This window comes from Paraburkholderia sp. BR10923, assembly GCF_040948765.1.
Taxonomy (GTDB): domain Bacteria; phylum Pseudomonadota; class Gammaproteobacteria; order Burkholderiales; family Burkholderiaceae; genus Paraburkholderia; species Paraburkholderia youngii.
Genome location: NZ_JBFPKO010000025.1, coordinates 1 through 57,456, shown reverse-complemented (window position 1 = coordinate 57,456; position 57,456 = coordinate 1). Strand labels below are relative to the sequence as shown.

The window sequence follows — 57,456 nt, the reverse complement described above, 5'->3', positions numbered from 1 at the left end:
CCGATCGGTGACGACGGCGGGCAGCACCGCGCGGCCGCGCCGTGAACGGATCTCAACCGCGTCTTTCGCGCGAATGCCGAGTTCGGCCGCATCGTGCGGATGAATCTCGACGAAGGGTCCCGGGTTCAGCTTGTTCAGCATCGCGACCTTGCCGGTCTTGGTCATCGTGTGCCATTGATGCTGCACGCGGCCCGTGTTCAACACGATCGGAAACTCGCGATCGGGCAACTCGGCCGCGGGCTGATACGCGCGCGCGAAAAACTTCGCCCTGCCGCTCGCGGTCGGAAAAGCAATGCGCGGGCGGCTGCCATCTTCAGCCTCCCTAAGCGTTTGGCTCACGCCGTCATTCAGATAGCGAAGCGGATTGCGCTCGGACGAATCCGCCGACGCGATCGGCCACTGCAGCGGTGCGTCCTTCAAGCGGCGATGACTCGCGCCGCGCAGATCGTAGCCGGTCGCCGGGTTCGCCGCGCGTGTGAGTTCGGCGAACACTTCGTCGGCGCTCGCATAGCTGAACGCATCGGCAAAGCCCATTTCACATGCGACGCGCGCGATGATCTGCCAGTCGGGCAACGCCGCGCCGGGCGGTTCGATGGCCTGCTGCATCAGCGTCAGATTGCGCTCCGAGTTGACCATCACGCCTTCGGCTTCGGCCCACAAAGCGCCGGGCAATAGCACGTCGGCGTAGCGATTCGTTTCGGTGTCGAGGAACGCGTCCTGCGCGATCACGAGTTCGGCCGCGCGCAATCCGGCGATCGCGGTCTGCCGGTTGGCGACGGTCGCGACCGGATTCGTGCAGATGATCCAGCACGCCTTGATGTCGCCCGCGGCCATCCGCGCGAACAGGTCGATCGTGCCGTTGCCCGCATCCGCTTTGAGCGTGCCCGGTGCGATGCCCCACAGCGCCTCGATGAACGCGCGATCTTCAGCGACCAGCGCCGAACGCTGACCGGGCAAACCGGGGCCCATGTAGCCCATTTCGCGGCCGCCCATCGCGTTCGGCTGGCCCGTCAGCGAGAACGGTCCACTGCCGCGCCGGCAGATACGGCCCGTCGCCAGATGCAGATTGCACAGCGCATTGGTGTGCCACGTGCCGTGCGTGCTCTGGTTCAGGCCCATCGTCCAGCAGCTCATCCAGTCTTTGGCCGACGCGATCATCTGCGCGGCGCGGCGGATGTCGTCAGCGGCGAGGCCCGTGATGCGGGCGACGTTCTCCGGCGTGTACTCGGCCAGAAACGCGGGCATCGCGTCCCAGCCTTCGGTGTGTTCGGCGATAAAAGCCGCATCCGTTGCGCCGTTTTCGTGCAGCAGATGCAGCAGGCCGTTCAGCAACGCGAGGTCGGTGCCGGGTTCGATCTGCAGGAACAGATCGGCTTTCTCGGCGGTCGTGTTGCGGCGCGGATCGACGACGATCAGCTTTGCGCCCGCTTTCACGCGATCCATCATGCGCAGAAACAGGATCGGATGACAGTCGGCCATATTCGCGCCGCTGACGAAAAACAGATCCGCGTGATCGAAGTCTTCATACGAGCCGGGCGGACCGTCCGCACCGAGCGACAGCTTGTAGCCGCTCGCCGCGCTCGCCATGCACAGGCGCGAATTCGCTTCGATATTGTTCGTGCCGATAAAGCCCTTCGCGAGCTTGTTGACCAGATACTGCGCTTCGAGCGACATCTGCCCCGACACGTAAAACGACACAGCATCGGGACCATGCTCGTCGATCACACGCCGCAGACGCGCCGCGGTGTCGCTCAACGCCTGGGCCATCGGCAGCGGCGCCGGGTCTTCATCGCGCGCATGACGCACGAACGCGCCTTCGAGACGCCCCGACTTGCGCAGCGCGACGTGAGCCGACTGCCCCTTGGTGCAGAGCCGGCCAAAGTTGGCCGGATGCTCCTTGTCGCCGGCGATCTTCACGACCTGGCCGTCCTCGACGTGCAGCACCATGCCGCAACCGACGCCGCAATAAGGACACACGCTCTTTACGCTGGTATCAGACATGCGCGAATGATCTGGTTAGAACTCTGAACGATTAAGCGAGGCCGTTACCTCAAACCGCGACCCACACCTGGCCGTTTTCGACGCGCGTGGCAAACGCGCTGACCGAATACGACGGCGTTTCGAGGCATTCGCCGGTGCGCAGATCGAAGTGATGCTTGTAGATCGGCGACGCGACCACGATGCGCTCGCCGAGGCTGCCGACGAGTCCGCGCGACAGCACCGCCGCGTGCGAACCCGGATCGAAGTTTTCGATCGCGTAGACCGTGGGCTCGGCGGGCGACTCCACTTCACCGCCTTCGACGTGAAACACGGCCACCTGCTCGCCGTTGACGAGCGCGCAAACGCCGGTGTTCGGCACGATGTCGTCGAGGGCGCAGATCGCGGTCCAGGCGCGGGGCAAGCGTTCGTTCTTCATGACTGGGCTCCTTTTGAGTTAAGCGGGAATCGGTTGAGGTCAAACCGTCTCGACGACAATGGGAATCTCGATGCGCGGCGCCTGCCGCTCGGCGGGCGTGGCCGGCCGGATCTGTCCGCGCTCCTCGACGAACGCGACGTTGCTATCGGACTCGTCGCTGTTGACGAAATGGCGGAAGCGCTTGCGTGTTTCGGGATCGGTGACGGCCTTCTTCCATTCGCACTCGTACGTGTCGACCACGTGCTGCATCTCCACTTCGAGTTCGGTGGCAACGCCAAGGCGATCGTTGACGATCACGTCGATCAGATAGTCGAGACCGCCTTCGAGGTTGTCGCGCCACACGCTGGTACGTTGCAGCCGGTCAGCGGTGCGCACGTAGAACATCAGGAAGCGGTCGATGTAGCGCACCAGCGTGTCCTTATCGAGGTCCGCGGCGAGCAGTTCCGCGTGACGCGGCTTCATGCCGCCGTTGCCGCACACGTACAGATTCCAGCCCTTCTCGGTGGCGATCACGCCGACATCCTTGCCCTGCGCTTCCGCGCATTCGCGGGTGCAGCCCGACACGCCGAACTTGATCTTGTGCGGCGTGCGCAGCCCCTTGTAGCGATTCTCGAGTTCGACCGCGAGCCCTACCGAATCGCCGACGCCATAGCGGCACCACGTCGAACCGACGCACGACTTCACGGTACGCAGCGATTTGCCATACGCGTGGCCCGATTCGAAGCCGGCCGCGATCAGCTCTTCCCAGATCGACGGCAATTGCTCGACACGCGCGCCGAACAGATCGACCCGCTGACCGCCGGTGATCTTCGTGTAGAGGCCGTATTTCTTCGCGACCTGCGCGACCGCGATCAGGCCATCGGGCGTCACTTCGCCACCCGGCATGCGCGGCACGACAGAATAAGTGCCGTCGCGCTGGATGTTCGCGAGGTAGTAGTCGTTGGTGTCCTGTAGCGACGCGTGCTCCTTCTTCAGCACGAATTCGTTCCAGCACGACGCGAGAATGCTGGCGACCGCCGGCTTGCAGATGTCGCAGCCGAGGCCGCGGCCATGTTTCGCGAGCAGCGCGCCGAAACTGCGCAGCCCCTCGACGCGCACGAGGTGGTAAAGCTCCTGGCGCGAATACGGGAAGTGCTCGCAGACGTGGTTGTTCACGGCGAGGCCCTGCTTCTTCATCTCGGCCTTCATCACCTGCGTGACGAGCGGCACGCAGCCGCCGCACGAAGTGCCCGCGCCGGTCGCGCTCTTCAATGCGCCGATGTCGGTCGCGCCGGCGCAGACGGCCGCGCACAGCTCGCCCTTCGACACGTTGTTGCACGAGCAGATCTGCGCGGCCGCGGGCAGCGCCTCGACGCCGAGCGCGGGCTTCGCGCTGCCGTCCGCTTGCGGCAGGATGAGGAATTCGGGCGACGCGGGCAGCTCGATGCGGTTCAGCATCATCTGCAGCAGCGTGCCGTATTCGCTCGCGTCGCCGACCATCACGCCACCGAGCAGATACTTGCCGCAATCGGACACGACGAGCTTCTTGTAGATCTGCTTGCGCTCGTCGCTGAACTGGTAGGTGCGGCTGCCCGGCGTATTGCCGTGCGCGTCGCCGATGCTGGCCACATCGACGCCCATCAGCTTCAGCTTGGTGCTCATGTCGGCACCCGCGAATTCGGCCGAGTCGCCCAGCAACTGCTTCGCGACCACGCGGGCCATGTCATAGCCGGGCGCGACGAGCCCGAACAACTGACCACCCCACAGCGCGCATTCGCCGATAGCGTAGATGTGCGGATCGCTGGTGCGGCACGCGTCGTCGATGACGATGCCGCCGCGCGCGCCCAGATCGAGGCCGCATGCGCGGGCCAGATCGTCGCGCGGACGGATGCCCGCGGAGAACACGATCATGTCGGTGTCGAGATGGCTGCCGTCGGCGAACTGCATGCGGTGCGTGCCCGCTTCGCCGTCGACGATCGCCGTCGTGTTCTTGTGCGTGTGCACGGTGACGCCCAGTTCTTCGATCCGGCTGCGCAATACGCGGCCGCCACCGTCGTCGACCTGCACCGCCATCAGGCGCGGCGCGAATTCGACCACATGCGTTTGCAGGCCCATATCGCGCAGCGCCTTCGCGCATTCGAGACCGAGCAGGCCGCCGCCGACCACCGTGCCCGTTTTCGAGCGAGCGCCGCATTCGCGCATCGCTTCGAGATCGTCGATCGTCCGGTAGACGAAGCAGTCGCCGCGCTCACGGCCCGGCACCGGCGGCACGAACGGATAGGAGCCGGTCGCGAACACGAGGCGGTCGTACGTCAGCGTTTCGCCGCTCGCGACCGTCACCGTGCGCGCGTCGCGATCGACCGCGACGGCCCGCGCGTTCAGCTTCAGTTCCACGCCGTGGCGCTGGAAAAATCCGGGCTCGACGAGCGACAGGTCATCGGCGGTCTTGCCCGAGAAGAACTCGGACAGATGCACGCGATCGTAGGCCGGTCGCGATTCTTCGCCCAGCACCGTGATGTCGAGATCGTGCGCGTCCTGAAGCGCCAGGCATTCGACCAGTTTGTGGCCGACCATCCCGTGACCGATAACGATGATTTTCATGAGCGCGCTGTCCTCTGGTGTCTGGCGAAAGCGATTGCGGAAATAAAAACGGCGTCCCGCGAATCCAGCCGAGGCTGAATCCGGGGGACGCCGTTGTCCTGTTGGGGTGCTGCGGGGCGCTGCTTTCTGCTGCAAACGCGACGAACCCACGTTGGTTCGATGGCAACGCTTCTCGCAAAGGCTGTGCCAATTTAGATCGATGCGCCGCAAAGCACGGTGTGGCGTGGGTTTACCGCAAATCGCGCGGCTCCGAAGCGCACCCCGAGCGCGACGCGTTTTGATGCGGCAAGGCACAGGGATGGTGCGACGCAGCACTGTGGACGTGCGAAACCAAGGTGCACCCAGGTGCGATCGTGACGCTGTTTTCCGCGTGAATCTCAGCGTGTGGCAACGTCTTGCGTGCCGCTATTCGATCGATGGCGTGGTCCTTGCATCGGTCCTCCGCAACGTCGTCGCGGCAACGTCGTCGCGATGCGCAGACTCAACCGTCAACCGGCAATGCAATGGACAACGGCGTCCCCTCGTGATCTTCACGGGCGGACGCCGTTTTCGTTTTGAGCCACGAGAAACCCACGGCACAAGGACACAACATGAACACCAACACCGGCAAGGTCACGCTGCTGAGCGCGGGCCCAGGCGACCTCGACTTGCTGACGCTGAAGGCCGTCAAGGCGCTCGCGGCCGCCGACGTCGTGCTGCTCGACGACCTCGCGAATCCAGACATCGTGACGCTCGCGCCGCGGGCGCGCGTGATCCGCGTCGGCAAACGCGGCGGCTGCCGCTCGACGCCGCAGGCGTTCATCGAGCGGCTGATGCGGCGTTATGCGCTGAAGGGGCTGCACGTGGTGCGCGTCAAAGGCGGCGAAGCGCTGCTGTTCGGCCGCGCGGGCGAGGAGCTCGCGGTGCTGCGCGACGCGGGCCTCGCGGTCGAAATCGTCAACGGCATCTCGTCGGGCTTCGCGGCCGCGGCGGGGCTCGGCATGTCGCTCACGCATCGGCGGCACTGCCACGGCGTGAGCTTCATCACCGCGCACACCGAAGATCACGGCGAGCCGGACTGGGCCGCGCTCGCCGCGACGCGCACGACGCTGGCGATCTATATGGGCATGCGGCGCATCGACGGCATCGCCGCTGCCTTGCTCGCGCACCTGCCGGCCGACACGCCGGCCGCGGTCGTGCAGTGGGCCGGCGGCCGCGACGAGCGGCGCCTGTTGACGCGGCTCGATCGGCTCGCCGCCGATGCGCTCGGCGCGGGCTTCGGCAGTCCGGCGGTGATTCTGGTGGGCGATGCGGTTGGCGAGAGCGCCGAAGCGCCTTGCTGGGAACGCGAAGGTCGCGGCGAACAAGGTGGGGAAACGACGCTGCCCGCGCCGGCGATTGCGCGGGCGGCCTGAGATCCGATCGAAGCGGGCCTCGCCCGCCTTTCATCCAATCAATCGCCGAACCCGAGCTCCGCGTCGACCTGCTGCCCGACCCGCAGCCACGCCCCCGCTCCGCTCGCGACCAGCGCGTTGTTGCCGAACGTGACCGCGCCGTCGAAGCGTTCGCTGACGCGATAACCGAGCATCGTGTCGGTCGGCTCGTTCGGCCAGTCGGGATCGGGCGCGCCGCGCGCCTGATCGATGGTCGGCATCGGACAGCGCGAGCACAGCTTGACGAGACGCAACTCGACGCGCGCGCTCGAGTCCGCATCCGCACCGACGGCGAGCGTCTCGACATAATCCTCTTCATAGGCATCTAGGCCCGTGAGCACGATGTTGGGTCGAAAGCGATCGATTCCAATCGACGGCGCGCCTTTGCGGTTCAGGCGCGCGTTCAGATCGTCGAGCGAGGCCTGGCCGACCACCAGCAGCGGAAAACCATCGGCGAAAAAGGTCGTCGCACCGCCGGTGCTGTCCGTGTAGTCCGGATCGACGATGCGTTCGCGCTCCGGATCGAAGCGCAGCAAGCGCGCCGGCAGACCGAGGAACTCCGTGAACCACGCCGCCGTTGCTTCGCCGGTATCGAGCCCGTAGGCGGCGTCGCTCCACACCGCGGTATCGACCCGGGCCGCGCCGGCCAGGCGCGCGGCATCGAGCGGCGTGCGCAGCTCACGCATACCCGGCGCGTTGACGATCAGATCCTCGGCGCCGAGTTCGACCTTGATCAGGGCCATGCGCGGATACGCGCGCTGCGTGAACATCGCGCCTTCGGGATCGACGATCATCCAGTTGCGGTCGTATTCGAGGCCGGTCGCCAGCAGGCGCGCCGCATCGAGCGGGATGCCGGCGCAGGATTTGATCGGATAGACGAACAGCTCGCTGATGGTTGGCATGGTCTGAGATCTCGTGGGAAGCGCGGTTTTTGGATGGAGACGCGATTGTAAAGCGCTGCGCGTGTATCGGTGATGGCGACCAGGGAAGCTGCCGTTCCGCGCTGGGGCGACGGGAAGTAGAATCTTCAGATCAGGCGGGCGCCGGCGCGCGGCATGCGGCATGCGGCATGCGACAGAGCTGCGAAACGCGCGCGCAGGCGCCGCATCGACCCGTTGCCGAAAGAAGCCGAAGACGCCACCTTCCCCTCACCGAGACAGGACATTCATTATGCTGACCAAACCCGTGTTGACCGTCGCCGAGACGACCCGCATCGTCGATGCCGCGCGCGCGGAAGCCGAGAAGAACAGGTGGCCCGTCGCGATCGTGGTCGTGGACGACGGCGGCCATCCGCTCGCGGTGCTGCGTCTGGACGGCGCGGCGCCGTCCACCTCGTATATCGCGACCGAGAAAGCGCGCACCGCGGCGCTCGGCCGGCGCGAAACCAAGGTGTATGAAGACATGATCAACAACGGCCGCACCGCATTCCTCAGCGCACCGTTGCAGGGCACGCTCGAAGGCGGCGTGCCGGTGATCGTCGACGGCCATGTGGTCGGCGCGGTCGGCGTGTCGGGCGTCAAGTCGGAGCAGGATGCGCAGATCGCGAAGGCCGGCATTCAGGCGCTCGGCGTTTAAAGCGCCGCGCGTCACAGCAATCCCGTGGCTCAACGCGGACCGATGCCCCCTCATCGGTCCCATAACAGATGGAGCAGTCGATGACACAGATGAACCCGCGCGGCGGACTGCAGGTCGCCGCCAACCTCGACCAGTTCGTCGAAACCGAAGCCCTGCCCGGCAGCGGAATCGACAGCGCCGCCTTCTGGTCGGGTTTCGACGCCCTCGTGCACGAGCTGGCGCCAAAAAATCGGGCGTTGCTCGCCGAGCGCGACCGCCTGCAAAGCGAACTCGACAACTGGCATCGGAGCCATCCCGGCCCGGTGCGGGATCTGCGCGAGTATCGTGCGTTTCTCGAAGGCATCGGCTACATCGTGCCCGTGCCCGCCAGCGTAGAGGCCACGACCGACCACGTGGACAGCGAAATCTCGGAGCAGGCCGGCCCGCAACTCGTCGTGCCGCTGTCGAACCAGCGCTACGCGCTGAACGCCGCGAACGCGCGCTGGGGCAGCCTTTACGACGCGCTGTACGGCACCGACGCGATCCCCGAAACGGATGGCGCGGAAAAGCAGAAGGGTTACAACCCGGTGCGCGGCGCCGCGGTGATCGCGTATGCGCGCAAGTTCCTCGATCAGGCCGCGCCGCTCGCGAACGGCTCGCACGCGGATGCGACGCGCTATAGCGTCGAGAACGGCCAGCTCGTGGTCGCGCTGAAGAACGGCACTACCGCGCTGAAGACACCCGCGCAACTGGTCGGCTATCAGGGCGACGCGAGCACGCCGTCGGCGGTGCTGCTCAAGCACAACGGCCTGCACGTCGAGATCCAGATCGATGCGAACGATCCGGTCGGCAAGACCGACGCGGCGCATGTGAAGGACGTCGTCGTCGAAGCGGCGGTCACGACGATCATCGATTGCGAGGACTCGGTCGCGGCCGTCGACGCCGACGACAAAGTGCAGCTCTATCGCAACTGGCTCGGCCTGATGAACGGCGACCTGACCGAACAGGTCACGAAGAACGGCAAGACCTTCACGCGCCGGCTCAACGCGGATCGCGAGTACACCGGCGCGGACGGCAAGTCGCAGCTCAAGCTGCATGGCCGCTCGCTGCTGTTCATCCGCAACGTCGGCCACCTGATGACCAACCCGGCCGTATTGACCAAAGACGGCCACGAGATTCCCGAAGGCATTCTCGACGCGGTAATCACGACGCTGTGCGCGCTGCGAGACCGTCAGAACAAGCTGAACTCGCGCACCGGCTCCATCTATATCGTGAAGCCGAAGATGCACGGCCCGGCCGAAGTCGCGTTCGCGAGCGAGCTGTTCGCGCGCGTCGAAGACCTGCTGAAGCTGCCGCGCAACACGCTCAAGATGGGCATCATGGACGAGGAGCGCCGCACCAGCGTCAACCTGCTGGCGTGTATCGCCGAAGCGTCGGCGCGCGTCGCGTTCATCAACACGGGCTTCCTCGATCGCACCGGCGACGAGATGCACTCCGCGATGGAAGCGGGCCCGATGATCCGCAAGGGCGACATGAAGTCGAGCAAGTGGATCACGGCGTACGAGCGCAGCAACGTGCTGGTCGGTTTGAGCGGGGGCCTGCGCGGGCGCTCGCAGATCGGCAAGGGCATGTGGGCGATGCCCGACCTGATGCACGCGATGCTCGAGCAGAAGATCGGCCATCCGAAGGCTGGCGCGAATACCGCGTGGGTGCCCTCGCCTACCGCGGCGACGCTGCACGCGCTGCACTATCACCAGGTCGACGTGCAGGCGGTCCAGCAGGAACTCGAACGCACCGACTACGCGAAGGTGTACGACGAACTGCTCGATGGCCTGCTGACGATTCCGGTCGTCGAAAAGGCGCAATGGAGCGACGAAGAAATCCGCGCCGAGGTCGACAACAACACGCAAGGCATTCTCGGCTACGTGGTGCGCTGGATCGATCAGGGCGTCGGCTGCTCGAAGGTGCCGGACATTCACAACGTCGGCCTGATGGAAGACCGCGCGACGCTGCGTATTTCGAGCCAGCACATCGCCAACTGGCTGTATCACGGCGTGATCGAACGCGAGCTCGTGGAGGAGACGTTCAAGCGCATGGCCAAGGTCGTGGACGCGCAGAACGCCGGTGATCCGCTCTACCAGCCGATGGCGCCGGGCTTCGACACGATTGCGTTCAGGGCCGCGCAAGCGCTCGTATTCGAGGGGCGCCAGCAGCCGAGCGGCTATACCGAGCCGTTGCTGCACAAGTTCCGGCTCGAGGTGAAGCAGCAAGGTTGAGGCCGTCCTGCTGAAACGACGATGGGCGCCGCGCAACGCGGCGCCCATTGTTTATTTCAGGGCCTCGTCAGTTCACGCGGCTTCTGCCGTCAATTGCCCCGCCTCGCCGGCCGGCGCTTCGTTCTGCATATACGCCTGCAGATACGCCTCGAATTCAGCCTTCACCTCCGGATGGCGCAGCGCGAATTCGACGGTCGCCTTCAGATAGCCGAGCTTGCTGCCGCAATCGAAGCGCGTGCCGAAGTAGCGATACGCGAGCACCTGCTCTTCGGTCAGCAGCGACTGCACCGCGTCCGTCAGTTGCAGCTCGCCGCCCGCGCCCGGCTTCAGCGCGCGGATATGCTTGAAGATCGTCGGCATCAGCACGTAGCGCCCCACCACGCCGAGATTCGACGGCGCCTCGTCCGGCGCCGGCTTTTCGACGATGCCCGACAGTTTGATCACGTTGTCTTCCCACTCGCGGCCGTCGACGACGCCGTACGAACGGCTGTCCTCGCGCGCGATCGTTTCGACGCCGATCACCGAGCTGTGGTAGTGATTGAAGGTATCGACCAACTGGCTCATCACAGGCTTCGAGCTATGCAGCAGGTCGTCGGCGAGTATCACCGCGAAGGGGCTGTCGCCCACCAGTTTTTCGGCGCACAGCACCGCATGGCCGAGACCGAGCGCTTCGGCCTGGCGCACGTAAAAGCAGTCGACGTTGGCCGGTTTGATGCTGCGAACCAGATCGAGCAGTTTCTGCTTGTTGCGCGCTTCGAGTTCGGACTCGATCTCATAGGATTTATCGAAGTGATCTTCGATCGCGCGCTTGCTGCGGCCCGTCACGAAGATCATCTCGGTGATGCCGGCGGCGATCGCTTCTTCGACCGCGTACTGGATCAGCGGCTTGTCGACGATCGGCAGCATTTCCTTCGGACTTGCTTTGGTAGCCGGCAGGAATCGTGTCCCGAGGCCCGCTACGGGAAACACGGCTTTGGTGACTTTCAGCATGGTAGGCATTCCCACATCGGTTAGAAGTTGGTGTGTTCGCGGACCTGGCGGCCAATCGATGTCGGCGCAAGACTAGCAGAAAAATCTGCGAGGTTCACGGAAGCGGTCTTTCTCCGATTTAATTCGGATAATTCATGCATCAATCGCAATGCGATATTGTGAAAAATTGAGAGCAAATTGTTACGCATATATTTGCCGGGAGGCGGATGACAAATCCGAAAGTCTTACCTTTCGGACAGCCTTGGCGTGGCCCGTCTGGCGATCTGGCGACCGGCTTCGGCAGCACGTCAGTCCTGTTCGTCAACGGGCGGCAGCTTGCCTGGGTTCATTCTGTAGCGACGGATCGGCTCGTTGCGCAAGGCATCGCGGTAAGCGGAGGCGGCCACCAGGATCAGCAGGACGGCGATGCCGGCCAGTAAATGCAGGTTCATGACTTCACCTCGGGTCAGAGAATCCTTGATCTAAATTAGCACGACAAAAGCGATAAATAATTCGACGCTCGATACATCACCGCGTAATTACAATTCGTCACAAAATAGATGCCGATTCAATTCGAAACGCAATTTTTTAATCATTTTGTGGGATTGTGGTGCTCTAGCATGGATGCGTCGCGGGGTGCGCAAGGACGCCCGCTCGAAGGCCGATTCCGCGTCGATTTTTTCTCTTTTCCGCTTCAGATAAGGACCGCGTATGAGCGACCCAGCACTGGATGCCGCCGGCTCATCCCTGCCCCTCTCCCCGCTGCCGCGCCCCGAGAAAAACCCGGCCGCGGCGCACGCTCGCAGCGACGCGCGGACCGATAGCGTCGGCAAGGAGCATGTGATCGACGCGATGCGAGGTTTCGCCGCGCTGCTGGTCGCCTATTTTCATTGCCGCCAGATCGCGTGGGTCGGCATGCAGGCGTTTCATCAGAGCGTCGGACATTCGTTGAGTCCGGGCAGTCTCGCCGCGTATCTGACGTTTCCGATCGCATGGGGCTCGGCCGGCGTGCCGATGTTCTTCGTCATCAGCGGCTACTGCATCCATCGCGGCGGCGCGCTGCGGCTCGCGGGCAATCCCGCTTACCGGCTCGATGCAGGCAACTTCTGGCTGCGGCGCTTCGCGCGCATCTATCCGGTGCTGCTCGCGGCGCTGGTACTGACCTTCGCGCTCGATTCGCTGAGCCTGCAATTGCCGCCCGTCAGTCACAAGATTCGCGAGATCGGCTGGCAGCCGTTTCTGGTCAATCTGTTTTCACTGCAGGGTGTGGCGGGCAAAACGTATGGCTCGAACGGCGCGCTGTGGACGCTGTCGCTCGAAGTGCAGTTCTATGCGATCTATCCGCTGCTGTTCGCGCTGCGGCGGCGCATCGGCATGAACGCCGTGCTCGCGCTCGTCGCGGTGATCAACGTTGCGTCCGCGTACGGGCTGGAACGACATGATCTGCAGTTCTTCACGTCGTACTGGTTCTCGTGGATGCTCGGCGCGTGGATCGCCGATGTGAGGGCGCGCAACGCGCGAGAGGCGCGCGCGCCCGCATTGCTGTACGTTCTCGCGGCGGGATTGATCGCGGCAGGCTGCGTCGCGTTTCATTTCGGTCAGTATGGTGCGTTCCAGATCTGGGCGCTGGGCTTCGCGTGCTATCTGTACAAGGCGCTCGATGTGCCCAATGACCCGCAACACGAAGGGAGTTGCGTGCTCGCGCTGCTTCGCACTGGGTCGCGTGCGCTGTCGCGCTTGCTGTCCCGCGTGGGTGACTTCAGCTTCTCGCTGTATCTGATTCATCTGCCGATCTTCGTGCTTCTCTCGGCGTGGCTGTTTCGTTCGTCGCTGCAGGTGTCGATCTGGCCGTCGTTTGGTTATATGTTGGTCGCGGTGCCGGCTGCCTATGTCTTCTATCGGCTGGTCGAAATGCCCGCGATGAAGTGGTCGGGGAGTCTCAAGGCGTAAGTACACCCTGCGCTGTGTCAACCCCGTAACGGCCAAGTGCCGCGACGGGGGCTTAGGTATGCATCCCGAAGTTTCGATTGCGACCGCCCGCGAAAAGGCGCTCGTCATGCGCGGTTTGATTCGCGCGCGCAAATGGCCATCAAAATCATCCATCGCCCATTCCACATCCCCGTATTCGCCTGCTAGCGTGGCTACCCCAATCGCTACAGAGGAATTCAGGATGTCGTATCAACAGGATTCGGGCACAGTGCGCGTGGTACTCAGTGCGCCGCAACTGGCTGCGGTGCTCTCCCGGCAGTCTATCAACCCCGCCGAAATGCTTTCCAACCGGCTATGGGGCGGCTTGCAGGTAGTCGGCGGGGTACTGGAAATGGTTGGGGCGGCAACGCTTTGCGTGCTTCCGGAACCGACGATGGCAAGCAAGGCCGGATGTGTTGTGTTCGGCGTACATGGCTCAGATACGGTGTCGGCAGGTGTACGCCAAATCTGGACAGGCCGGGATACCGCCACGCTGATCCAGCAAGGTACGACGAAACTGGCCGAGGCGATGAAGGCCAGTCCTGACATGGCGAATAATATCGGCCTGTCAGTCGATATGATCGTGCCGTTTGGATTCGCGGGATCGATCAAGGCTGCGCGCGTGGCCAGCGTCACGATGGGCCGGATCAATCTGCAAATGCATGAAGCAAAAGCCCTAAATCCGAGGCTCGGAGGGCATACAATAAAGGAGCACATTGGCAAGTCAGAGGAGTATTTGAGGGCGCGCCTGAGAAAATATCCTAAAATGGACGTCGCATCTTCTTTCTACGACCTGAAAACAGCAGAATTGGCCATTTCGAGAATTGTGCGAATTAATTCCATTAAAATCAGATCCTGGTCACGGTCTCGGCCAAATTATCATTTAGTCTTAAACGAAAACGCTGGCCGGGATATTGGCTATGGAGTGGTTAGGGAAACAGGGGAGTTAATTCGACTGCATGGAATCCGGCTAGTATTGAAGCATGAAACATATAATGGAATGCCATATTACATTATTACGTCATATGCAACCAAATTATGAGCCACACAGAAAATAACCCTTCATACCCAAATCTCGATATTCTGTTTGGCGGATATCTCAATCAGGATTATCACTATATCGGGGACTCGATTGAAGAAATCGTCGGCATCTATAAGAATGCGATTACTTCGAAAATGCGCAAGTCTGCTATCAACGAAATTAACCAGCTGGCAGAGAACTTCGGCGAAAACCTAGATAGTGCCTTCTATGAAATGTACGGACATGATTTTAATCCGAAGCTATGGGGTCACACGACTGCATCGTTTCTTGAGGAACTCAAGCGCATTCTGAGCGAGTAATGCACTCGTCTCCCCTTGAAAAAAACGGAGCGTAGAATGGAAAATGTTATCTGACCGCCACCCCAGAATGTATGAGCTTTTCGGTGCGTATTTCAATGAAGATTTTGATCTTTGGGGAAACACAATCTCTGAAATTGTCTCATGCTATAAAAATGATAGTTCAACGGAATACCGAAAAGAGATAATTGATGAAATAAATTCGTTCATGAATGAACATCCGTCCGACTTGGATTCTGCGTTCGAAAGAGATTACGGTTCAGGGTTTGATCCTAATCTGTGGGGCCACACTACAGCCTCATTTCTTGACGAGTTGAAGCGCCTTCTGAGCGAGTAATCTACTGGTCGCCGCGCGAGGGTTGTTAGATGCCACGCGCGCGGCGCGCAAAAAAACGGAGCGAAGGTCATTCGACTTCCGCCCCGTCACGCCAAGCAAGGACTGGCCAAGCCCCTGTCTACCCTCACGTAAAAAACCCCGCTCTACCGCCCCGCCACACTCTTCAGAATCCCCGCGACCCCACCCACATAGCTGCGCGTGCCGAAACGCTCCTGCGCGGTCCGATAGCCGTTCTCGACCAGCTTGTCGCGCAAGTCGCCGTTCGAGCGCAATTCGGCGAGCGTATCGGCGAGCGCATGCGCATCGCCCGGCGTACACAGGACGCCGTTCTCGTAGTCCTCGATGATTTCGAGCACGCCGCCCGCGCGCGACGCCACGACCGGCCGCTGCGCGAGCATCCCCTCGACGATCACGCGGCCGAACGGTTCCGGCGTGATCGACGTATGCACGACCGCATCGACCGCGCACATGCAGGCGGCAATATCGTGCTGGAAGCCGAGAAAGTGCACCCGCTCGCCGAGCCCGTGTGCGGCAACGAAGGCCCGCAGTTCCATTTCGTACTGGTCCTCGCCGAACAGCGCCGCGCCGACCAGCACCGCATGCATCTGCGGATTGAGCACCATCGCTTCGAGCAGCACATGCTGCCCCTTCCAACGCGCAAGGCGGCTGAACGAGCCGACGAGGAACGCGTCGCGCGGCAGATTCAGGCGCTCGCGCAGCACCGCTTGCGGCACCGTGCGCAACGCGTCGAACGGCTCCGCGTCGATCCCATTGAATACGACGTCGATGCGCTTGCCGTCGAACCGCGTGAGCTTCGCGAACGCCTGCGCCGACGCGGCCGAATTGGCGATCACGTGCGTGAGGCCGAGCCGCGCGCACCACTTGATGATCGCGAGCTGCTTGCCGCCGAAATGCTCGGCGCTGACGATGTCGCGCAAATGCCAGACCACCGGCCGTCTCGCGAGCTTGCCGGCCACTGCGCCGATCACCATCGCACGCTGCGTATTCGCGTAGATCACGTCCGCATTGCGCGCCCGTTTCGCGGTGGCACGCACGAGTGAGATGAGCCCCTTCAATGCCTGACCTTTCGGCAGCGAACCGCCCTGCTTGCGCACGTTTTTCAGCACTCCGGCATCGAGCACGGAGACCTCGACGCCGGTCTTCGCGAGCGCGGTATTGAACGGCCCGTCGTCGAACAGCACGACCTCGATGCGCGAGCGCAGCGCCTTGACGATTTCGAGCAGCGACAGCTCGGCGCCGCCGAGCACGCCGCTCTGATCGACGGCGAGAATGCGCGGCACGTTCGCTGCGCTCTGCGCGCCCGGCCGATATGGCGTATAGGGCGGCAGCGTCGCGGCGCGCAGCGCGGGCACCGCCGCGCGCACCTGCGCGAAAAAGCGCTCGCGGAAATGCGCGGCCGAAAACTGCTCGGCGTTGCCGCGGCAATGCTCGGGCTGGAACCGGTGCCCAAGCTCGTCGAAACGATTCACGGCAGCGATGATCGAGTCGGCATCCTGTTCATCGAAGAACATGCCGGTCGGGTTCGGCTCCGACAGATCGCGCACGGTTTCGAGCGCCCCGCCCTTGCCGTAGGCGATCACCGGCGTGCCGCAAGCCTGCGCCTCGACCACCGAAATGCCGAAGTCCTCTTCGGCCGCGAACACGAATGCCTTCGCGCGGCTCATGCGGTCCTTCAGCACCTTGAACGGCTGATAGCCCATGATCTCGACGTTCGGCCCCGCCTTCGCGCGGATCTTCGCCATGTCGGGTCCGTCGCCGATCACGACGAGCTTGCGCTCGGGCATCCGCGCGAACGCCTCGACGATCAGATCGATTTTCTTGTACGGCACCATCCGCGACGCGGTCAGATAAAAGTCTTCCTTCTGCGTGCACAGCGTGAACGCGTCGACATCGACCGGCGGGAAGATCACTTGCGCGTCGCGCTGATACACCTTCTTGATGCGTCGCGCGATGAACGCCGAGTTCGCGATGAAGCCGTCGACCGAGTTCGACGTGCGGATATCCCAGTTGCGTATGTAATGCAGAATCAGCCGGGCGAGTGCCGACTTCGGGCCGTTGGTCAGCTTCGACTGCTGCAGATACTGATGCTGCAAATCCCACGCATAGCGGATAGGCGAATGCACGTAGCTGATATGCACCTGGTCGGGACCGGTGAGAATGCCCTTGGCGACCGCGTGACTGCTCGAAATCACCACGTCGTACGCCGACACGTCGAGCTGTTCGATCGCGAGCGGCATCAGCGGCAGATACGAGCGGTACTTGCTGCGCGCGAGCGGCAGTTTCTGGATGAACGACGTCGTCACCGTCTTGCCGCGCAGGAAGCTGCGATCGTCGAGAAAGTCCACGAGGCTGAACAGGTCCGCATCGGGAAAGCACGCGATGATCTGCTCGAGCACTTTCTCCGCGCCCGCGTAGGTGACGAGCCAATCGTGCACGATCGCAATGCGCACGTTTCTGTCCGCGCGCGGCGTGGTACGGCGCACTGCCGGCTGCATGCCTGGCACGCTCGTCAGTTCGTCGAGCGCGCCGCGCGTCGCAGGCCTCAACAGGTTTTTTTCAAGGACGTCGTGATTCATGCGCTTTTCCTCGGATTCAGTCGCAATAGCAGTGAACGCGCAAGATTGCGCAAGGCGGGCGTCATCGTGATCGACCACGCGACGTTCGCGCCGACCATCAGCAAGCCAGCGGCGATCGCGAGCGCGAGGCTCGGCAGGAAGCTCGCGAGCCACAGGCTGGCGAGCAGGAAGGCGAGATGGGCGAGCATGTCGAGCACGATCTGGCGCGCGCGGATCGCCGCGAAATGCAGCAGTACCGCGTAGTCGAACAGTGCGCGCGCGGAAACCGCGACCGCCGCGCCCGTCAGCCCGAAATGCGTGATCCCGAGCCACAATGCGCCGGCGAACAGCGGCAACTCGACGAGCCCGATGCGCGCGGCGGTGGCTGGATTGACCTGTGACTGAATCAGGATGCGCGTCACGTTCGCCTGGCCGACGAGCCACACGGCAACGATCATGATGCGGCCGACGGGCGCCGCGACCGTCGCGATCTCGTTGCCGACCCACAGATGCAGGAACGGTTCGAGCACCAGCATCGCAACGAGCGCGACCGGCGTGAACACGCCGTTGAGAAATTCGAGCGACTGCTGCGTGATCGTGTCGGCATCCGCGCGGCCGACCGCCGACAGCCGCGGAAACAGCGTGCGCACCAGCGCGGTCGGCACGATGTTCAGACGCGTGACGAGATTCTGCGGCACCGTGTAGTACGTGACGAAACGCGCGCCGAGGCGTGATCCGAGCATCACGCGATCGAGCGAATCGGCGACCATCGTCGTCACGCTCGCGATCAGCATCCAGCCGCCGAAGTTGAACAGCCCTTTCGAGACGCCGAGCCGCGGCGGTTCAATGCTGCGTATCTCAAGCACTTTCAGCGCGTAGCGGCCGAGCAGCAGCGCCGCGAGAATCCGCGCGACCACGGCCGCGGCGAGTACATTCTGCAAGGTCGCGCCGAGCCACAACGCGGCACCGAGCGGCAGAAGCTGGAACAGGAACGTGCCGATGGTCTGATTCGTGTTGTAGACGCCGAAGCGTTCCGCGCCATTGATCGCGCCCGCGAACACCCACGACACGTTCGCGATCGGAATCGCGACCGCGAGCCACGGCAGCGCCATATACACTTCGTGCTGCAGCTCGGGCGACACCTTCGTGAAATACGCGGTGTACAGGAACGCACCGAAGTAGATGATCAAACCGCCGACCACGCCGGTCGTCAGATTGAGCCACGTCGCGCTCCAGAACACGCGCGCGCTTTCCCGCTGATCGCCCGACGCGCGCGCCTTCGAAATATGGTTCTGCGCGGCCATGCTCATGCCGAGATCGAGAATCCCGAAGTAGCCGATCAGCGTCCACACGAGACTGATCACACCGTAGCGCTCGACGCCGAGCAGCCGGATATACGCCGGCACGGTCACGAGCGACACGAACGTCGGCAGCACGAGCCCGAAAAAATTGATCGCTACGTTCCTGAGAATGCCTTTGTCCATCGAATCCCTTGGGTTTTGCGGTTAGATTGCGTGCGGGGCTGCGTCAGCGAGGCCAACGCACCTCAAGGCTTCCAGCGATACATCAGCACCTTGCCGCGCGCGTCTTCCTCGACGAACACCAGGTACTCGCCATCGGCGCGCTTCGTCGCGCTGATGCCGTTCGGCACGTCGACCCAGCCCGACGCGCGGCCCACTTCGGGGCCCGGCCGGATCACGCCGAGTTCCTTGCCGCTGTCCTTGTCCCACACGTGCACCGCGCCGACCGGCTCGACGCCGAACACGTATTGCCCTTCGACGGTGACGCCGATGATCGTCGCGATCGGCTTGCTCTGCGTCTGCCACGGCAAGTCGATCGCGTAACGCTGCACCGGCTTGCCGCTCGACCACTTGTCGTAGCGCACCAGCACACGCCCCACTTCCTTCCAGAAGCCCTGCGCGGTCGGCATATCGGCCGTATAGCCGCTTACGTACATCGTGTCGGTGTCCGGTTCATAGATCGCGCGATGCAGTTCGCTGAACGGTGCCGGCACCGGGTACTGCGCCAGGTTCGAGTACGAGTAGACAGGGTTGCCCTTCGCATCGAGTCCGCCGAAACGGAAGCGATAGATGCCCTTCGTATCCCGGGTGCGCCAGATGTCGCCGGCCGTATCGACCCACCACCCCCAGCCGCCCGCGAGCTTCGTGCCGCTCGTGTTCAGCGTGTATTCGTCGCGCTCGAACTGGCCATCGCCATTCGTGTCGCGCCAGATCCAGTCACCGCCCGGCGGCGCATTCGGCACCTTCGTGACCGCGCGCTCGCGGCCTGCGATAAATCCAGACGGAATCGCGCTCTCGCCGTCGTGCTGCGGATCGAAGCGATAGATCTTCAGATGGTCCGCATACATGTCGCTCAGATAGAGGAACGTGCGCCCCTTCAACCGCCGCGCGATCGGCAGGCCCGGATACTGGTCGGTATGGAACACCGGATCGTCCGGGTACTTGAACCGATTCGACAGGAATCCCGCGTATTTCCAGTCCTGCCCCGACGGCTTCGACAGATCTAGCTCGAAGCGCTTGTTGCCGGTATAGACGCTGTCGGGCCGGGCCGGATCGATCCACGCGCCGTCGACGAACAGCAGCCCTTCGACCTGCCAGTTGCGCTTGCCGTCCGGCGCGTAGCTTTCGAGCGTCGCGCCGAGGCCCGCGCCGATCGGCTCGTAACGCGGACCGATGCCATTGGTCGATACGTACACGTTGCCGCGCGCATCGACACCGACGCCAGTCAAGCCGTTGAATCGCAACGGTCCCGGCTTGCCCGCGACGCCGCTGAAAATGCCGCCGCGCTCGCCGAGCGTGCCCGACGCCGTGTAGCGGCCGTCGCGCTTCGTGAAGAACAGCACCTGCTGGCGCGGACCGTTGTCGGCGATCAGCAGGCGGCCTTGCGCATCGACGGCGAGGTCGACCGCGACCGTGTCGGCCGGCAGCGTGATGGTTTCATCGATGCGCTGACCGGTCGCGGTGTAATGCTCGATGCCCGGCGCGCGATCGCTGCGTGTGCCGCTCAGCACCCAGAGCGTGCCGTCGGGTGCGAGCGCGAGACGTCCAGGCTCGTGCACGCTCCACGTCGCCTTCTGCTGCATCGACTCGGCATCGTAGACTTCGATGCGATTGCGCGCGGTATTGGCCGCGAACAGCGTCGTGTCGTTCGCGGCGAGTCCGTCGATCTCCGCGTTCGTGCCGGTCGGCACTTCGTTCATCATCAGAAAGCCGGCGGCGAGCTGCGCATGCGGGTCCGCGTTTTTGGCGGCGGGCTGAAACGGGGCCACGCGCTTCGGTTCGCCGATCAGGCGCCGCGAAATGCCGAACCATTGTTTGCCCTTGTCCGGCCATACGCCCGGCTCGACCAGGTGCCCCTTCTCATTGCCGACCGCGATCGCGACGAACGCATATTTGCGGTTGACCGCGATCGCATTGCCGCCGGCGTTGCCCCAGCCATGCGTGCCACCCGCGAAGCCGAGCATCTTGCCGTCCTGATAGACGCTCGCTTCGGCGCCGCTTTCATCCCACGGCGCGTTCGTATACACCTTGCCGTCCGGGGTGACCGCGATCGCGGTGATGTTGATCTGCGTCCATGTGCCATCGCCGAAGCCAAAGCTGTTGCCGATCCATGAGGTCTTCGCGTTCAACGCGGTTTCGGCGCGAGCCGGCAGAACGGCCGTTGCGGCGACGACGCCGGCGGCGCAGGCTGTCAGGGCGAACCAGCTTTTGAACGTGATGCGGCGCAAGGCGGAACCTCCAGTCGATGTCCGGTCAACGCGATGCACGCGGACCCGTGCCCGCTCGGGGCGAAAATCAGTGATGTGGTAAAGCGAAACGAAGCGCAACCGATTGAAGCGCGGCGCCCGAAGGCAGCCGTCCGCACGACTAAGTTACGCGGAAAAAATGCAGCGACGAAAGTCGAAAATAATTCAAAAATATTCGTTCGCTTATACGTCGCAAAAGAAATGAATTTAAAAATCGATGAAAGCGAAAGCCGCGGCGTCGCGCGCGCCCCCGTCGCCGGGATCTTCCGTTCGTAACGATGTGGAATCACGCAATACGCATTTATTGCGGATTGCCCGGCGCCCACCACATAACCATATAAATCTTTCTGGAATGGCCAAAGAAATACCCTGTTTCAATCTGATTCAATTAGCCCATTCCAACAGATTTTTTCTCGAATTTCTTTTCCCTAGAATCGATTGCACTTCAGTTGCGACGCGAAGCGCGCGCCTGTTCGCCGGCTATCCGTTGCGAACCGCGCGGCCCTTCGCCCGGCCCATCCGCTTTACACCATGGACGGTTCATGACAGCCAGCGCATTGCCCCTCGCGCCCTCCCATTCCCGCATCGTGCAACTCGACGGTCTGCGTGCGATCGCCGTGCTAGCGGTGTTCGCACAGCACGCGTTGAAAGCGCCGCTATGGATGGGCGTCGATCTGTTTTTCGTTTTGAGCGGCTTTCTCATCAGCGGCATCCTGCTCGATCGCAAGTCGCGTCAGCAGTCGTATTTCAGCTATTTCTATGCGCGGCGCGCGCGCCGCATCCTGCCGCCGTACCTGCTGCTGATGGCCGTGTCGTCGGTGCTGTTCGGCCTCGCGTGGGCACAGCACTGGTACTGGTACGCGTTTTTCGCGACCAATATCGGCGATGCGCTCAATCAAAGCGGTCACGAAAGCCTCAACGTGCTGTGGTCGCTCGCGGTCGAAGAGCAGTTCTACATCTTCTGGCCGTTCGTGATCCTGCTCGTACCCGAGCGTCTGCTCGGCGGCGTGGCGGCGGCGCTGATCGTGCTGGTGCCGCTGCTGCGCGCGCTTGCGACGCCGTGGTTCGATTCGTTCTGGCCGATCTATTACCTGACGCCGTTCCGCATGGATCTGCTCGCGGCCGGCGCGCTGCTCGCGGTGGCCGTGCGGCGTGATCGCAATGCGCTCGAACCGTACAAGGGACTCGCGGTGCTCGGCGCGCTCGCCGCCCTCGCGGTGCTGGCATGGCTGCATCTGCACTTCCCGCGTTTTCGCGCGGCGAACACGCCGTTGTCGAATGCCGGGCTCTATAGCGTGTCGCTGGTGCTTTGCACGTCGATCGTGGTGATCGCACTGCAGAGCAAGGGCATCGTCAAGCGACTGTTGTGCAACCCCGTGCTCGTTTATATCGGCACGATCAGCTACACGATCTATCTGATTCACCTGAGCGTGCTGTACGTGGTGTGGCCGCTGCATCTGAATCGCTATCTGAGCGCCGTGATCGCGCTAGCGATCACGCTCGTGTACGCGAGCATCACATGGTTCGCGTTCGAGAAGCGCCTGATTTTCGCCACGCGCGGCACGAGAGCGGCGGCGACTGCCGGCGCCAGCGTTGCGCGGCAAGCACCGCAAAGCCGCGCATGAACCGCCTGGCCGTTGTTGCTGCCCGCGTGCTGGGCGTCGTGTCGGCGCTGACGTTACTCGCGCCGACAACGAGCGCGGCCGTGGACGAGCCGCCAACGTCATCGCCGACGCAAGTGCTGATCGACGCGTACGGCGATTCGACCACGCTCGGCATCACCTGCAGCGATGGCCACTGCGGCCCGCAAGCGCGCAATGCCGTCACGTATCTGCAGCAGGCGTTGCAGGCGCATGACGGCGAGCGCGTGCGCGTCACGAACTACGGCGTCGGCGGCACGATGGCCTGGCAGTTGCGCGACGGCACCGGCAATCGCCGCGCGGGACCGACGGGGGGCCTGCCGTGGCGCGAACGTCTCGCCGTCTCGTCCGCGCGAATCGTGCTGATCAACTACGGCATCAACGAAGTGATGCAAAGCCAGACGCCCGAGCAGTTCTACGCGGCCGAAACATCGCTTGTGCAAACGGCGCGAGCACTCGGCAAGCAGCCTGTTTTGCAGACCTCGAACCCGATGCCCGATAACCGGCTCAACGCGATGCTGGCGACGATGGTCGCGATGACGCGACGCGTGGCCGCCGAACAGCAGGTGCCGCTCGTCGATCAATACGAGTATGTGAGCGGCCTGCCCGACTGGAAATCGCTGATGTCGGACGGCGCGCATCCGAAACCGGAGTTGTACCGGCTGAAGGCCGAACAGGACTATCGAGTCGTCGAACCGTTGGTGCGGCGACTGCTTGACGAAACACATTGAGCCCCGCTTTTACGCGCGTTTCGTTCTTTTTTCATTCACAAACTAGAAGGCAAGCTATGAGCCAACCACGCAAAGCGATCATCACCGGCGTATCCGGACAGGACGGCGCCTATCTGACCAAGCTGCTGCTCGACAAGGGCTATCACGTGACCGGCACCTACCGGCGCACGAGTTCGGTCAACTTCTGGCGCATGCGTGAGCTTGGCGTGCTCGATCATCCGAATCTGCGTCTGGTCGAACACGACCTCACCGACCTCGGCTCGACGCTGCGTCTGCTCGACGGCACGCAGGCCGACGAGTTGTACAACCTCGCCGCGCAGAGCTTCGTCGGCGTGTCGTTCGACCAGCCGGTGACCACCGCCGAAGTGACCGGTGTCGGCGCGCTGAATCTGCTCGAAGGCCTGCGTATCCTGAGCCCGAAGACGCGCTTCTACCAGGCATCGACCTCCGAGATGTTCGGTCTCGTGCAGGCGGTGCCGCAACGCGAAAGCACGCCGTTCTACCCGCGCAGCCCGTATGGCATCGCGAAGCTGTTCGCGCACTGGTCGACGATCAACTATCGCGAGTCGTACAACCTGTTCGCGAGCAGCGGCATTCTGTTCAATCACGAATCGCCGCTACGTGGCCGAGAATTCGTCACGCGCAAGATCACCGACACGGTCGCGAAGATCAAGCTCGGCAAGCAGGACGTGCTCGAACTGGGCAACCTCAGCGCGCAGCGCGACTGGGGCTTCGCGCTCGAATACGTCGAGGGCATGTGGCGCATGTTGCAGGCCGACGCTCCGGACACCTTCGTGCTCGCGACCGGTCGCACCGAAACGGTTCGCGATTTCGTGCGCATGGCGTTCACGGCGGCCGGCTTCCAGTTGGAATGGTCGGGCAAGGACGAGCGCGAGACCGGCATCAATGTCGCAACCGGCAAGACGCTCGTGCGCGTGAACCCGAAGTTCTATCGGCCGGCCGAAGTGGACCTGCTGATCGGCTGCGCGGACAAGGCGCGCGACACGCTCGGCTGGCAACCGCGAACCTCCCTCGAACAGCTGTGCCAGATGATGGTGCAGGCGGACATCGCACGCAACGAGCACCACGAGACGTTCTAACACGGCATCCGTGTGCGGCGGGTTCGCCGCACACTATTGCGTCAACCCGCCAGTTTGCGGAACGTCTCCAGCACCGCTTCGCCCTTGAACGGTTTGACGATCCAGCCCTTCACGCCGGCGGCCTTGCCGCGCTCCTTCATTGCTGGGCTGCTTTCGGTCGTCAGCATGATCACGTTGACGGTCTTGTTCGCGAGTTCGCCGCGAATTTTTTCGACCATCGTCAGGCCGTCCATGTTCGGCATGTTCACGTCGCTTACGATCAGGCGGATATTCGAATCCGTCTTCAGCTTCGTAAGACCATCCTTGCCGTCGATGGCGGTCGCGACGTCCAGACCGTTTTTCGCCAGAAAGCCCGCCACTTCTTCGCGTACCGTGCTCGAATCGTCCACCACCAGAATCTTTGCCATAGCCATTCCCTTGCGTCATCGACGCGTTGTATCAAAACAGATCCAGTTCGCCGGACTCGACCAGATCGTCGACATCCACCGTGTTTTCAGAAAAATCTTCGGGTGACCAGCTCAGGTTGAAAACGAAGCGCTGGTCGATCGACACCGACTGTCCGCTCGCCGCGTGGCTCAATCGGTATTGAAACCGCAACTGCGGATTGTCCGAGCCGAACGAGATATAGCGGTGCTTGTGATTGACGAGCAGAGGCACCTGCACCTGGCTCGCTTCGCGAGCGTTCCGCGCAGCGAGGAACCGGTCCTTGAACGCGCCCCAGATCAGATTCGTCAATTCGCCGAGCACATTGTTCAGATCGCGAAAGCCTGCTTGCGCCGCGCCCATGCCGGGACCGCGTGCGGCGCGATCGCGCTCGATCATTCCGAGCAGCGGTTCCTCTTCGGCCTGCATCAACATATAGCCGCGGCACCAGGTGCCTTCGAGCGGAATCAGGCTGAACACCTCGCCGAAGATGATGCGATCGCGTACGACGCTCGGCGTGTCGCGTTGCACGGTGACGCCGTCGAATAACGTGGCGAGCCGCGCTTCCGTGATCTCGGCGATGCCGCGCACGAGCGCATTCGGGAAGTCGAGGCTGAAGATGTATTGATCGACGGCTTCACGCAGCGCCGTCAGATCGGCGCCATGGAAATGCGCGCATGCCGCGTTCTTCAACGGCTTCGGAAGCTGTTCGAGCGGCGCGTTGCCGCTCGAACGCAGGATTACCGGCAGTTCGGGGCGCAACTTATTGATCCGCGCCGCGGTCGTCGCCGCCTGTTCGACCGATCCACCGTAGTTGTCCGCCAACAGAACGCCGCCGAGATCGATATTGGTGGCGAGCACGAGCCGAGGCGGCTGCTGTCGCGCACCTTCAGTGCTATCAGATTGTGCTCGTCGAAAAAGAGTTTCAGCGCTTGCGCGTGTGCCGGACAGTCGTCGAGCACGAGCACCTTGCTGACGGGCTTGCTGGTATTCATCGTGTTTCAGTCTGCGAATGCAGTGTTGCTAGAAAAGTTCGAGTTCGCCTTCGGCCTCGTCAGCCGCCGCGAGTTCAGCCTTGAAATCGAGTGGCGCCTGCGCGCATATGCATAACGTCACGCCCAGCCGGGCCGCCGCGCCGATCGTCAGCTCGTACGCCCACACGTGATCGGGCCGCAACTCGTCCAGATACTCGATACAGCGGCTGTTCAATTCATACGGCGTCGACATGCCGAGATCGGGGAAATGCTCGACCAGTTGCTGGTTCATGTAGCCGCAGCACAGGTTGCCGAGTTCCATCAGCGTTTCGGACAGCGAACGCGTCGTGTCGCCGCTCGCGTAGTACGCGCGCGTTGCTTCGTCCTTGCTGAAATGCAGCACGAACAGCAGACGAAAACCGATCGACGAGATCGTCAGCGCCATCGCGCAAGGTCCGGGCGGATGATCGCGATCCCACCTCGGCACCGCGCTGATCTCGCACGCATCACCCGGCGTCGCGGGCAATCTCGCGCGAGCCGCGTGACAGAAGATGTCCGCGATGCTTTGCAACGCCTGATCGGTAATCACGCTGCGGCCTGCTCGAGCCTGGATTGAAACTGGGTCGCCAGCGCTTCGACGCCGCCGAGCGACGCCGTGATCATCTTGCCGCCGGCCTGGATGTCCTGGAACGTCGCCGCGGTCGTCAGATCGTTGCGATGCAGACTCTCCTGATAGCTCTTCGACAGTTCCTGCGAGCGCGACGCGAGCGAGCGCACTTCGCCCGCGACGATCGAAAAGCCGCGACCCGCGGTGCCGGCGCGCGCCGCTTCGATCGACGCATTCAGCGAAACGATCAGCACGTGCTGCACGATCGACGACAGTTCCTGGTTCTTCTTGTGCATGTCGCGGTTCTGCGACATCAGCGAAATCATCTGCTCGTGCCAGCGCTCGAACGTGATCGTCAGCGTCTTCAGTCGGGCGGCCTCGTGCGCGATCCGCGTCGCATGCTGCCGCCATTCGTCGCTTCGCGTGCTCGCGGCGTCGAGGCTCGCCTGCAATGATTCGCGATTGCGCTCGCCCTGCTCGGCCTGCGCGCGCAGATCGGCGAGCATCGCCTCCAGGGCGGCGCGCTCGCCGTTGGCCTGCTCGCCGGCCTGGAGCGCCGCGTCGAGTTGCTGCTCGAGGGCTTGCCGCGCGAGCGTGTCGACACGCTGCGTTTCCGCACTGGCGCGAAGCCCCCGACGATAATAAATTCCCGTCGCGAGCGCGCAGACGATACCGCCAACGCCTGCGACCACAAGATAGCTTTCAAACACGACCTGCTCCCTTCGCTTCGTTCAATCGATCAGGCGATCAGCCTGCTACCGCATCCGCGTCACGCTCGCGCGCTGCATCGGTGGACGCATCGAGACTGTCGACCGCCCAGTCCTCGGGGAACGATACGACGGTCTGAAAGCGGCGATAGTCGGCGCCGCGACGATCGTCGGTGAAACGCAATTCGATGCGGCCACGCTCGCGCCGCACGAAATCGCGCACCGCATCCATCCCGACGCCGCGGCCCGAAATCTCGCTGACGCTCTGCGCGGTCGAAAAGCCGGAACGGAAGATCAGCTCGGCAATCGCTTCGTCGCTGAGCGCGGCATCGGCGTCGATCCAGCCGCGTTCGATCGCCGCGGCACGGATCTTTGCGAGCGCGAGACCCCGGCCGTCGTCGCTGATGGTGATCTGCAGCGCGTGATGGTCGACGCCCACTTCCAACTCGATGACGCCGGCCGCGCTCTTGCCGTTCGCGATACGCTCGGCGGCGGGCTCGATGCCGTGATCGACCGAATTGCGCAGCAGGTGCGTGAACACATTACGCAGCGTATTGCTGACCTCGCTGCGCACGCGATAACCGTTGTTGTCGATGCTGACGATCGGCGCTTCCTTGCCGAGTTCGGCCGCCAGAGACGGCAGCGATTCGAGCACGCCCGCGAGCGCTTCGTAGATCGATTCGGTGCCCAACAGACGCAGCTCGCGCTGCAACGATTCGCGCATCGACACGAGTGCGTCCCGGTCGGCCGGATCGGCGCTTTCGAGCAAGTCCAACTGCTTCTGGATCAACTCGCGATCGACCATCAGGTAGCGATCCACCGCGCCGTTCTGGCCCGGACCCTTGCGGCCGAGGCTCACTTCGTTGATCGTCGCGTAGGTTTCGAGCGCAGCCTTCACGCGCTGCAGATCGTCGATCAGAAGCTGCTGGTCCCACGCTTCACCGCCGTCCGCGCGGCGCAATGCGTCGTAACGCTGTTCGGTTTCGTGGACGACGCCGGTCAGATGCTGAAGGCTGTAGGTGCGTGCATTGCCCTTGACGGTGTGCATATTGCGGAACAGCTCGGCGACCGCTTCGAGACTCGGCTCGTGATGCTGACGGATGATCCGCTCGTTTTCGCTGATGAAGCCCGTCGCGCTTTCGACGAAGTGATGGAACTTCTCCTGGCTCACCGCGAGAATCTCGCCGATCATTTCCAACCGGCGCTTCTGTTCGCCGGCCTCGGCGGCGAGCGCGCGCAGTTCGGTCACGTCGCGCACGCACAGCATCAAACGCTGCACGACGTCGTGTTCGTCGGTGATCGCCGACCAGCTCAGGTCGAGCGTCTTCACGCGGCCATCGGCCATCGGCTTGGCGATCTCGTTGACGAGCAGGTGCTGATTGAACTCGAAGTTCATGCTGTCTTCACCGATACATGCGTGCAGCGCCGCTTCGATCTGCGCGAGCTCATCGCTGTTGATACCGGTGCCGCCGAACACGAGGTCGAGCAGCGGACGGCCCGCAATCTCGCGAGTCTCGAAGATGGCCTCCAGATACGCGGAGTATTCCGGATGCACGACCACGCCTTCGACCACAGTCAGAATCCCCTGCTGCATGTTTTGCAGCATCGCCTGGATATCGGCGGTCTTCTGCTTCAACTGCAGCGAGCTTTGCTGGATCTTCTCGATCATGCCGTTGAACGCGACGATCGAATGACCGATCTCGTCCATGCGGCCGACCGGCACGCGGCGCGTGAAGTCCTGGCTTGCCGCGATCTCGCTCATCTCCACCTGCATGCGGCTCAGCGGCCGGGTGATCTGCCGATACAGCAGCGCGCTGATCAGCAGCAGCACGACGATGGCCGCGCCGGTCGCGGCGCCGATCGCCGTCGTCGTGGTGGCGAGCGCGCTGTTCAGGTCGTCGATCGCGGCGTCTTTCTGACGGTTCTTCTCGATTCGCAGCGTCTCGACGATGCCTTCGAGTTCATCGCGGTATTGCGCGACGTTCGCGAACAGATACGCCTGCGCCAGTTCGTTCTTGCCGTCGGCCTTCATCCTCGCGGTGTCGTTGACCGCGTTGAAATAGTTGGCGAGGCTGTCGCGCGCCTGACTCACGAGCCCGGTTTGGGCCTGACCTTGCGCGGCCTTCGCCTGCACGTCGAGCGCCGCGAGCAGCGACGCTTCCTTGCTCTTCAGCAGGTCTCGCGCCTGCGAGACCATGTTCTCGTCAGGCGCATAGACGAGCGTCATCATCGCGAGCTGCACGTCCTTGAGCTGCGACACGAGGTCGGCCGACGCGAGCGCGCTCGGCACGACACCCTGGGTCACCTGTCTGACGTTGGCGGCGCTGTTGCGAGTCTGAAGCACAGCGTATCCACCAATGGCGGATAACGCGACGAGCATCAGAATGACGAGTAGCGTGATGCGGTGACGGATGGTCATCTGAGAATCCCCGAGGTCTGAAAATACAAGGTCCACGCATTGAGCGGGACGCCCGTGTGTTTTTGTACTTTCGGGCGCGGGGATTATCGTCGCGGATGTGTGACGTCAACGTGACGGAGTCGATGCCGAACCACACGTTTTAGGGATTTGAAAAATAAGGTCGAAAATTCGTGAATAAGGGCTGATCCGGGCTCAAGTTCGACAGAAAAATGCCGTTATTTTCGGCCTGTTTTTTTCGCTAGCCCACTGCGCTTCAATGCAGTGCGTCCCCCGCGATCGCTTCGGCATACACCGCCGCGACCCGCTTCGCGATCACTGCGTTATCGAAGTGCTCGCGCGCATAGCGGCGGCATGCATCCTCATCGGGCAGCTTTAGCGTGCCGTTGAACGCGCCGGCGAGACCCGCGGCGATCGCCGCTGCGCCGGTCTCCGGCAACACCAGATCCGGCGACAAGCCCGCCACCGCCTCCGGCAATCCGCCGACCGGCGTCACCAGCACCGGCGTGCCCGACGCAAGCGATTCGACCGTGATGAGCCCGAAGCCTTCCAGCGCGACAGTCGGTACGACGCTGAGATTGGCCGCGCGATACAGTGCCGCCAGATGCTGATCGGGCACGAAGCCGAGCAGCTTCACGTTGTGTTCGAGCCCCGCCTCGTCGATGCGCGCCTGAAGCTCGCTTTCGAGCCGACCCTTGCCCGCGATCAGCAGCAGCACGTCGGGCGCGCTGCGTTTCACCAGCTTCACCGCATCGATCAGATCTTCGAGACCCATGCGCCGCACCAGCCGTCGCACCGCCAGCACGATCGGCCGATCCTGCGGCAATTGCAGACGCAGACGCGCTTCGGCCTGCGTGATCGGCAGATTGAACTGCTCGACGTCGACGCAGCCCGGCACCACGCGCACGCGCTCCGGTGAGATGCCGTAGCGCGTCGTCAGGATCTTGCCGAACGCGTCCGACAGTACGATCAGCCGCGACGAACGCGCGTACACCGACTGCTCCAGATAACGCTTCGCGCGCTGGCCGAGCGAATCGGCGCCTTCGACGTGGCTCTCGTCGGCCCACGGCCCCTGGAAATGCGACACCTGCGGAATGCCGCGCGTCACGTCGAGGCCCGGAAACGTATAGAGCGCGAAGTGTGATGAAATCACATCGGGCCGCGACCTGCGGATCTCCTGGCGCAGCGCGCGGCGTGCCGCCATCAGCCGCAACGGCAGCGATTGTGCGGCGGAGCCGAAGCCGTTGATCGCGCCACCGGTATCGGCCGCGACTTTCGGCGAGCCGGCGACGACGCCGCGCACCGCGACGCCCGCGCCCGGCAGCGCGCCGACCAGCGAGTAGTACATGCGGTCGAGGCCGCCCGCGCGTTCGGGAAACCAGTGCATCCCGATCTGCAGTGATTTGATTGAGCCAGTCGTCATGATGGTGTGCCCCTGTGTGTTGCTTGCGGTGAGTTGCTATGCCGTTGCGTGGATGGCGCGGCTCGCGCGTTCATTCCACGCTCTTCTGTCCGGCGAGATGATTCAGTGTCAGCGCATCGTTCTGCGCGACGACCGTCGCCTCCGTCCGGCTACGCCGGCGGTTTTCCTGCTGCCCGGCCAGTTGCCGGTACAGCGCGATGTATTGCGCGGCCATGCGCGCCCAGCCGAAGCCGGTTGCGAGCTCGCTGGCGGCCTGGCCCATCGCGCGGCGCGCGGTGTCGTCGCCGGCGAGTTGCGCGACTGCGCGAGCGAGCGCCTGCGGGTCGTCGGGATCGTCGAGCACGATGCCGCACTCCGGCGTGATGATCTCGGCGCCGCCCGCGGTGCGCGCGGTCACGACGGGCAGGCCCGCCGCCATCGCTTCGAGCAGCGACAGACTCATCGCTTCGTAGCGCGATGGAAACACGAACGCGTCGACCGAATGCATCAGCACTGGCATCTCCTTCACCAGCCCGAGAAAATGCACCCGATGCGCGATGCCGAGCGCCTTCGCCTGTTCCGGATACGGGCTGCCCGGCAGAAAGCCGGCCACCGCGATCTGCACGTGCTCGGGCAGATGCTTCAATGCGGCGAGCACGGTGCCGAGATTCTTGCGCGGGGTGCGCAGATCGCCGACGAACAGCAGCAGGAACGCATCGTCCGGTAACCGAAACTTCGCGCGATCGCCGCTCGCCGCCGCGAAGCCTTGCGTGTCGACGCCGTTGTAGATCACGTCCACGCGGTTGCGGGGCGTGAGGCCGATCGCGCGGATTTCGTCGGCGACCTTCTGCGACACCGCGGTGATCACCTTCGAGCGCCGGTACGCCCAGCGTTCGAGCAGCGCATTGCAGCGCGTATAGACCGACTGGTACGCGGACCACACGCCCTTCGTCAAACCGAACGGGTAGTACTTGCTCGCGAACCAGCCGCTGTGCACGAAATGCGAGGTATTGACGTCGGCGCGCATCCACGTGATGAAGCCGTTCACGTGCAGCACGTCGTAGTCGCGCCGATGCGCGCGCAGCCATAGCGCGCTCTTGAGAGCGAACACCTGCTGGCGCAGCAGATTGGTCGGCCACCAGCGGCCGATCTTCACCGGCGCCCAGCGCACGTTCGGATGCGCGAGCAGTTCGGGCGCCACGTGCGACGCGACCAGCGTCACGCGGATGTTCTCGTCGAGCGCCGCGCGCGCGATCTCGTGATTGACGCGCCCCTGGCCGTCGTTATGACGCACTACGTGCGTGACTATGGCGACTCTCAATCCGTGCCTCCGTGGAGAAATAGCGTGCGTGCGCGGTTCATCTTTTCGTAGTGAACCGCGGAAAGAATCGAAAAAGCGCCCATGAAAAGCAGCAGGCCGCCGGTGCCGACCAGCGAGTTCGTGAACACCAGCATCGCGAAGGTCGCAAGACACAGGCTCAGGCACGCGGAGACGAACTTGTCGTCGCGCAGCCTGAACGACGCGAGCACCGCGCGCGTCAGCAGCCACACGATGCCGGACATGTACAGCAAGGTGCCGGGCCAGCCGAGCACGAACGGAACGTTCATCACGCCGCTGTCGAAGTTGCCGTACTGGCCGAGCTGGCCGCCGTCGTTGGAGAGCTTCGTCGAGGTGCCGGTCGCGCCCATGCCCTCGCCCGACACGTCGGTAAACGCGGTCTTCGCGAAGGTCGCGTAGAACTCGTTGCGGGCCGCGTAGCTCTGGTCGTCGTGCAGATTGACGATCGTGTTCAGGCGCGCCTGCATCCGTTCGGCCACCGGGCCGACCGCCAGCAGCGGCACGCAGAAGCCGGCGAGCAGCACCGCGCTCGCGACGATGCGCACGCGCACCTTGTTGTTCGACTTCACCAGCTGGATCAGGAGTGCGATGACCCAGCCGCCCCACGTCGAGCGCACGAGGCTCAACGCGAACGAAAAGAAGCCGAGCCCGGCGGCGATCCAGCGCAGGCGGTGCTGCGCGGCCATCACGAAGACCATCGCGCCCATCATCGCGAACGCGAACGGGCCCGACGAGTTCATCGTGCTGAACACGCGCACGCCCATCGGCACCGGGTCGCCCTGCGAGTTCATCTGCGAGCCGAGCATCCACAGCGCGTCCCACGGCGGCATGATGAAGAACTGGATCAGGCCGTAGCCGCCCATCACCAGCATGCCCCAGATGAACGTGCCAACGATCGTGTCGCGGTACTGCGGATACTGGCGCGTGTGCGCCATGATGTGAAAGCCGATCAGGATCGGATAGAGCCAGTTCGCGAGGTCGTAGGTGGCCGCAAGCGGCCCGCTCGACATCACGCCGATCAGGAACGCGTAGACGAGGCCGAGCAGGATCAGCAGCACCGGCAAACCACGGCGCTGCGCGAGCAGCCGGTAGTAGCGCAGCAGCGACAGGCCGCTGATCATCGTCACGGCGAGCGGCGCGACCTGGATCAGGCTGGTCGGCGTGAACGCGCCTTTCGACCAGTCCGCGAGACGCCGCACTTCGGGGCTCAGGAACCACAGCCACCACATGAAGCCGATATAGCGCGCCGGGCTCTTGAAGTAGAGCCACAGGCCCGTGAGGATCGCGAGCACCGGAAACGCGAGCGTCAGCACCGTGCCCTGATGCGCGACGATCAGCACCGCGGTGATCAGCCACAGCAACAGCGGCGGCAGCCATTCTCGCGTTGCGCCGGACAGCAGCCCGCTCGCATTGGTTTGCGCGGCGCCGGCGTTGCCCGCGCCGGCCGGCGGCAATGGGTTCGCGCGCGGAATCGTCGACATCGCTTAGAGGCCTCCGCGCGATTCGCGCGCAGGTGCGGCGCGTTGCTCGTGCCTGGCCGCGGCCGCGTGCGCGCTCGCCTGCCCGCGCGCGCTCAGCATCTCGCGCGTGATCCGCACGTGCTGCATCGCGTAGTGCTCGGTGGTCAGATCGCGCGCGAGCAGACCGGCCGCGGCTGCCTGCGCCTGGCGCAGCGCCTCGGCGGGGTCGGCGGCGAGCCGGTCGACCGCGGCGCGCAGCGCCTCCGGAATGAACGGCGGCACGTAGGCGGCTTCGTCGGCGGGAAAATAGTCGCGCAGTGCGCCGACGTCGGTCGCGACCATCGGCTTGCCGACCGCCGCCGCTTCGAGCATGACGGTGATGCCCGATGCGTGCGAGTTCGGTCGCAACGGCACGACGATCACGTCGGCCCAGTCGTACAGCTCGTGCTGCTTCTTGATGCCGGAGAACAGCGCGATCTCGACATTCGACGCGCGCAGCGACGCGGGAATCCGCCGCCGCGTCGCGAGCTTCACCGAATAGCGCGAATCGTTGCCGAACGCCTTGATCAGCGTCTCCCAGTCACGGTCGCGATCGTTGCCGATCGCCGCGATGCGCAGCGGCGTGCGCGGCGTCCACTGCGTCGGCGCATTGACCGGAAAGTCGCGCGTGTTCAGGCCGTACAGCAGCGGCGTCGCGTCGCGGCGGAAGTAGTCCTGGCATAGCTCGGCGTTTTCGCTCGCAAGCGTGGTCAGCCGATCGGCGCGCGTCATCAGCTTGCGATACAGCCAGCTGCGCACGATGCCGTACGACGGCCACTTGTCGAGCAGCCACACGCTTTGCGCGAGCAGCAGCGGCGACGCGCCGGGCCCCGCCTTGCGGCCGCACAGCAGCAGCATCAGCGCGGCGGACAGCCATTCCTGCTCGGTATGCGTCCAGATCACGTCCGAGCGCAGCATCTCGGCGCGATTGCGCCACGTATGGATGAAATCGAAGCCGAGCGCGGCCTTCAGCGCGCGCCGCACGAGCCGTACGGGCCGGCTTTCGCGCGCGTCTTGCGAATAGGTCAGCGCGAATGCTTCGGACTCCGCGTGGTGATAACCGTACAGACAGCCGATATCGTCGCCCTTGCGATAAAAGCGCGGATCGGCGCCGTAGAACAGATGAACATGAACCTTGGTACTCATGCGGACACTCCGCTCTTCGACAGCGCGCGCCGCGCTTCGTGGGCGCCCGCGCGCACCTCGCGCCAGCGCGACAGCTGCAACTGCGCCTGTTTCGACAGCAGCGCGAGCGCCGCATGCATGAGGCCCGGATAAAGCCGTGTGCCGACCAGCGTCCACCACCACCACGCGGCTTCGCGGCGCAGCGGCGGCAACTGGTCGCGCAGGATCAGATGGAAGTTGAACGCGGCGTTGCGCAGCGCGGCCATCGTCTGCGCGTCGCGTTTGTCGTCGTCGAAACGTTCGGCGGGGAAATGATCGACGGCGACCTGCGGGTCGTAGACGAGCTTCCAGCCCGCGTTCTTTACCGCGAGGCTGAATGCCATGTCGTTGTGCACCTGCGCGCCCGCGCCGCGCAGACGCGCGTCGAAGCGGATCGTGCGCACCGCGTCGCGCCGGTAGCTCATGTTGGCGCCCTTCAGGATGTCGACTTCGCGCGCGGCACCGACCCCCAGGTGATGATTGCCGATGATCTTGCCGTGCGCGGTCACCTTGCCGACCAGCGGCCGCTCGCCGTCGAGCACGCGGCCTTTTTCGTGCACCCAGTCGCGCCCGCCCAAGGCGCCCAGGCGCGCATCGGCTTCGAACGCGGCGGCGATGCGCTCGACCCAGTCGCGGCGCGGCGCGGCGTCGTCGTCGGTGATCGCGATCACGTCGCCGCTGGCGGCATCGAGCCCGCGATTGAGCGCCGCGACCTGGCCGGGTATGTCCACCGGCGCGATCACCAGCGGCAGGCGGCCGCGCGTGGACGGATCGCGCAGGCATGCATGGGTCGCGTCGTCGTCGACGCGTGCGACCACGATCACTTCGTCGGGCGCGCGCGATTGCCGCTCGAGCGCCGCGAGGCAGCGCGCGAGATCGGGCGGGCGGCGATAAGTCGGTACCAGTACCGTTACTTTCATCGTGATGTCCTCTGTTCCTGTCGTGCAGAAGTCGGTGCCGGGGTGCGGTGCGCGCGTCACGTGCTCAGGTATTCCTGGGTCGCCGCGTAGCCGCGGTCGTAGCCGACCCGCGAGCGCGCCGGCATGCCGTTGAAGATGCCGCCCTGCACGTGCACACCGGCCGCGCGCAGGCGCTTCAGCGCGTCGGCTAGCTCGATCTCGCTGTGCATGCCCGAGCGCATCACGAAGAACGTCGAGCCCGCATACGCGCCGATGATCGACGCATCGGTCACCGCGAGCACCGGCGGCGTGTCGATCAGGATCACGTCGTAGCGCTTCGCGAGGCCGTCGAGGTACTGCGGCAGACGCGGCGACATCAGCAGCTCGGACGGATTCGGCGGACGGCGGCCGCACGAAATGAAGCTCAGGCCCTCGACGTTCGACGGGCGGATCGCCTCTTCCAGCGAGATCTGCCCGCTCAGCAACTCCGACATGCCGTTCTCCTGCTCGCCGCCGATCTGACGTTCGAGCGCGCCGCGCCGCATGTCGCCGTCGATCAGCAGCACGCGCTTGCCCGAATGCGCGAGCAGCATCGCGAGGTTCACGCTGAGGAAGCTCTTGCCGACGCCGGCCATCGGACCCGTCAGCATCACGATGCGATTGCGCGCGTCCATCAGCGTGAACTGCATCGCGGTGCGCAGGCTGCGCAGACTTTCGATCGTCAGGTCCTTCGGCCGCGCATTCGCGAGCACCGGACGCAGCCGTTCGCCGCCGCGCGCATAGCTGTTTTCGAGCTGCACCTGCTCGGCGCTTTGCGGCACGAGGCCGAACACCGGCAGATGGAACGCGCGCTCGACGTGATCGGGGTCGTCGATGCCCTTGAACAGATTGCGGCGCAGGAACACGAAGCCGGTGCCCGCGATCAGCCCGAGAATCACCGCCGCCGACATGATCAGCATCTTCTTCGGCTTGACCGGCGCACCGGGGCGCAGCGCCGCGTCGACGATGTGCACGTTGCCGCCCGTGCCCGCCTTTTGCACCGACAGTTCCTGCACGCGATTGAGCAGCAGCACGTAGATGTCTTCGGCGACTTTGGCGTCCCGCTGCAACTGCACGGCCTTCACTTCGGTGGCCGGCAGATCGCGGAAACGGTCCGCGTATTTGGTGCGCTGCGCCTGCAGCTCGGCCATCTGCTGACGCGCGGCGACGAGCGTCGGATGGTCGTCGCCGTAGCGCTCGGCGAGCTGCGTCATCTGCAGCCGCAACGCGGCGATCTGCTGCTCGTATTGCACGCTGCCTTCGAGGTAGACCTTCGCCTCGTCGCTCGCGTTGATCGAGCCGGACTGACGCTGGTAGGCGGTCAGCGCGGCTTCTGCGCGTTCGAGGTCGGCCTTCAGGCGCGGCTCCTCGCTCTTCAGGAAGTCGAGCATCTTGCTCGCATCGGCCTGCTTGTTCGACACGTGCTGCCGCAGATACGACTGCGCGAGCGCATTGGCGACGAGCGCCGCATGCTGCGGACTCTTGTCCTCCAGCGAGATCTGGATCACGCCGGTCTGCTTGCCCTGCTCCTGCACCGTGATCGCCGACTGGAACGCGGTGATCGCGTCGAGATCGTTCGAGCGCACGATCGTGAACTCCTGCCCGGGGCGCGCGACCAGCTGGTTGACGACCATCGTCACGCCGCCGCCCTGCGCCTGCTGGCCGACCTCGCCGCGCAGCAGCAGCGAGCCGTTCGGCGCGAACAGCTCATAGTGCTGCGCGTCGATCACGCGCAGCAGCAGCTTCTCGCCTTCGAGCGACGGCGTCACGTCGATCGAATCGACATCGACGTCTTCACCGCCCCACGCGTATGACGTGAGCCCCAGCCACGGGCGTGCGGGCTGGCCCGGCGTGGCGAGGCGCGCGGCGATGTTGCCGAGCAGCGGGATCGTCTTCGGCGTCACGCTGAAGTTCAGCTTCAGCTGCTGCACGACCGGGGCGACCACGCCACGGCTCTTGATGATTTCGATCTCGGCGTCGGTCGGCAGCGACGTCGAGCCGCTGGTGATCGCGGCACCCGTCTGCGTTTGCGTGAGCGCCTGCGACATGCTGTCGGACGGCTCGACGCGCACGTGCGCATCGGCCGAATAAGTCGGCTTGGCGAGGTAGCAGTACGCGAGCGCCATCGTGACGATGACCGCGGTGATCGCGAGCAGCCACCAGATGTCGTCGAGGATCACCTGCACCAGTTGTCCGAGGACGACGTCTTCTTCTTCGGTCTTGATCGGACCAGCCATGTGTGGAGAGAGTTGATTGCTCACTGTTCCATCCCGTGTCGTTGGCTTCGGCTTTCGCGTCAGCGGTACTTCTGCTTTCGTTGCGCATCCCGCGCCGCCCGGACAACGGCGGCGCGGGACGTTACAGCCCAAACGTTCAGCGCGTCAGCTGCTTCAGATAGAACAGCGTCTGCACGCTCGGCAGCACCTGCTGCAACACGCGGTTGAACGTGGTCGACGCGGCGGTGCCCACGTACACGACGTCGAGCGGCTGCAACTGGAACTGCGAGGACAGCATGATCGAGTCCGGCTGCGTCATGTCGAGGCGGAACACCTCGGGCGTGGTCGGATGCTCGCGCATGCCGCGCATCACGAAGATCTGGCGCGGATTGGCGTCGGTATTGAGGATGCCGCCGCCTTGCGTGAGCGCATCTGCGATCGTCATGCGGCCGCGGATGATCGGCACCTGGATCGGCGTCTTCACTTCGCCCATCACGAAGATGCGGCTGTCGGTGCGGTCCGGCACGTTGACCACGTCGCCGTTCTGCAGCATCACGTCCTGGCTGGTGTCGCCCTGATCGAGCATGCGATCGGCGTTGAGCACGTAGAGCTTGTGGTTGCGCGTGAGGCGCACGCGCTGGATGTCGGCGTCCGGGTTGGTGCCGCCCGAGCGCGTGATCGCGTCGACCAGCGTCAGCGGCACGTCGCTGACCGCGAGCGGTCCCGGCTGCTTCACTTCGCCGGTGACCTGCACCTTCTGGCTGCGATACGACAGCACGCGCACGTCGACCTGCGGATTGCGGATATATGGCACGAGGCGCGCGGCGAGCTGATCGCGCAGCTGGGTGGTGGTCTTCCCCGCGGCCTGGATGCGGCCGACGAACGGGAAAAAGATCGTGCCGTCGGCGGCGATGGTCTGGCCGTACGGATCGGCCTGGCCCGGCAGCGCGGCCGTATACGGCTGCTGCAACGCGCCCGCGATCGTCTGCGTGGTGTTGCCGCCCGAGGACAAGGTGCTGCCCTGCGGCGTGGTCAGCTCGGGATGATCCCACACGGTGATGCCGAGAATGTCCTGCGGCGCGAGGTGGTACACGTACAGCGACGGATCGGACAGCGCCGACGGCGGCAACGGCTCGGTTTTCGCGGCGGCGGCTTGGGCCTGCGCCATGATCAGGTTCGCGTCGATCAGATGGACCGGATAGGTTTCGCTCGGCGCCTGATCGTTGTCCTTGAGCCGCGACGTGTCGAGATAATTGCCCGGTGCGGTCGCGCAGGCCGACAGAAAAGACGTCAGCAGAAGTGAGGCGGCGAGCTTCGTGCGCAAGCTCGCGAATGAGTTTTCGATGCGGGGTTGCTTCATATTTTTTTCAGCCATCCCATGACCAGATGTTCGATGAGCACGAGACTCTCCCTGTATTCGTCTTCCGCGCCGCCGTGCGGATCGGCGACGTCCGAGTCGGCTTCCCACTTGCCGAGCGGATAGACCTTGCCGCGCGCGGACGGATCGAGCGCTTCGACCTTGCTCACCTGCGCGCGCTCGCTCACCAGCACGAGATCGGCCGCGCGCACGAGCGAGCGGTCGAGACGCCGCGCGTGATGGAGGCCGGCGGCGACGCCGCGCTCTTCGAGCAGGCGCCGCATCACCGGGTCCATGCCGTGGCCGTTCACCGCGCGAATGCCCGCCGAATGAAACGCGATCGGCGCGGCGCCTGGACGCGGCGCGCGCGCCTGGCGCGCCTTGAACAGCATCTCGGCGGCGGGCGAGCGGCACACGTTGGCGTGGCACACGATCAGAACGTTGGCGAACATGGCGGATTCCCTCGCGCGGCGGCGGTCGCAATGGCCTCAGCGGCCTGAGGTTTCCGCGGCGGCGAGGTCCGCCGCATGCATCGCGCTGTTCGCGCCGACCCGTGCCGGCGCATTGCGCAATGCGTGCCGCCGGCCGATCGCGTGATACTCGATGCCGAGTTCGAGCAGCACATCCGGCTCGTACAGATTGCGGCCATCGAAAATCAGCGGCGTCTTCAGCATGCGCTTCAGCGCATCGAAATCAGGGCTCTTGAAGACTTTCCATTCGGTCAGGATCACGAGTGCATCGACGCCGCTCGCCGCTTCCATCTCCTCGTTCACGAACGACAGGCGCGCATGCTGCTGCGGCACGTCCTTCAGATCGAGCGCGAACACGCGCTTCGCTTCGTCGATCGACACCGGGTCGTAGGCCTTCACGCGCGCGCCGCGGCGCAGCAGTTCGGCGATCAGCTCGCGGCTCGGCGCCGCGCGCATGTCGTCGGTGTTCGGCTTGAACGCGAGACCCCACACGCCGAACGTGCGGTCCGACAGATCCTCGCCGAGACGCGCGACGATCTTCTGCGCGAGGATCTGCTTCTGCGCGTCGTTGACCGCTTCCACCGCTTCGAGAATGCGCAGGTTCGCGTCGTGATCGGCTGCGGTGCGAATCAGCGCCTGCACGTCCTTCGGAAAGCACGAGCCGCCATAGCCGCAGCCCGCGTACAGGAAGTCGTAGCCGATGCGCGGATCGGAACCGATGCCGCGGCGCACCGCCTCGATATCCGCGCCGACGCGATCGGCCAGATTCGCGAGCTCGTTCATGTACGAGATGCGCGTCGCGAGCATCGCGTTGGCCGCGTACTTGGTGAACTCGGCGGAACGCACGTCCATATACAGCGTGCGTTCGCGATTGCGATTGAACGGCGCATACAGGCGCTTCATCAGCTCGCGCGCCTTTTCGCCGGGCACGTCGTCGTCGCAGCCGAGCACGATGCGATCGGGCCGCGTGAAGTCTTCGACGGCCGCGCCCTCCTTCAGGAACTCCGGATTCGACACGACCGAGAACATCTGCTCGACGCCGCGCGCGGTTAGCTCGGCGGCGACCACTTCGCGTACGCGCGACGCGGTGCCGACCGGCACCGTCGATTTGTCGACGATCACCTTGAAGCCGTTCATATGGCGGCCGATGTTGCGCGCAGCGGCGAGCACGTACTGCAGATCGGCGGAGCCGTCTTCGTCGGCCGGCGTGCCGACCGCGATGAACTGGATGTCACCGTGCGCGACCGCGGCCTCGACGTCGGTGGAAAACGTCAGGCGCTTCGCGCGGCGATTGCGCGCGATGATCTCCTGCAGACCCGGTTCGTGGATCGGCACGCCGCCGTTGTTGAGCACGTCGATCTTGCGTTGATCGACGTCGAGACAGAACACGTCGTGGCCGATGTCGGCCAGACACGCGCCGGTCACGAGGCCGACATAGCCGCTACCGATGATCGTCAGGTTCATGGATTGCACCTCGATAAATAAAGTTGATTCAGGAATGCGCTCGCGCGATGCGTGGCATCGGCGCGGCCCGGCGCGCCACGTTCAATAGGCATTGCTGCCCGCGAAGCCTTTCCACAGCGTCAGCACGACGATCTTGATGTCGAGCCAGAAGGTCCAGTGCTGCATGTAGTACAGATCGAGCTTCACGCGACCCATCATCTTTTCGATGCGGTCGGTTTCGCCGCGATAACCGTTGATTTGCGCCCAGCCGGTGATGCCGGGCTTGATCCGGTAGCGGTGCATATAGCCCTTCACCAGATCCTTGTAGATGTCGTCGTGCTCGAGCGCGTGCGGACGGGGGCCTACGACCGACATCTCGCCGCGCAGCACGTTGATGAACTGCGGCAGCTCGTCGAGGCTGGTGCGGCGCAGGAACGCGCCGACCGCGGTGATGCGCGGATCGCGCCGCGTCGCCTGGGTGATCTGGCCGGCCGCTTCCTTGTGGACCTTCATCGAGCGGAACTTAAAGATCTCGAACTCGCGGCCGTCGATGCCCTTGCGGCGCTGGCGGAAAAACACCGGTCCCGGCGAGCTGAGCTTCACCATCAGCGCGATCACGAGCATCAGCGGCGACAGCGCGAGCAACGCGCCGAGCGCGAACAGTCTGTCGAATACGCGCTTGGGCAGCACGCGCAGATCGGTGATCGGCGAGGCGGCGAGGTTGATCGCGGGCACGCCGAGCAGCTCGACCATCGGCTGATTGAACAGCGTCAGGCTGCCGACATCGGGGATGAAGCGGATGTTCACGAAGTCGTTGCGCAGATCCATCACGAAGCGATGGATCGCCTTCTCCTTCGAGATCGGCAGCGCGAGCCACAGCTCGCGGATCGAGCGCTGGCGCACCAGCTCGATCATGCGCTGATAGTCACGCTCGACCGGCACGCCAGCGACCGCGGGCGCCGCGTCCGGGTCTTCATATGGATTGATCGTGCCGCCCTCGTCGAACACGACCACGGGCGTGAAGCCGGCTTCCGGCCGGCCCCTCATCTGTTCGATCAGGAAGCGCCCATAAGGCGCGCCGCCGACGATCGCGACCGCGCGCTGATTGAAGCCCTCGCGGCGCAGTCCGCGCAGGATCGAATAGACGATCACCTTCGTGACGACCAGCAGCACGATCGACGCGAGCGCCCAGTACACGAGCCACAGCCGCGACAGGCTGTCGGCGCGGTGCACGCTGAAGCTGATCAGCACGCCGGTCACTTCGACCATCAGCCAGCCGCCCGTGACGCGCGACAGCAGATCGTAGAGCGGCTTGCCGCGCCACGACTGATAGATGCCGAGCGCCGGGAAGAACACCACCACGAGCAGGCAGCCGAACGCGAGCGACACGCTTTGCATATCGTCGAGCCATACCACCCTGCCGCTGTGCACGGCCGCCGCCGCCATCGCGGCGAGCGCGACCATGGCTATGTCGATGATTCTCGCTAGAACGCTCAGCATGCGCCGCCCCTCTGTTCGTCAGTCAAAGTGCGATCCGTCGGTTGGTTGAAATGGGTGTTGCATGCGGGTTTCACCGTTGCGCTTTTTATTTCCCATTTGCCTCGCGGCTGAATTGGACTGAATGCGCATGAACAGACCATCGCGGAAAAACCGCGGCCGGATGAGTGAATACCCTCGTACATGCCTCAATAAAGCGGTATTAAAATTCGCACGGCAAGGCCGCAAAAAATCTCAAATTGTATCGGTCAAAATTTCGGCATTTTTTGTGCATTTTGAGAGGTAATTTTTGCCGCATTCAGGCTCGACAGCGGTTTCCTAGCCGCCCATCCGAGGCCTTGCCCACCGAAACTTGCGCTTTTTCCAACAGTTCTGCCGGGGACGCCCGGCTCCATGGGTGCCATCATTCTTGCGCATCATTAAGCGAAAAAAATGCTTGTCGATTTTTTTCAGGTAATTTTTATTTTTGAATCAATCGGCGACACATTTTTTCCGGTATTTCGAATAAATTCGACGCGCGATTTATCCGATTTGTATTTAACGCGCTTTTATTGATTCTCGACTTCGTGATAAAACTCGACGCATTCATCCAGCCTCGAGGAGAGTTCACCATGACAGCTCCGGCCCCGGTCAAGCCCGCCTGCACCCGGCCCACCGCCGCCCCTTCGTCCACCTCCCCAACCGGAACCAGCGTCAAGCTCAAGGTTCATCCCGTGATTCTCGCCGGCGGCTCGGGCACCCGGCTGTGGCCGATGTCGCGCGAGCAGCATCCGAAGCAGCTGATCGGCCTGCTCGGCGACGAGTCGCTGCTGCAATCGACGACCCGCCGTCTCGATGGGCTCGAAGCCGGCTATCCGCTCGCCGGCCAGCTCGTGGTCGTCGCCAACGAAGAGCAGCGCTTCACGACGGCCGAACAGTTGCGCACGAGCGGCAAGCCGAGCCGGCTGATACTCGAACCGGTAGGCCGTGACACCGCGCCCGCGTTGACGGTGGCCGCGTTGTCCGTCGCCGCGCAGGACGAAGACGGCATCATGGTCGTGATGCCCGCCGATCACGCGGTCACCGACAGCGCAGGCTTTCACGCGGCGGTCGCCGCCGGCGTCCAGCATGCGGCCGCCGGCCGGATCGTGACGATGGGCATCGTGCCGACGCGCGCGGAAACCGGCTATGGCTATATCCGCATCGGCGCGCCGCTCGGTTCTGACGATGCGCAGGATGTTGGACAGACCGATGCATCGGCGCGCCTCGTCGCGCACCGCCTCGATAGCTTCGTCGAAAAGCCGCATCTGGAACTCGCGCGGCACTACGTCGAATCACGCGAATACTGGTGGAACAGCGGTATTTTCATCGTGCGCGCATCGACGTGGCTCAAAGCAATTCGCCATTTTCAACCGGCCATTTACGAAGCATCCGAAGCGGCCTTCGCGGGCAGCACGGCGGACGGCGACTTCTTCCGGCTGCAACGCGATGCGTTCGGCGCGTCGCCGTCGAATTCGATCGACTACGCGGTGATGGAAAAGCTCGGCGCCGATCAGAGCATCGCGTCGGGCGTGGTCGTGCCGCTGATGGCCGGCTGGTCCGACGTCGGTTCGTGGGACGCGATCTGGGACATCTCCGAGAAGGACGCCGATCGCAATGTGAGCCGCGGCCGCGTGATGTTCGAAGGTGCGAACTCGACCTTCGCGCATTCCGAAGGACGACTGATTGCCTGCGTCGGCACGCAGGATCTCGTCGTCGTCGAGACCGCCGATGCGATTCTCGTTGCCGATAAATCACGCGTGCAGGAGGTCAAGAAGATCGTCAACCGGATTCGCGAGGATGGCGGGCTCGAAGCGGCCAATCATCGCAAGGTGCATCGCCCGTGGGGCAACTACGATTCCGTCGACACCGGCGAACGCTTCCAGGTCAAGCGGATCGTCGTGAAGCCGGGTGCGCGGCTGTCATTGCAGATGCATCATCATCGCGCGGAGCACTGGATCGTCGTGCGCGGCACCGCGCTCGTCACGCGCGGCGACGAGCGCTTCATCGTGTCTGAAAACGAGTCGGCTTATATTCCGCTCGGCACCACGCATCGCCTCGAAAACCCGGGCAAGATGCCGCTCGAAATGATCGAGGTGCAGTCCGGTTCGTACCTCGGTGAAGACGATATCGTGCGCTTCGACGATACGTACGGACGGCAATGACGCGCGACCGGCCGCGATAACGATGCGGGACCCTGCGGCGGCGCCGGGCGGCCGCGGGGTCCGCCGGGGTCATCCCACGTACGAGATGAGTTCTTTGTAGGTCGCCGAAAAGTGCTCCACGGTGCCGCTGTCGGTCGTCACCGCGGGCGTGCTCGTCACGCTCGCGCTCGCGGTGTCCGACGGATAGCGGCGCAGCGGCACGCGCAATGCATTCGGTGATGGCTTCAGCTGCCCGTGCAAAGGCGCGCCGTGATTCGCGCTGCCATCGATCGACGCCGGTTCCGGCACATGACGCAGGCCTGCCAACGAGCGACTCGCCGAGCGCTGCACAGGGTTGCTCGATGCGGGTGCCGACGCAGGTTCAGCGGCGCTTGCCTCGGTCAGCGCGGCGGCCGCCGCGCCGGTTGCGCATTCGCGATCGATCCACTGACGTGCCCAGTCGAGCGCGAATTGCTGCGCGTGCTGCGCATCCTCGAAGCGCGGGCCGACGAGGCCGGAGCGCTCGACACGCTTGCCGTCCCTGATGATCTCCGCCCACCCGCGATACATCGCATTCGGCACTTCCTCGACCACCACGTAGATCAGATAACCGCGCGAGTCGGCGACCTGCATGCCGCTCGGCGCGAGGGCCATCGTCAGCGACGGGCGCGGCTCGTCGGGCGGGAAGGTCCCGGCCGTGTCGAATGCGGCGGGTTCGACATGCGCCACTGGCGCCGCGGCCGACGCGAATGTCGCCACGGGCGTCGCCGGCACTGCCGCGGGCCCGAGCCCCGACAATTGCCGCGTGATGTCGCCGATCGGATCGGCCGTGCGCCATTGGCTCAACGCACTCGCGACGCCGGGCGCCTGCCACGACTCGGGACTCTTCCACGACACGCCGCGCAGACTATTGTCTTCGCGCGGGCTCGGGGTTTGCGCAACCGGCGCCACGGGTCTGGCCGTAACGGGCGGCGCCGGTTGGGGAATGTACGCGAAGGTGCGGCCGCTCTGCGACAGCAGGCGGACCATCTCCAGCAGAGTGCCGTTCAGTTGCCACTCTTCGAAGCGGCGACGGCACGTGGGACCGGACGGATAGCGGCCCGGCAGCTTCGACCACGGCTCACCCGTGGTCATGATCCACAGCACCGCATTCGTCACGATGCGCGGTTCGGCGCGCGGCCGGCCGCGCCGGTTCAGACGGACGGCCGGCTCGTCGGAGACGAGCGGCGCGAGCAGCGCCCATTCGTCGTTGTTTAGCTCATCGAAAAACATTGGATTTTCTCCACGCGGCCTGGCCTGGCCGCGGCGTTGGGCCTGCCACGGATTCTCAGCGTTCACGACCCGTGTGCGGCCCTCGGTTGCACAAATTTGTTTTATCCGTTCGGCTCGCCGGAGCAGGCCGCCCACGCATGGTGCGGCTCTTCCCTATTGCGAAGCACAAAACGCGGTCTCACTCGTGCACGGGAAAATTTGTGCACGAAGCATACCATCCCGTTCTTTGCATGAGTACAGTTGAGACAAGTGTTACGGATAGAAACAATCTTTTCCGTTTCGCTGCGTCGATTCTCGTATTGCCGTAACAGAAGCCGCCTGCTTATCTGGCATCGAATCGGTCTATTGCAAAGCACAATACAGCATTGCCGAACAGAATGCGCTTTAAAAACGCAATTGCCAATCCAGCACGCATTTCTATGCCATTTGATGTTTGATGTGGTCGGCGGTGTCGAGCGTCGGCGAAAGAACGGCGACACGCACGTGCGGTGACATCGAGGCAATCGGAGGCGCGCATGCGGCTGCTGCGCATGCGCGGAGTTAGAGGCGAGAGCAAAGACGTTGAAGTCGCTTCGAGCGACGCTACGGGCGCACTGGTTTCGATGCGTGCTCGCCGACGACGGTGGTCCATTCGCGCACTCGCCAGCGCGTGACTAGTCCGGATAGCACGTACGGATCGGCCTTGGCAAAGGCTTGCGCGACTGCCGGCGAGGTGCCGGTGAAGAGCAGCACCGCCCCGTCCGTCGGCTCGGTGAGCGCGCCGGCCAGCAGCAGTTCGCCCCGTTCGGCGGCGGCCCAAGCGAGTTTCAGATGCGCGTCGCGGTACTCGCCGCGTCGCTCCAGATAGTCGGGTACCAACTCGTACATCAACAGGTAATGCATGGTAAGTCTCCTCGCAACGATGAAGGTTGACACCAGTGCCGGCATGCATCGGAGCGCGATTCTGCACAACGGAGGCTGCCGAATTTCATGCCAATTTTCTATTCAGTTGCATTGCAGCAATGTAGAAATCCTGATTGCCTGTCGGCAATATATCCAAATACCGCGATCCGTAATTTCTATTCAATAAGCAAGGAATAATCGGCGCAACCAATCTGCATTGCATAACAAAATTCGCGCGCTCGTTGATTCGATCGTTTCAAACGCCGCATCACCGCTTGCTTTGCGCCACTCAGGGAAAACGAGCGCGCACCGCTGTCAACCAGAATGCATTTCGAGCCGTTCTGGCAGACGGCATTTGCCATAATGGATGCGCCGATGGGCCCGTGGATGCCGTCGTCGCCCGCGCGCATAAACGATCAGAAACGTTTTCACCACCGATGGAGTGTCCCATGAAAATCCAATCCGCTATCGCTACGCTGGTGTTGGGCGCGGTACTCGTATCGCCGGCGTTCGCGGCGAACAGCCAGCAGACCAAGATGGCCGACTGCAACAAGCAGGCCGGCGACAAGAAGGGCGACGAGCGCAAGGCGTTCATGCAAACCTGTCTTTCCGCGAAGCCGGCAGCCGCCGCGCCGATGAGCCAGCAGGACAAGATGAAGGCCTGCAACAAGCAGGCGGGCGACAAGAAAGGCGACGACCGCAAGGCGTTCATGAAGACCTGCCTGTCCTCGTCGGCGCCCGCCAACTGAGCGAGACGCGTAGCCGTTCCTCCAGCCGGCGCGCTGCCTGTCGACGCGGCGCCGGCGCATCGTTCCACCCACGCGGCGCTCCGCTCGCCCCCTTCTTCGTAGCCCACCGGCGCAACGCGCCGTTTTCTTCTATGATGGCTGCGGAGACGGCCCACCCTCACATATAGAACCAATTAAAACGGGGCCGCCATCTTGTCGTTGGTGCTACTGAGCATCGATTGGAGGCAAGGATGGTATCGAAGCACAAAAACCGCTGGTTAAGGCGGTGGTTGCTGGTCATCATATTCTGGGCCGTGCCCGTGGCGATCGTCGCGGTCAACGAGATCCGCGAGGAAATGTCGTACAACGCGGTCGATCTCGAGCGCGCGCTGACCACCTGGAATTTCACTCAGGCGCAGCGCGCTGCCGGCGCGCCCGCGCATTGCCATGGCAAGCCCGACGAGGCAAAGGCCGCCGGCTGCCCGGCCGACGTGCTGGCCGCCAACGCGCCGCGTCAGCAGGAGGCGATCAACGAATACAACGTGCGTCGCTCGACGCTGTTCGCGTATCTGTGGCACGCGTTCGTCGGCTATTGGATCGTGCCGGCGGCGATCCTGTTCGCGATCGGCGCGATCATCGGCATGGTGCGCCGCGCGCTGCGGCGCCCGCCCGCGGTCAAGAGTCCGGTGAATCACGGGTGAGCGGCGGCCGCGCCGCTGCTACTCCGCTGCCATTTGCTGCGTCGAAACAACACTTTCATTTCCATGTCGATGGGCCGCCGCGCCACGCGAAAATCGGTAAAAACAGGCGCATCGCGGGGCTGCGGCGAAGCGTCACCAAAATCGCCTCGCCTCGGGCGCTCGTCTGCTTCGCCTCCTCCGAGCTTCGCTCGACGCGTACTTCGACGCCGCCCGGCGGGCCGGTCAAAATTACTGAAAAGCACCTTGGGATTAGCCTCAAACCCTTGTTCCATAAGGCTTTTCGCGTTGCCACGCAACGCGCCTTTTAGACCGGGCTGTGTTATAACTCAGAGGCAACCAGGCGACATCAACACGGTTGCGCCCCGGATCCACCACGGAGAAAAACGATGCAAAGACGACACTTCATGTTGAAGACGACCGCTGCGCTAGCTTTCGGAGGCCTTGCACTCGCCGGGTGCACGACGACGGGCAACACTCCGGACAATGCTCATGTCAACGCCTCGAAACGGCAGTCGATCGACGCCAGCGTCGACGGCACGCTGTCCAGGCTGTTCACGACCGTGCCGGGCTCGCGCGAGCTGGTGTCGAAGGCGCGCGGTGTGCTGGTGTTCCCGTCGGTGATACAGGCGGGCTTCATCGTCGGCGGTCAGTATGGCGAAGGCGCATTGCGAGTGGGCGGCGCGACGGTCGGCTACTACAGCACCGTGTCGGGCTCGTTGGGCCTGACGGCGGGCGCGCAGTCGAAGGCACTGATCTTCCTGTTCATGACGCAGGATTCGCTCGACAAATTCCGCAACGCGGACGGCTGGTCGGCGGGCGTCGATGCATCGGTCGCGCTCGTGAAGATCGGCGCGAACGGCGCCGTCGACACGACCACGGCCACCGCGCCGGTGCAGGTTTTCGTGTTGACCAACGCGGGCCTGATGGGCGACGTGTCGCTGCAAGGCACGAAGGTCACGCGGCTGAAGATCTGAGCGCGTTGCCCGGCACGCGTCGCTGAACACCTGCGCGCGTGCATCCCGAGACACGCGCAGGCTTTGCATCCGGATCGCATCGCGGCGAAGGCCGCGCGAGGGACCCTGTGTGGGCCATCGCGCGGCCTTTTTGTCGTGCGATGCCGATGCCGACGCTCAAACGCGAGAAAACTCAAGCGCGAAAACAAACGGCGCCGCGCATCGCGCACCGCCGTTCTTCACTTCGACACGTGCGAACGATCCCGCGTCAAGCGCCCGACGAATCGATCACCTTGAACCGCGAGCGTTTCTGCGCGCGAATCACCGACTGATACGCCTCCACATACTGACGCGCCATCCGGTGCGACGTGAAGCGCTCCTCGAAGCGGCGCCGCACGCCCGCGCGCGGCACCTTGTGCAGCCGGTTGACGGCCGCCACCGCGCCGATCTCGTCCTCGACGATGAACCCGGTCACGCCCTCTTCGAGCACTTCCGGCACCGAGCCGCGATTGAACGCGATCACCGGCGTGCCGCATGCCATCGCCTCGATCATCACGAGACCGAACGGCTCCGGCCAGTCGATCGGAAACAGCAGCGCATGCGCGCCCGACAAAAACTCGGCCTTCTGATGATCGGCGATCTCGCCGATGTACTCGACGTACGGCAGGTCGAGCAACGGCCGGATATCGCGCTCGAAGTATTCGCGGTCGGCCGCATCGACCTTGGCGGCGATGCGGATCGGCATGCCGCAGCGGCCCGCGATGCGGATCGCCGTATCGACGCGTTTTTCCGGCGAAATCCGGCCGAGAAACGCGAGGTACTTCTGCTCGACCGGTTGCGGCGTATAGAGCTGCTCCGGCAGGCCGTGATAGACCGTGGTGAGCCAGCGCGCCTGCGGCAGCGGATGACGCTGCGCATTCGAGATCGAGATCACCGGCACCGAGTTGAAGGTGTCGAACACCGGCTGCTGCTCGGGCAGATCGAGCCGCCCGTGCATCGTCGTGACGAACGGCGTTTCCTGCCGCTTGAATACCGAGAACGAGTAATAGTCGAGATGGAAATGCAGCACGTCGAAGTCTTCGGCCTGGCGGCGCACCAGTTCCATCAGCAGCATGTGCGGCGCGACGCGGTCGCGAATGCCCGGATCGAGCCGCAGCGCGCGCGGCCACACCGGTTCGAGCTTCGCGTTCGTGACGGAGTCGCCACTCGCGAACAGCGTCACGTCGTGGCCCTGCTCGACCAGCGCCTCGGTGATGTACGACACGACCCGCTCCGTGCCGCCGTAAAGCTTCGGCGGCACCGATTCGGTCAGCGGGGCGATCTGCGCAATCTTCATATTGTGTCTCCGTGAGCCGGCGGCTGCCGCGCAATCGCGATGCCGTCGGCGACGCCGAGTATGACAGCGCCATGACGTCGGATCAATTCACGCGGTCCCTAAGCCCCGCATGCATCGTCGCTACGGAGGATTATTCCCTGGCGGCGGTGGAAAAGCCGCAGGTCTTGCAATTGCTCGGTGCTGTTACATACGGCTTACATCCAGTGACACGGGGCCGCGCGCCGGCTTTGGCCGAACTTTGCCTTTGCCGCGCCATCACCGCGTCGTCATTGGTGGCCCCCACCCTCGCCCGATCGGCGCACGGGCACGCTGCGCAAATCTCTGAGAAAGCTGTCGCGCCATACACCGAGATCGTTCTCGCGCAGAGCGGCCATGTTGATCTCGTGACGCCGCTGGCGCGCGTCGAGCGGCATCTGCAGTGCGCGCTGCAAGGCTTCGCACATGCCGATCGCATCGTGCGGATTGACGAGCACCGCGCCGGAAAGCTCGGCCGCGGCGCCCGCGAAAATCGACAGCACGAGTACGCCGGGATCATCGGGATTCTGCGCGGCCACGTACTCCTTCGCGACGAGGTTCATGCCGTCGTGCAGCGGCGTGACGAAGCCGATCTGCGACTCGCGAAACAGCGACATCAGCTTCCAGCGGTCGTACTGCTGGTTCAGATAGCGGATCGGCGTGTAATCGAGCCCCGAGTAGCGGCCGTTGATGCGCCCCGCCTCGTATTCGAGATCCTGGCGGATCTTCTGATAGGTCGCGACGTCCGAACGCGTCGGTGGCGCGATCTGCACGAGCGTGACGTTGCCGCGCCATTCGGGCGAGCGTTCGAGCAGCAGTTCGAACGCGCGAAACCGCTCGACCAGCCCCTTCGAATAATCGAGCCGGTCGACGCTCATGATCAGCTTGCGCCCTTCGAGGCTTTGCTTCAGTTCGAGCACATGCTGGCGACTTTCGTAGCGCTTGGCCTGCTCGGCGATTTCGTCGGGGAACACGCCGATCCGATACACGCCGGTGCGCAGCTTGCGCCCGAACGCCTCGACGATGCCGTCGGCGCTGACCGTGCCGCGCGCGTGACGGGTCACGTAGTCGTGGAACGCCTGCTGGTCGGTGGCGGTCTGGAAGCCGAGCAGGTCGTAGCACGACAGCGACTTGACGAGCTCCTCGTGCGGCGGAATGTTGAGCAGGATCTGCGGCGCGGGAAACGGGATGTGCAGGAAGAAGCCGATGCGGTTCGTCACGCCCTCGCTGCGCAGCGCCTCGGCGAACGGGATCAGATGGTAGTCGTGAATCCAGATGATGTCGTCCGGTTCGAGCAGCTTGACCAGCTTGTGCGCGAGCCACGCGTTGACGCGCCGGTAGCCGGCGTACTCGTCGCGCTCGTAGCGCGCGAGGTCGTTGCGGTAGTGGAATACCGGCCACAGCGTCGCGTTCGAGAAGCCGCGGTAGTACTGGTCGTAGTCCTTGCGCGTGAGGCCGACGGTCGCGAAGGTCACCGCGCCGTCCTGCTCGAGCATCGGCCCCGCGTTGGCGACCGTCTCGCTGACCACGTCGCCGCTCCAGCCGAACCAGACGCCGCCTGCATCCTTGAGCGCGCCGAATACGCCGACGGCCAGTCCGCCCGCCGATCCCTTGGTCTCCGTCGGCGTCGCGACGCGATTCGACACGACGATCAATCGGCCCATAGTGCATGTCCTCCGTAGTTCTTGCGCTGCGCCGCGCCGACTGCGCGGGCGTGGTGCGCCCGTAAAGAGCAATCGGTGTACCCGGGCTTCGTTGGGCGTGAGCGGGCTCGACGTTCGCGGCGCGCGATTCGTGATTGGCGCTCGGCAACGCCTGGCTAAGCCTGCTCCTTCGCCTTCTGCGGGACCTCGGCCGTGCCAGTGCGGCCGAGGCGGCTCGCCACCGGATCGGCTTCCGTATGCGCGGCGGTGCTGCCGGCGGGCGCCTGGCGGCTGCGCGGCAGCCAGTCGATCGGGCCAGCGCCGCTCGTCTCCAGCTCCGCCGACACCTCCGCACGCGCCCGCGGCAGGTATTCCGGGTAATGCCGGTGCACGAAATCGAGCAGCCCTTCCCGCACGCGGCAGCGCAAATCCCACGCGAGGCCGGAATCGGGCGCGCTGACGAGCGCGCGCAACTGCATCGCGCGCTCGGTGCAGTCCGTCACTTGCAGCACCTGCACGCGGCGGTCCCACTCGGGTGCATTCTCGACGATGCGCGCGAGCTCCTCGCGCAGCGGCGCGAGCGGCATCCGGTAATCGACGAACAGGAACACGGTGCCGATGATCTGCGAGCTGTTGCGCGTCCAGTTCGTGAACGGGTTTTCGATAAACCATTGCAGCGGCACGATCAGGCGGCGCTGGTCCCACAGCCGCACCGACACGTAGGTGCCGGTGATTTCCTCGATGCGCCCCCACTCGTTCTGGATCACGACGACGTCGTCGAGGCGGATCGGCTGCGACAGCGCGATCTGCAAACCGGCGATCAGGTTGCCGAGCACCGGCCGCGCCGCGATACCGGCGACCAGACCGGCGACGCCGGCCGAAGCCAGCAGGCTCGCGCCGATTTGCCGCACATTGGGCAAGGTCATCAGAGCACCGCCGACACCGATGATCACGATCACGATCATCACCGAGCGCGCGAGCACACGCGCCTGCGTATGGATGCGGCGCGCTTGCAGGTTATCGGCGCTATCGAGCGGATGAGCGCGGATGATCGCTTCGCCGATCGCCGCGGCCGAGCGCACCGACAGCCACGTCAGTGCGGCGATCAGCGCGATGCCGGTGATGTCGCGCACCGGTTCGATGAAGTTGAGGGTATCGGGCGCCTCGGACCAGACCCACGCGAACACGAGGATCACGAGGACGAACAGCGAGGGCTTGTCGATATAGCGCAGCACGACGCTCGTCAGCGCATGCGGTCGCGCTAGACGCATCACGACGCGCGCGCCAAGGCGGTGAACGCCGATCGCCACGATCGTCACGAATGCCGTCACGATCAGCGCGCCGAGCCACGTATGCAGCGGCGCGGCGGCCACGCGGTAGAAGTCGTCGATAGTAGGCATAACGGGCATCTTCCTCCGGGCTCGATGAGCGGCGGCGCGCCTGCGGGACTACTGACATCCGGGGGCGCCCCCAGCGGGAGCGACGACCCCGACACCCAAGGCGCTCGACGGCGCCTGGGGCGTTACAACGGGTTCTTCGATGCGCGGCGGTTGTCGATCAGCCGCCGCTCTTGCACGGAAACGCCTTGCCGAGACCCAGCGAAATCGCCGTGCTAGCGTTGTAGCCCGCGGCGTTAGGATTCTCGGCGATGTACTTGCGCACGGCGTCGGTCAACTGCGCCGAGCGCGCATCCGGCGGCAGGCAGAAGTACTGGCCGACGCGCGGACCGGTGGTGCCGCCGATCGCGTCGATCGTGTTGAAGATGCCGTCGGCCGCGCCTTCTATGTAGGCCGCGCAGGCGCTACGCGAAGCGATGTCCGTCTTGGTGCACAGCTTGTTGAGGTCGCCTCCCGTAAACGCGGCTGCCGAAAGCGGCAAGGCAAGCGCGCCGGCGAAAATCAATGCCCGCAGCATGGTGTTCCTTTTCCAGGGTTGTTTATCACGCGGTCTTTCTGCCGCGTCCGGGCGGCGCGCTACGCGGCGCGCCGAAGTCGTCATTCTGCACTGTTTTACACGGCGGCAGCAGGCCCGCTGCCGCGCGGCTCGGACAAAACCGCAGCAAAACGGCACGGCCTCGCGGGCCCGCCGCGCCGCCTGCCGACAGCGTCATTGTTTCTGCTGCTGGGTCTGCTGCATGCGGGCCGTGAGTCCTTCGACGACGTCCGGCTCCTTGTAGGTCTTGGCGAAATCGAGCGCGGTCATGCCGATCTGGTTTTTCACCGACAGGTCCGCGCCGTTGTCGAGCAGCAGCTTGACCGTCGACACGTGGCCGCCGCGCGCGGCCATCATCAGCGGCGTGGTGCCGTTCGGCGAGCCCGTGTCGACGTAGGCCGAGTGGTCGAGCAGCACCTTGACGATGTCGTCGTGGCCGTTGGCGGCCGCGTAGTGCAGCGGCGCCCAGCCCTTCTTGTTGACCTCGGCGTCCTTCGCGATCAGCAGATTCACGAGGTTCAGGTCGCCGACCAGCGACGCCATCATCAGCGCATTCTCGCCGGCCTTGTCCTGGATCTCGATGTCGGTTTTCGGATTCGCGAGCAACGCGGCCACGACCTTGTCGGATTTCTCGCGGGCGGCGATCACCAGCAGCGGCATGCCCTGATTGTCGACGCTGTTCGGGTCCATGCCCTTAGCGAGCAGCTTTTTGACGCCGTCGACGTCGTCGAACTTGACCGCCTTGATGAGCGTGTCGATCGGCGCTGCATGCGCGGGCACCGCGACCAGCGCCGCGCAGGCGAGCGCGGCGGCGCACGCAAGACGGCGTGCCGGCGCGAGAGCCCGGGCGGCCGGCCCGGCGGACAGCGGTTGGAAAGCAGCGGACGACGTCGAAATATTTTTCATATGGTACTTTAGGAAAGCTTCCTATCTCTTTGATGTTACTCGGCTTTTTCAGACACCGGCCGGCGCGGCGATTCCGAACAGCCTGAAGAAGTTTTGCGTGGTTGCGGCGGCCAGCGCCTCGTCCGGCATCTCGCGTTGCTGCGCGATGAAGCGTCCGACATAACTGACGTACGCAGGTTCATTCGGCTTGCCGCGATACGGCACCGGCGCCAGATACGGCGAATCGGTTTCGATCAGCAGACGCTCGAGCGGCACGCGGCGCGCGACCTCCTGCACATCGGTCGCGTTCTTGAACGTGACGATGCCCGACAGCGAAATGTAAAAATTCTGCGCAAGCGCCTGCTCGGCGATGGCCCACGGTTCGGTGAAGCAATGCATCACGCCGCCCGGCACGCCCGCGCGCTCCTCGGCCATGATGCGCAACGTATCTTCCGACGATGAACGGGTGTGGATGATGAGCGGCTTGCCGGTCGCGTGCGCGGCGCGGATGTGCGTGCGAAAGCGCTCGCGCTGCCACTCCATGTCGGCGATCGAGCGGCCTTCGAGGCGGTAGTAGTCGAGCCCGGTTTCGCCGATCGCGACGACCTTCGGGTGCTCGGCCAGTTCGACCAGTTCGGCCACGCTCGGCTCGCGCATGTGCTCGTGATCGGGATGCACGCCGACCGACGCGTACACGTTGTCATGGCGGTTGGCGATATCCAGCACCGACGGCAGCGTTTCGAGGTCCACCGACACGCACAGCGCGTGCGACACCGAATGGCTGCGCATGTTTTCGAGCACTTGCGGCAGACGGTCCGCGAGTCCTTCGAAGTTGATATGGCAGTGTGAATCGACAAACATGGTCAGGTCCTGCGAAAAAAGGGCTTTGCGGCCGGGCGACGGCATGGCCGGGGCCGCTTGGGACGGCTCAGGTAGCTTGCTTAGGTAGCGTGCGCAAGGCGCTTGCCAAGAATCACCAGATCGCGCTCGACGCCGTCCAGCACCGCGACGCGCGGCAGCGTGCCCCATGCGTCGAAGCCGAAGCCGCGGAACAGCCGCACGCTCGCTTCATTGTGACCGAACACGAAGCCGAGCACCGTGTCGATGCCAAGACCGGGTGCCGCTTCGAGCGACGCCGCCAGCAACTGCTTGCCGAGACCCTTGCCGCGCGCGCTTTCGTCGAGATAGATGCTGACTTCGGCGGTGCGCTGGTAGGCCGGACGCCCATAAAAATCGGAAAAGCTCAGCCACGCGATCACGCGGGCCGCCTGCTGCGGATCTTCGACCACCCACAGCGGCCGCTTCTGCGGGCCGTGCGCATGAAACCATGCATGCCGGCTCTCGATGCTGACCGGCTCGAGGTCCGCAGTGACCTGACGCGACGGAATCGTCGAATTGTAGATGGCGACGATCGCGGGCAGATCGTCGAGCGTGGCGTCGCGGTAGGAAAGGCTCATGGTGGCTTGGCTTGAATGGAATAAGACGGAAGGCTGTCTGGCTGCGGGCTCACGCAAACAGCGCGCGATAGCCGATGAACAGTTCCTCGAACACGAGCCGCGGGTTGAGCGGATGGTTTTCGACCGCGCGCTGGCGCGTAACGGTGCGCAGAAAGCGTGCGAATGCATTGGCGTCGGCCTGCGCGGCGCAGCGCGCGAGCGCGGCAGACGCCTGCGGGAAATAGCGCGGCGCGCCAGCGGTGCGCTGCGCGAGCAGATCGTACATCCAGCGCTGCAGCCAGCCGAGCACGAGCGGCACCGGCAGCTTCTGCAGCGCCTCGCCACAGGCGAATGCGTCGCAGCCGGCGCCGGCCGCGAGCTGCTTGAGCGTCCAGT

General features: G+C 64.2%; 49 protein-coding genes and 2 pseudogenes (1 of these 51 only partly in view). 16 read left to right on the top strand and 35 right to left on the bottom strand.

Annotated elements, in window-relative coordinates:
- The 3 genes in view from AB3X94_RS33155 to nirB are tightly spaced (at most 49 nt apart) and all read right to left on the bottom strand, a layout consistent with a single transcriptional unit that may run on beyond the window.
- Positions 1-2,001 carry the 5' end (the start) of a molybdopterin-dependent oxidoreductase gene (locus AB3X94_RS33155; protein ID WP_368613717.1) on the bottom strand. It extends 2,181 nt beyond the left edge of the window, so 2,001 of the gene's 4,182 nt are visible here — the first part of the coding sequence; it begins with the start codon at positions 1,999-2,001; its stop codon lies off the left edge, out of view.
- Positions 2,002-2,050: 49 nt separating this feature from the next.
- Entirely contained in the window at positions 2,051-2,416 is a 366-nt protein-coding gene (gene nirD / locus AB3X94_RS33150) for a nitrite reductase small subunit NirD (protein WP_176108531.1), read from the bottom strand.
- A gap of 39 nt (positions 2,417-2,455) precedes the next feature.
- Positions 2,456-4,996 (bottom strand): nitrite reductase large subunit NirB, encoded by a 2,541-nt coding sequence (nirB, locus tag AB3X94_RS33145; RefSeq protein ID WP_368613716.1) that lies wholly within the window; start codon positions 4,994-4,996, stop codon positions 2,456-2,458.
- A gap of 590 nt (positions 4,997-5,586) precedes the next feature.
- Between nirB and cobA the strand changes: the two genes are divergently transcribed.
- On the top strand, positions 5,587-6,390 hold the full coding sequence (cobA, locus tag AB3X94_RS33140) for a uroporphyrinogen-III C-methyltransferase (protein WP_176119799.1): 804 nt from the start codon (positions 5,587-5,589) through the stop codon (positions 6,388-6,390).
- 38 nt (positions 6,391-6,428) lie between these two features.
- Here cobA and AB3X94_RS33135 read toward each other — a convergent pair whose 3' ends face one another.
- Positions 6,429-7,310, bottom strand: a complete 882-nt coding sequence (locus AB3X94_RS33135; protein ID WP_176108534.1) for an MOSC domain-containing protein — start codon at positions 7,308-7,310, stop codon at positions 6,429-6,431.
- Positions 7,311-7,578: 268 nt separating this feature from the next.
- Here AB3X94_RS33135 and AB3X94_RS33130 point away from each other — a divergent pair, with 268 nt between their 5' ends.
- Positions 7,579-7,983, top strand: a complete 405-nt coding sequence (locus AB3X94_RS33130) for a heme-binding protein (RefSeq protein ID WP_368588897.1) — start codon at positions 7,579-7,581, stop codon at positions 7,981-7,983.
- Positions 7,984-8,063: 80 nt separating this feature from the next.
- A complete protein-coding gene (locus tag AB3X94_RS33125) occupies positions 8,064-10,238 on the top strand; it encodes a malate synthase G (protein WP_368613715.1) in 2,175 nt (724 codons plus the stop codon).
- Between the two features lie 72 nt (positions 10,239-10,310).
- Here AB3X94_RS33125 and galU read toward each other — a convergent pair whose 3' ends face one another.
- Positions 10,311-11,228, bottom strand: coding sequence for a UTP--glucose-1-phosphate uridylyltransferase GalU (galU, locus tag AB3X94_RS33120; RefSeq protein WP_176108537.1), 918 nt, complete (start codon positions 11,226-11,228; stop codon positions 10,311-10,313).
- Positions 11,229-11,515: 287 nt separating this feature from the next.
- Positions 11,516-11,659, bottom strand: coding sequence for a hypothetical protein (locus tag AB3X94_RS33115; RefSeq protein WP_176108538.1), 144 nt, complete (start codon positions 11,657-11,659; stop codon positions 11,516-11,518).
- Between the two features lie 259 nt (positions 11,660-11,918).
- Between AB3X94_RS33115 and AB3X94_RS33110 the strand changes: the two genes are divergently transcribed.
- From AB3X94_RS33110 to AB3X94_RS33095, 4 genes are all read left to right on the top strand, one after another.
- Positions 11,919-13,157 (top strand): acyltransferase family protein, encoded by a 1,239-nt coding sequence (locus tag AB3X94_RS33110; protein WP_368613714.1) that lies wholly within the window; start codon positions 11,919-11,921, stop codon positions 13,155-13,157.
- A gap of 220 nt (positions 13,158-13,377) precedes the next feature.
- Positions 13,378-14,217, top strand: coding sequence for an RNase A-like domain-containing protein (locus tag AB3X94_RS33105; RefSeq protein ID WP_368613746.1), 840 nt, complete (start codon positions 13,378-13,380; stop codon positions 14,215-14,217).
- The gene (locus AB3X94_RS33100; RefSeq protein WP_176108540.1) at positions 14,214-14,516 is read left to right on the top strand and encodes a contact-dependent growth inhibition system immunity protein; all 303 of its coding nucleotides are present in this window, start codon (positions 14,214-14,216) and stop codon (positions 14,514-14,516) included. The genes AB3X94_RS33105 and AB3X94_RS33100 overlap by 4 nt, the downstream gene beginning before the upstream one ends.
- Positions 14,517-14,559: 43 nt before the next feature.
- Entirely contained in the window at positions 14,560-14,850 is a 291-nt protein-coding gene (locus AB3X94_RS33095; RefSeq protein ID WP_176108541.1) for a contact-dependent growth inhibition system immunity protein, read from the top strand.
- A gap of 143 nt (positions 14,851-14,993) precedes the next feature.
- Here AB3X94_RS33095 and AB3X94_RS33090 read toward each other — a convergent pair whose 3' ends face one another.
- The 3 genes from AB3X94_RS33090 to AB3X94_RS33080 all read right to left on the bottom strand — a co-directional run bounded on the left by AB3X94_RS33090 (position 14,994) and on the right by AB3X94_RS33080 (position 21,174).
- Positions 14,994-17,447: a glycosyltransferase family 4 protein gene (locus AB3X94_RS33090; protein ID WP_368613713.1), complete on the bottom strand. Its 2,454-nt coding sequence runs from the start codon at positions 17,445-17,447 to the stop codon at positions 14,994-14,996.
- Positions 17,444-18,910, bottom strand: a complete 1,467-nt coding sequence (locus tag AB3X94_RS33085) for a flippase (protein WP_176108543.1) — start codon at positions 18,908-18,910, stop codon at positions 17,444-17,446. Before AB3X94_RS33085 ends, AB3X94_RS33090 begins: the two co-directional genes overlap by 4 nt.
- A gap of 62 nt (positions 18,911-18,972) precedes the next feature.
- A complete protein-coding gene (locus AB3X94_RS33080) occupies positions 18,973-21,174 on the bottom strand; it encodes a hypothetical protein (RefSeq protein WP_368613712.1) in 2,202 nt (733 codons plus the stop codon).
- Between the two features lie 33 nt (positions 21,175-21,207).
- Here AB3X94_RS33080 and AB3X94_RS33075 point away from each other — a divergent pair, with 33 nt between their 5' ends.
- From AB3X94_RS33075 to gmd, 4 genes are all read left to right on the top strand, one after another.
- Positions 21,208-21,468 carry a hypothetical protein gene (locus AB3X94_RS33075; RefSeq protein ID WP_368613711.1) on the top strand — a complete coding sequence of 87 codons (261 nt, stop codon included), beginning with the start codon at positions 21,208-21,210 and terminating at the stop codon, positions 21,466-21,468.
- 266 nt (positions 21,469-21,734) lie between these two features.
- Positions 21,735-22,817, top strand: coding sequence for an acyltransferase family protein (locus tag AB3X94_RS33070; RefSeq protein WP_368613710.1), 1,083 nt, complete (start codon positions 21,735-21,737; stop codon positions 22,815-22,817).
- On the top strand, positions 22,814-23,563 hold the full coding sequence (locus tag AB3X94_RS33065) for an SGNH/GDSL hydrolase family protein (RefSeq protein WP_368613709.1): 750 nt from the start codon (positions 22,814-22,816) through the stop codon (positions 23,561-23,563). Before AB3X94_RS33070 ends, AB3X94_RS33065 begins: the two co-directional genes overlap by 4 nt.
- 56 nt (positions 23,564-23,619) lie before the next feature.
- Entirely contained in the window at positions 23,620-24,663 is a 1,044-nt protein-coding gene (gene gmd / locus AB3X94_RS33060; protein WP_176108548.1) for a GDP-mannose 4,6-dehydratase, read from the top strand.
- A 41-nt stretch (positions 24,664-24,704) separates the two neighbouring features.
- On the opposite strand, the gene AB3X94_RS33055 is transcribed toward gmd, so the two are convergent.
- The 15 genes and pseudogenes from AB3X94_RS33055 to AB3X94_RS32985 form a co-directional block, all read right to left on the bottom strand.
- Complete coding sequence (locus AB3X94_RS33055; RefSeq protein WP_176108549.1) at positions 24,705-25,070, bottom strand: response regulator; 366 nt, start codon at positions 25,068-25,070, stop codon at positions 24,705-24,707.
- Between the two features lie 31 nt (positions 25,071-25,101).
- Positions 25,102-26,081: pseudogene (locus tag AB3X94_RS33050) on the bottom strand (chemotaxis protein CheX).
- Positions 26,082-26,109: 28 nt separating this feature from the next.
- Positions 26,110-26,649, bottom strand: a complete 540-nt coding sequence (locus tag AB3X94_RS33045; RefSeq protein ID WP_176108551.1) for a hypothetical protein — start codon at positions 26,647-26,649, stop codon at positions 26,110-26,112.
- Positions 26,646-27,377, bottom strand: a complete 732-nt coding sequence (locus AB3X94_RS33040; protein ID WP_176108552.1) for a methyl-accepting chemotaxis protein — start codon at positions 27,375-27,377, stop codon at positions 26,646-26,648. The genes AB3X94_RS33045 and AB3X94_RS33040 overlap by 4 nt, the downstream gene beginning before the upstream one ends.
- A gap of 37 nt (positions 27,378-27,414) precedes the next feature.
- Positions 27,415-29,793 (bottom strand): ATP-binding protein, encoded by a 2,379-nt coding sequence (locus AB3X94_RS33035; protein ID WP_368613708.1) that lies wholly within the window; start codon positions 29,791-29,793, stop codon positions 27,415-27,417.
- Between the two features lie 253 nt (positions 29,794-30,046).
- A complete protein-coding gene (locus AB3X94_RS33030) occupies positions 30,047-31,213 on the bottom strand; it encodes a glycosyltransferase family 4 protein (RefSeq protein WP_176108554.1) in 1,167 nt (388 codons plus the stop codon).
- A gap of 70 nt (positions 31,214-31,283) precedes the next feature.
- Positions 31,284-32,513: a glycosyltransferase family 4 protein gene (locus AB3X94_RS33025; protein WP_176108555.1), complete on the bottom strand. Its 1,230-nt coding sequence runs from the start codon at positions 32,511-32,513 to the stop codon at positions 31,284-31,286.
- Positions 32,510-34,012, bottom strand: coding sequence for a glucose-6-phosphate isomerase (locus tag AB3X94_RS33020; RefSeq protein ID WP_368613707.1), 1,503 nt, complete (start codon positions 34,010-34,012; stop codon positions 32,510-32,512). The genes AB3X94_RS33025 and AB3X94_RS33020 overlap by 4 nt, the downstream gene beginning before the upstream one ends.
- Positions 34,013-34,015: 3 nt before the next feature.
- Entirely contained in the window at positions 34,016-35,176 is a 1,161-nt protein-coding gene (locus AB3X94_RS33015) for a glycosyltransferase family 4 protein (RefSeq protein WP_176108557.1), read from the bottom strand.
- Positions 35,173-36,114, bottom strand: a complete 942-nt coding sequence (locus AB3X94_RS33010) for a glycosyltransferase family 2 protein (RefSeq protein ID WP_368613706.1) — start codon at positions 36,112-36,114, stop codon at positions 35,173-35,175. The genes AB3X94_RS33015 and AB3X94_RS33010 overlap by 4 nt, the downstream gene beginning before the upstream one ends.
- A gap of 56 nt (positions 36,115-36,170) precedes the next feature.
- Complete coding sequence (locus AB3X94_RS33005) at positions 36,171-38,369, bottom strand: polysaccharide biosynthesis tyrosine autokinase (protein ID WP_368613745.1); 2,199 nt, start codon at positions 38,367-38,369, stop codon at positions 36,171-36,173.
- Between the two features lie 136 nt (positions 38,370-38,505).
- A complete protein-coding gene (locus AB3X94_RS33000; RefSeq protein WP_368613705.1) occupies positions 38,506-39,708 on the bottom strand; it encodes a polysaccharide biosynthesis/export family protein in 1,203 nt (400 codons plus the stop codon).
- Positions 39,705-40,157: a low molecular weight phosphotyrosine protein phosphatase gene (locus AB3X94_RS32995; protein ID WP_176367297.1), complete on the bottom strand. Its 453-nt coding sequence runs from the start codon at positions 40,155-40,157 to the stop codon at positions 39,705-39,707. The genes AB3X94_RS33000 and AB3X94_RS32995 overlap by 4 nt, the downstream gene beginning before the upstream one ends.
- A gap of 36 nt (positions 40,158-40,193) precedes the next feature.
- Positions 40,194-41,639, bottom strand: a complete 1,446-nt coding sequence (locus AB3X94_RS32990) for a UDP-glucose/GDP-mannose dehydrogenase family protein (RefSeq protein ID WP_368613704.1) — start codon at positions 41,637-41,639, stop codon at positions 40,194-40,196.
- 81 nt (positions 41,640-41,720) lie between these two features.
- On the bottom strand, positions 41,721-43,118 hold the full coding sequence (locus AB3X94_RS32985; RefSeq protein ID WP_368613703.1) for an undecaprenyl-phosphate glucose phosphotransferase: 1,398 nt from the start codon (positions 43,116-43,118) through the stop codon (positions 41,721-41,723).
- Between the two features lie 608 nt (positions 43,119-43,726).
- Here AB3X94_RS32985 and AB3X94_RS32980 point away from each other — a divergent pair.
- Positions 43,727-45,298 (top strand): mannose-1-phosphate guanylyltransferase/mannose-6-phosphate isomerase, encoded by a 1,572-nt coding sequence (locus AB3X94_RS32980; protein ID WP_368613702.1) that lies wholly within the window; start codon positions 43,727-43,729, stop codon positions 45,296-45,298.
- 69 nt (positions 45,299-45,367) lie between these two features.
- Here the strand turns inward: AB3X94_RS32980 and AB3X94_RS32975 are convergent, their stop codons facing one another.
- The 3 genes from AB3X94_RS32975 to AB3X94_RS32965 all read right to left on the bottom strand — a co-directional run bounded on the left by AB3X94_RS32975 (position 45,368) and on the right by AB3X94_RS32965 (position 47,841).
- A complete protein-coding gene (locus AB3X94_RS32975) occupies positions 45,368-46,549 on the bottom strand; it encodes a transposase (RefSeq protein ID WP_368613701.1) in 1,182 nt (393 codons plus the stop codon).
- A gap of 582 nt (positions 46,550-47,131) precedes the next feature.
- Positions 47,132-47,431 (bottom strand): YciI-like protein, encoded by a 300-nt coding sequence (locus AB3X94_RS32970; RefSeq protein WP_176108564.1) that lies wholly within the window; start codon positions 47,429-47,431, stop codon positions 47,132-47,134.
- 176 nt (positions 47,432-47,607) lie between these two features.
- Positions 47,608-47,841, bottom strand: coding sequence for a hypothetical protein (locus tag AB3X94_RS32965; RefSeq protein ID WP_368613700.1), 234 nt, complete (start codon positions 47,839-47,841; stop codon positions 47,608-47,610).
- A 39-nt stretch (positions 47,842-47,880) separates the two neighbouring features.
- Between AB3X94_RS32965 and AB3X94_RS32960 the strand changes: the two genes are divergently transcribed.
- The 4 genes from AB3X94_RS32960 (at position 47,881) to AB3X94_RS32945 (ending at position 49,834) form a co-directional block, all read left to right on the top strand.
- A complete protein-coding gene (locus AB3X94_RS32960; protein WP_018431983.1) occupies positions 47,881-48,180 on the top strand; it encodes a PsiF family protein in 300 nt (99 codons plus the stop codon).
- Positions 48,181-48,410: 230 nt separating this feature from the next.
- Entirely contained in the window at positions 48,411-48,860 is a 450-nt protein-coding gene (locus tag AB3X94_RS32955) for a hypothetical protein (RefSeq protein ID WP_176108566.1), read from the top strand.
- Entirely contained in the window at positions 48,857-49,168 is a 312-nt protein-coding gene (locus AB3X94_RS32950; RefSeq protein ID WP_176108567.1) for a hypothetical protein, read from the top strand. Before AB3X94_RS32955 ends, AB3X94_RS32950 begins: the two co-directional genes overlap by 4 nt.
- A gap of 78 nt (positions 49,169-49,246) precedes the next feature.
- Positions 49,247-49,834, top strand: coding sequence for a YSC84-related protein (locus tag AB3X94_RS32945; RefSeq protein WP_176108568.1), 588 nt, complete (start codon positions 49,247-49,249; stop codon positions 49,832-49,834).
- Between the two features lie 247 nt (positions 49,835-50,081).
- Here the strand turns inward: AB3X94_RS32945 and AB3X94_RS32940 are convergent, their stop codons facing one another.
- The 8 genes and pseudogenes from AB3X94_RS32940 to AB3X94_RS32905 all read right to left on the bottom strand — a co-directional run.
- Positions 50,082-51,149, bottom strand: coding sequence for a glycosyltransferase family 4 protein (locus AB3X94_RS32940; protein WP_176108569.1), 1,068 nt, complete (start codon positions 51,147-51,149; stop codon positions 50,082-50,084).
- 266 nt (positions 51,150-51,415) lie between these two features.
- Positions 51,416-52,828, bottom strand: coding sequence for an alpha,alpha-trehalose-phosphate synthase (UDP-forming) (gene otsA, locus AB3X94_RS32935; protein WP_176108570.1), 1,413 nt, complete (start codon positions 52,826-52,828; stop codon positions 51,416-51,418).
- A gap of 155 nt (positions 52,829-52,983) precedes the next feature.
- A complete protein-coding gene (locus tag AB3X94_RS32930) occupies positions 52,984-54,207 on the bottom strand; it encodes a mechanosensitive ion channel family protein (protein ID WP_176108571.1) in 1,224 nt (407 codons plus the stop codon).
- Between the two features lie 157 nt (positions 54,208-54,364).
- Entirely contained in the window at positions 54,365-54,721 is a 357-nt protein-coding gene (locus AB3X94_RS32925; protein WP_176108572.1) for a Rap1a/Tai family immunity protein, read from the bottom strand.
- Positions 54,722-54,913: 192 nt separating this feature from the next.
- Positions 54,914-55,645: an ankyrin repeat domain-containing protein gene (locus AB3X94_RS32920; protein WP_368613699.1), complete on the bottom strand. Its 732-nt coding sequence runs from the start codon at positions 55,643-55,645 to the stop codon at positions 54,914-54,916.
- Between the two features lie 48 nt (positions 55,646-55,693).
- Entirely contained in the window at positions 55,694-56,485 is a 792-nt protein-coding gene (locus AB3X94_RS32915) for a TatD family hydrolase (protein WP_368613698.1), read from the bottom strand.
- 80 nt (positions 56,486-56,565) lie between these two features.
- Positions 56,566-57,081, bottom strand: coding sequence for an N-acetyltransferase family protein (locus AB3X94_RS32910; RefSeq protein WP_368613697.1), 516 nt, complete (start codon positions 57,079-57,081; stop codon positions 56,566-56,568).
- 49 nt (positions 57,082-57,130) lie between these two features.
- Positions 57,131-57,456, bottom strand: a pseudogene (locus AB3X94_RS32905) (DNA polymerase III subunit delta'); the annotation flags it as partial.

What these genes read in the sequence shown, in the direction of transcription:
- nirD (WP_176108531.1), bottom strand. Translation starts at nt 2,416, where the DNA reads ATGAAGAACGAACGCTTGCCCCGCGCCTGGACCGCGATCTGCGCCCTC.
- nirB (WP_368613716.1), bottom strand. Translation starts at nt 4,996, where the DNA reads ATGAAAATCATCGTTATCGGTCACGGGATGGTCGGCCACAAACTGGTC.
- cobA (WP_176119799.1), top strand. Translation starts at nt 5,587, where the DNA reads ATGAACACCAACACCGGCAAGGTCACGCTGCTGAGCGCGGGCCCAGGC.
- AB3X94_RS33135 (WP_176108534.1), bottom strand. Translation starts at nt 7,310, where the DNA reads ATGCCAACCATCAGCGAGCTGTTCGTCTATCCGATCAAATCCTGCGCC.
- AB3X94_RS33130 (WP_368588897.1), top strand. Translation starts at nt 7,579, where the DNA reads ATGCTGACCAAACCCGTGTTGACCGTCGCCGAGACGACCCGCATCGTC.
- AB3X94_RS33125 (WP_368613715.1), top strand. Translation starts at nt 8,064, where the DNA reads ATGACACAGATGAACCCGCGCGGCGGACTGCAGGTCGCCGCCAACCTC.
- galU (WP_176108537.1), bottom strand. Translation starts at nt 11,228, where the DNA reads ATGCTGAAAGTCACCAAAGCCGTGTTTCCCGTAGCGGGCCTCGGGACA.
- AB3X94_RS33115 (WP_176108538.1), bottom strand. Translation starts at nt 11,659, where the DNA reads ATGAACCTGCATTTACTGGCCGGCATCGCCGTCCTGCTGATCCTGGTG.
- AB3X94_RS33110 (WP_368613714.1), top strand. Translation starts at nt 11,919, where the DNA reads ATGAGCGACCCAGCACTGGATGCCGCCGGCTCATCCCTGCCCCTCTCC.
- AB3X94_RS33105 (WP_368613746.1), top strand. Translation starts at nt 13,378, where the DNA reads ATGTCGTATCAACAGGATTCGGGCACAGTGCGCGTGGTACTCAGTGCG.
- AB3X94_RS33100 (WP_176108540.1), top strand. Translation starts at nt 14,214, where the DNA reads ATGAGCCACACAGAAAATAACCCTTCATACCCAAATCTCGATATTCTG.
- AB3X94_RS33095 (WP_176108541.1), top strand. Translation starts at nt 14,560, where the DNA reads ATGTTATCTGACCGCCACCCCAGAATGTATGAGCTTTTCGGTGCGTAT.
- AB3X94_RS33090 (WP_368613713.1), bottom strand. Translation starts at nt 17,447, where the DNA reads ATGAATCACGACGTCCTTGAAAAAAACCTGTTGAGGCCTGCGACGCGC.
- AB3X94_RS33085 (WP_176108543.1), bottom strand. Translation starts at nt 18,910, where the DNA reads ATGGACAAAGGCATTCTCAGGAACGTAGCGATCAATTTTTTCGGGCTC.
- AB3X94_RS33075 (WP_368613711.1), top strand. Translation starts at nt 21,208, where the DNA reads ATGCACGCGGACCCGTGCCCGCTCGGGGCGAAAATCAGTGATGTGGTA.
- AB3X94_RS33070 (WP_368613710.1), top strand. Translation starts at nt 21,735, where the DNA reads ATGACAGCCAGCGCATTGCCCCTCGCGCCCTCCCATTCCCGCATCGTG.
- AB3X94_RS33065 (WP_368613709.1), top strand. Translation starts at nt 22,814, where the DNA reads ATGAACCGCCTGGCCGTTGTTGCTGCCCGCGTGCTGGGCGTCGTGTCG.
- gmd (WP_176108548.1), top strand. Translation starts at nt 23,620, where the DNA reads ATGAGCCAACCACGCAAAGCGATCATCACCGGCGTATCCGGACAGGAC.
- AB3X94_RS33055 (WP_176108549.1), bottom strand. Translation starts at nt 25,070, where the DNA reads ATGGCAAAGATTCTGGTGGTGGACGATTCGAGCACGGTACGCGAAGAA.
- AB3X94_RS33035 (WP_368613708.1), bottom strand. Translation starts at nt 29,793, where the DNA reads ATGACCATCCGTCACCGCATCACGCTACTCGTCATTCTGATGCTCGTC.
- AB3X94_RS33030 (WP_176108554.1), bottom strand. Translation starts at nt 31,213, where the DNA reads ATGACGACTGGCTCAATCAAATCACTGCAGATCGGGATGCACTGGTTT.
- AB3X94_RS33020 (WP_368613707.1), bottom strand. Translation starts at nt 34,012, where the DNA reads ATGTCGACGATTCCGCGCGCGAACCCATTGCCGCCGGCCGGCGCGGGC.
- AB3X94_RS33015 (WP_176108557.1), bottom strand. Translation starts at nt 35,176, where the DNA reads ATGAGTACCAAGGTTCATGTTCATCTGTTCTACGGCGCCGATCCGCGC.
- AB3X94_RS33010 (WP_368613706.1), bottom strand. Translation starts at nt 36,114, where the DNA reads ATGAAAGTAACGGTACTGGTACCGACTTATCGCCGCCCGCCCGATCTC.
- AB3X94_RS33005 (WP_368613745.1), bottom strand. Translation starts at nt 38,369, where the DNA reads ATGGCTGGTCCGATCAAGACCGAAGAAGAAGACGTCGTCCTCGGACAA.
- AB3X94_RS33000 (WP_368613705.1), bottom strand. Translation starts at nt 39,708, where the DNA reads ATGAAGCAACCCCGCATCGAAAACTCATTCGCGAGCTTGCGCACGAAG.
- AB3X94_RS32995 (WP_176367297.1), bottom strand. Translation starts at nt 40,157, where the DNA reads ATGTTCGCCAACGTTCTGATCGTGTGCCACGCCAACGTGTGCCGCTCG.
- AB3X94_RS32990 (WP_368613704.1), bottom strand. Translation starts at nt 41,639, where the DNA reads ATGAACCTGACGATCATCGGTAGCGGCTATGTCGGCCTCGTGACCGGC.
- AB3X94_RS32985 (WP_368613703.1), bottom strand. Translation starts at nt 43,118, where the DNA reads ATGCTGAGCGTTCTAGCGAGAATCATCGACATAGCCATGGTCGCGCTC.
- AB3X94_RS32980 (WP_368613702.1), top strand. Translation starts at nt 43,727, where the DNA reads ATGACAGCTCCGGCCCCGGTCAAGCCCGCCTGCACCCGGCCCACCGCC.
- AB3X94_RS32975 (WP_368613701.1), bottom strand. Translation starts at nt 46,549, where the DNA reads ATGTTTTTCGATGAGCTAAACAACGACGAATGGGCGCTGCTCGCGCCG.
- AB3X94_RS32970 (WP_176108564.1), bottom strand. Translation starts at nt 47,431, where the DNA reads ATGCATTACCTGTTGATGTACGAGTTGGTACCCGACTATCTGGAGCGA.
- AB3X94_RS32965 (WP_368613700.1), bottom strand. Translation starts at nt 47,841, where the DNA reads ATGCGCGCGGGCGACGACGGCATCCACGGGCCCATCGGCGCATCCATT.
- AB3X94_RS32960 (WP_018431983.1), top strand. Translation starts at nt 47,881, where the DNA reads ATGAAAATCCAATCCGCTATCGCTACGCTGGTGTTGGGCGCGGTACTC.
- AB3X94_RS32955 (WP_176108566.1), top strand. Translation starts at nt 48,411, where the DNA reads ATGGTATCGAAGCACAAAAACCGCTGGTTAAGGCGGTGGTTGCTGGTC.
- AB3X94_RS32945 (WP_176108568.1), top strand. Translation starts at nt 49,247, where the DNA reads ATGCAAAGACGACACTTCATGTTGAAGACGACCGCTGCGCTAGCTTTC.
- AB3X94_RS32940 (WP_176108569.1), bottom strand. Translation starts at nt 51,149, where the DNA reads ATGAAGATTGCGCAGATCGCCCCGCTGACCGAATCGGTGCCGCCGAAG.
- otsA (WP_176108570.1), bottom strand. Translation starts at nt 52,828, where the DNA reads ATGGGCCGATTGATCGTCGTGTCGAATCGCGTCGCGACGCCGACGGAG.
- AB3X94_RS32930 (WP_176108571.1), bottom strand. Translation starts at nt 54,207, where the DNA reads ATGCCTACTATCGACGACTTCTACCGCGTGGCCGCCGCGCCGCTGCAT.
- AB3X94_RS32925 (WP_176108572.1), bottom strand. Translation starts at nt 54,721, where the DNA reads ATGCTGCGGGCATTGATTTTCGCCGGCGCGCTTGCCTTGCCGCTTTCG.
- AB3X94_RS32920 (WP_368613699.1), bottom strand. Translation starts at nt 55,645, where the DNA reads ATGAAAAATATTTCGACGTCGTCCGCTGCTTTCCAACCGCTGTCCGCC.
- AB3X94_RS32915 (WP_368613698.1), bottom strand. Translation starts at nt 56,485, where the DNA reads ATGTTTGTCGATTCACACTGCCATATCAACTTCGAAGGACTCGCGGAC.
- AB3X94_RS32910 (WP_368613697.1), bottom strand. Translation starts at nt 57,081, where the DNA reads ATGAGCCTTTCCTACCGCGACGCCACGCTCGACGATCTGCCCGCGATC.